Below are 56025 nucleotides of genomic sequence, written 5' to 3'. Positions count from 1 at the left end.
CGAGAAGCGGATTGACGGCTTCGGCGAACTGTTCCGCATGCTGTCGTATGCGGAGATCGGCAGCGCCGCGATGCTGACCCGCGCCTGCGCCGGCGTCGCGCGCGGCACCGCCATCTTCATCCTGCCCGGCTCGGAACACGCGGTCCGCCTGGCGATGACCAGGCTGATCCTGCCGGAGCTCGGCCACGTGGTGCGGGAGCTGCGCCGGTGACCGGACCCTCCACCTCCAGCATGCGCCCGATCCGCGAAACGATTCCGCTCGAAGACGCGCTCGCCGCGATCCTCGAGGCGGCCGCACCGATCGAGCGGACGGAACGCGCGGCGCTCGGCAGCGCGGACGGCCGGGTGCTCGCCGCGGCCCCGGACGCGACGATGGACGTGCCGCCATTCGATCGCGCCGCCATGGACGGCTACGCGGTCCGTGCGGAAGACACGTTCGGCGCCGGCCGCTACGACCCCAAGGTCCTGCGCGTCGTCGAGAAGGTCTATACCGGGCAGCTGCCGTCGAAGACCCTGTCCGCCGGCGAGTGCATCGAGATCGCGACCGGCGCGCCGATGCCGCAGGGTGCGGACGCGGTCGTCATGGTCGAGGAGACCGAGCGGGTCGCCGGATCGCCGGACGTGCGCGTGTTCACGCCGGTGTATCCGCGCCAGCACGTCGGCCGCCGCGGCGCCGACATCACCGCGGGGCAGGCGGTGCTCCGTCCCGGCGACGTGCTGAACCCGAGCCGGATCGGCGCGCTCGCCGCGGTGGGCGTGCTCGAGGTCGAGGTGTACGCCCGGCCGCGCATCGCCATCCTCTCGACCGGCAACGAGATCGTCGAGCCCGGACGGCCGCTCGGTCCCGGACAGATCTACGACATCAACCGCTTCACGCTGTCGGCGATCATCGAATCACACGGCGGAACGGCGGTGGCGCTGCCGACGGCGGCCGATACCGTGGAGGCGTTGTCGGCGGCGATCGACGCCGCGCTCCAGGAGGACGTGCTGGTGTTTTCCGGCGGCAGTTCCGTCGGCGAGCGCGATCTGATCCTCGACGTGCTGCTCCAGCGCGGCGACGTCCTGTTTCACGGCGTCGCGGTCAAGCCCGGGAAGCCGACGGTCTTCGGAAAGGTCGCCGGGAAGCCGGTCCTCGGGATGCCGGGATATCCGACGTCCTGTCTCTCGAACGGCTATATGCTGCTGCTGCCGATGCTGCGGCAGATGGCGCGCCTTCCACCGCATCGTGCACACACCACGCGCGTGCCGCTGGCGCGGCGGATCGTCTCGACGACGGGACGGCATCAGTTCTATACGGTGCGGATTGCGGACGGCACTGCCCTGCCTGCGTTCAAGGCGTCGGGGGACATCACCAGCATGGCGCACGCCGACGGTTACATCGAGATCCCCGCGCACGTCGACATCGTCGAAGCGGGCGAGATCGTTGACGTAAAGTTGTTCTGATGCACCGATCGACGCTGACCGTCGCGCCCGGATTCCTGGTACCCGATCAGAAGGGACGCGCGCGTTCGCTGCCCGGCTTCCTGGCGCGCGGACGGCTGCTGCTCACGTTCCATCGCGGCACCTGGTGACCGAACTGCCGCCACCGGTTCGGTGAGCTAGCCGACAACATCGCCGCCTACACCTCGCGCGGCGTCCAGGTCGCCGGCGTGCTGGCGCAGAACCGGGACGCCGTGCGGCGCTACATCGAAGAGACCGGCCTCCCGTTCGACATCCTGATCGACGAGCGCCGCGACATGGCGCGCGCCTATGGCGTCTACCATCGCATCGGTCTCACCGCCTGGAACATCGCCCGTCCGGCGGTCTTCCTCGTCGATCAGGATGCGCGGATCTCGTACTCGTTCATCGGCGACGACCAGCGTGAATACCCGTCGCAGCAGGAGATCGTCGCCGCGCTGTGAACGCCAGCTAGCCGCCAAAGGTGTCGCACGAGACGTTCTTGTGCCAGTTGACGAACGCGCCGGCCGGGTTGTCCTTCCACGCCCACACGTGGAGCGTGTAGAACGATGGGAGCCCGAACCGGTTCGGGGCGTCGAACAAGTGCAACAGCTGCCCCATCAGCTGCGGCGGCGCAGAATTCTTCGCGTGCCACGCGTCCGCGAAGACGAGGAAGTCGGCGCCAATCAGCTTGCGCTCGCCATTCGGCAGCGGTTCGTAGATGACGATCTCCGGCTTCGCCGGGTCGAGCTGTCCGTCGAGCACCAGCGGGAAATTGACGTAGTGGAGCCCCATTGCGCCCCAGTCCGGCCCGGTGACGCAGCCGAACTGCAGCGAGTAGCCCTCGGCTTCGGCGACCGCCACGTCCTTGAACCGCTCCGTGGCTTCCCGGACCGCCTTCAACAGCGTGTCGCCGCCCGCGGAATGAGAGTGTCCAACCTGAGCCGAGGACGGCGCCTGCCATCCAACCGCGACGGCGCCGCAGATCACGATCAATAAGCGTTTCATCATCGGACTCCTTCCTGCACCCGGAGAAGCCGGAACCGCCGGCAACCCGGCTCACCCGGCGGCGGTGAGCCGCTTTCCACGCGGATTCGGCTTTCAGTGGAGAGGGGTATCATTCCGGTCGCACGACGATGGACGACCTCCTTCCGCTCGTCTACGGAGAGCTCAAGCGGATCGCGGCGCGTCAGCTGCGGAACGAGCGCTCCGGCCACACCTTGTGCACGACGGCGCTCGTGCACGAGGCGTGGCTCGAGCTGTCGAATCTCGATCGGATCAAGTGGCAGAACCGCAATCATTACCTGGCGCTGGCGGCGCAGGCGATGCGGCGGGTCCTCATCGATCACGCCGTGGCGCGCAAGGCGCAGAAGCGAGGCGGCGGCGAGCGGATGGAAACGCTCTCCGAAGACCCCCTGCTGCTCGTGGACGGGCGGGGCGAAGAACTGCTGGATCTCGATCGCGCGCTCCAGCGGCTCGGGGCGCTCGACGCGCGCCAGGCCCGCATCGTGGAATGCCGGTTCTTCGGCGGCATGAGCATCGAGGAGACAGCTGAAGCGCTCGACCTGTCGCCCGCCACGGTGAAGCGCGAGTGGGCGCTCGCGCGCGCCTGGCTGAACCGGGAGCTGTCGGCGTGATGCCGGACGCGGCTCGCTGGGATCAGGTCCGGCGGCTCTTCGCCGCCGCGATGGACTTGTCCCTCCGCGAACGCGAGAGCTTCCTCGCCCGCGCGTGTGCCGGCGACGCGCCCCTTCGCTCCGAGGTCGCGGCCCTGCTCGCGTCGCACGACGCCAGCGGTCCGATCGATCGCCTGGCCGCCGAGCTGTCCGGCGCGATCGGCCAGGTCCAGACGCAGTCGGCGCCGCAGCCGGGCTCGGTCGTCGCGCACTACACGATTCTCGACGTGCTCGGCGCCGGCGGCATGGGCGTCGTCTACCGCGCGCGCGACGAGCAGCTCCAGCGGCTCACCGCGCTGAAGTTCCTGCCGCCGCACCGCGTCGCCGACGCCGCCCTGAAGCGGCGCTTCCTCACCGAGGCGCGGGCGATCGGCGCGCTCGATCATCCCAATGTCTGCACGATCTACGAGATCGGCGAAACCGCCGAGGGGCACCTGTACATCGCGATGCCGCTGTACGAGGGGGAGACGCTCCAGGCACTGCTGGCCAGGGGCACGCTCCCGGCAAGACGCGCGATCGGCATTGCCGTCGAAATCGCGCGCGGCCTCGAGGCGGCGCACAGCCGCGGCATCATCCACCGCGATGTCAAGCCGTCCAACGTCATGGTCCTGCCGGACGGGCACGTCAAGATGCTCGACTTCGGCGTCGCGAAGGTGAAGGGGCTCACCGGGACGGCGAGTGACGCCCGGATGGGCACGCTGTCGTACATGAGCCCCGAGCAGATCGCCGGCGAGGCGCTCGACCAGCGCAGCGACGTCTGGTCGCTGGGCGCGGTGCTCTACGAGATGCTGACCGGACGCGTGCCGGGCGCGCGCACCTACGTACCGCCGTCCGCGCTGCGCGACGACGTTCCCGAGGCGCTCGACGACGTGGTCGCCACCGCGCTGGCGACGCTGCCGGAGCGCCGGTTTCCGTCGATGGCGGGGCTTGGAGCGGCGCTCGGCGCCATAACGCTCGACGACCTGAAGGGTTCGACGCGGGCGGCGGCCGACAAGGCCACGGCCACCGCCGCGCCGATCAGGCCAGCCGCGGAACGGCGGCGCGCCGCGGTGCTGGTATCGCGCGTGTCGCACCACGATGCCCTGGTCGAGCGGCTGGATCCGGCGGCGCTCGACCGCGTGTCCGCCGCGGTGCGCGACGCCGCCCTCGACGCGGTCCGCCGCCACGGCGGGATCCTCAACCAGGCGGACGGCGATCAGATCGTGGCGTTGTTCGGCATCCCGGCCGGCCAGGAAGACGACGATCTGCGCGCAGTGAAAGCGGCCCTCACGCTGCACGCGAGCGTTCGCGCGATCCAGCCGGACAAGGCCGCGGGGGCGGCCTGCCGCATCGCGGTGCAGACCGGCATCGATTCGGGGTCGCTGGTGGCGCAGCGGCTTCGGGAGGAGAGCCGGCGCTACGGCGTGACCGGCGCCGCGGCGGACGCCGCCGCGCGTCTGGCTTCCGCAGCCGCGCCGGACACGATTCTCATCAGCCCCGGATGTCATCGGCTGGTCGAGCCATTCCTGCTCGTCGAGCCGGCGCCGCCGATCGCAGTGCAGCACCAGGCCGAACCGATCGTTCCGCTGCGCGTCCTCGGCGAATCCGGCATCCACACCCGGCTCGAAGCCGCGGACCGATCCGCGCTGACGCCGTTCACGGGCCGCGCGCCGCAGTTGTCACTGCTCGAGGGGCTGGTCGCTGAGTCGCACCACGGCCGCGGCCGAATCGCCGTCGTCGTGGGCGACGCCGGGATCGGCAAGAGCCGCATCATCCACGAGCTGCGCGAGCGCATGGCCGCGTCGTCCACCCTGGCGCTGACCGGCCGGTGCCGAGCCTACGGCGGGATTTCCGCCTATCTGCCGGTGGTCGACCTGCTGCGCGAGATCCTCGGCGTCAAACCGGATGACGACGCGGCGCGGGTGGTGCTGAAAGTGCGCGAGACGGACGAGTCGCTGGAGCCGTTCATCCCGTTCTATCTCCACCTCCTGTCGGTGCCGCCGGACGTGTTCGTCGTGCCGCAGCACCTCCGCGGAGAGCACTTCCATGCCGCGATGCTCGACGCGATCGCCGCGCTGCTGATGGCGGCGGCCGGCCGCTCTCCGCTCCTGCTGCTGCTCGAGGACTGGCATTGGGCGGACGATGCGTCGCGCGAGGTGCTGCAGCGCATCGCCGAGGTGGTCGAGTCTCATCGCATGACCGTGGTCGTGACCACGCGCCCGGAACCGGCCGCGCTGGCGGAGCTGGCGGCGATTGGCACGGTCGTGCACCTCGAGCCGCTCGAGACCCCCGCCTGTCTGGTGCTGCTGCGCTCGCTGCTCGGCGCCGAGCGGATCGGAGAGGATCTCGTCCGCCGTCTGCAAGAGCGCACCGGCGGCAACCCCTTCTTCCTCGAACAGGTCGCGCACAGCCTGCGCGAGGAAGGCGCGGTCGTCAGCGTCGGAGACGAGGCCGTGCTGGCCCGGGATCTCGACAGCCTGCAGCTGCCCGCGACGGTTCAGGCGGTGATCCGGGCGCGTCTGGATCGGCTCGACGGCGACGCGCGCGAGGTCCTGCGCATCGCCTCGGCGATCGGCCGGGAGTTCGGCGCGGAGCTGCTGAGCGCGGCAGTCCCCGGACACATCGACACGCCGCGCGCGCTCGAACGCCTGCGAAGCGCCTCGCTGATACAGCAGGTCCGCGTGCTGCCCGACCCGGCGTTCCGCTTCAAACACATCCTGACCCTGGAGGTCGCCTACGACAGCTTCCTGGAGCACCAGCGCAAGGCCGCGCACGGCGCCATCGGGCGCGCGCTCGAACGCCAGGGCGTCGGCCGCGACGACGAGCGCGCCGAGGCGCTGGCCCACCATTTCGGCAAGGCCGACCTCTGGCCCGAAGCGGTGCGCTACGGACGGCGGGCCGCTGCCCGGCTCCGCGCCGTCAGCCAGTTCGGCAACGCGCTCGCGCTGCTCGATCGGCTGCAGGCCTGGCTGGCGCATCTGCCGGCCGACGAGAGCGGCGAGCTGCTGCCGGACATCCTGCTGGAGCAGGAGCGGCTGTGTGAAACACTGGGCCAGCGACGGCGGCAGCAGGCGATCATCACCGAACTGATTTCGATCCTCGCCCCGCGCGGCGCGTCGTCGCGTCTCGCCGAAGCTTATCTGCGTCAGGGGGATCTGCTGACCCTGCTGAAACAGTTCGACGCCGCGGAGCGCGCGCTGAACACCGCGCTGCGGCTTGCCCGCGACCACGGCGACCGGCGGCTCGAGCGCAGCGGCCTGCGCAGCATCGGTCTGCTGCGCTGGCACCAGGATCGCCACCTCGATGCCCTGGCCATCGCCGAACAGGCGCTCGCCTTCGACCGCGACATCGGCGACGAGCGCAGCATCGTCGCCGATCTGGCGAACATCGGCAACATCCTGCGCGCCCTCGGCGAGCACGACCGGGCGCGCGCCGTGCTCGAAGAAGCGTTGACGATGCCGATCGTGGAGCGCGAGCCGGCCGGGATGTCGAGCGTCCTGCACAATCTCGCCAACGTGCACCGCGCCTCCGGCGACGCCGACACCGCGCTCGCCTGCCTGCTGCGCGCGGATGAAGCGATGCAGGCCAACATGCTGCCGGTACACCGCTCGTTCCACCTGACGACGATCGCGAACATCCGGCTGCAGCGCGGCGAGGTCGAGGAGGCCGTGCAGACCTACCAGCAGGCCGTCGATCTGTCGCGCCGCGCGCGGCACGCCGAGGGATTGGCGCAGGCGCTGCGGCTGCTCGGCGACGTGCAGTTCGGCCTCGGACGGGATGCCGAGGCCGCGGCGAACCTGTCCGAGGCTGCGGGACTGTTCGCGCAGCTCGAAGATCCGGCGTCGCAGGCGGAGGCGTGCGCGAGAGTGGGCATCGCGCAGGAACGCCTGGGGCAATGGCCGGCGGCACTCGAGGCTTGGACGGCGGTCCTGGAGCTGCGTCGATCGCTGTCCGACCCGGCGGGGGAGCTGGAGGCTCGCGAGGGTCTCGCGCGGGCGACACGCCGGGCGGATCCCTCACGGTGCATCGCCGCGTTCGAGCAGGCGCTGGCGCTCGCCACCGTGCTCGGCGCCGGCAGCCGTCAGGTGGCGCTGCACAATACGCTGGGCATCCTCCACTGGGAGCGCGGCGACTTCGCGGCCGCCTTCCGGCATTACGACGCGGCGCTGCGCCTCTGCCGTCTGACCGGCGACCGGGTCCACGAAGGGCTGATGTTGAATTGCGTGGGGCTGACGCTCACCCGCCTGCGGCGCGACGACGAAGCGCGAACGGTCCTCGAGGAGAGCGTCACGCTGAACCGGCACACGTCGGAGCGCCGCCTCGAAGCGCACGCGCTGGCCGCGCTCGCCGACATCTCGCAGCGCGAGGATGCCCGCGACCTGCTCGAACAGGCGCTCGCGATCCGCCGCGGTCTCGGCGACGAAGAGGTCGTCGCGGATCTCCGCCGCCGGCTGATCGAGCTGGAAAGCGCCACCCGCTGAACGAAGGAGCCCCGATGCCGCGATACATCATCGAACGGACGGTCGGAACGATCACCGCCGAACAGCTCGAGGCCGTCGGGCGCAAGTCGAACGCGGTCCTCGACGGGATGCCGGACGTGCGCTGGATCCGGAGTTACATCTCTCACGCCGCCGGCAAGATCTACTGCGAATACGACGCGCCCAGCGTCGAGGCGATCCTCGAGCACGCCCGGCGCACCGGCATCCCGGTCGACAAGGTGTCCGAGGTCAGCCTCGAGATCAGTCCCGCGATGTTCCGGTGACCGCTCGATGATCGATCAGCGAAAGCGCTGATTGACGGCGTCCCAGTTCACCACGTTCCACCACGCCGCGAGGTAATCGGGACGGCGGTTCTGGTACTTCAGGTAGTAGGCGTGCTCCCACACGTCCACGCCGAGGATCGGCTTCTTCCCTTCCATCATCGGGTTGTCCTGGTTGGCGGTGCTCTCGATCACCAGCTTGCCGCCGGCGTCGACCAGCCAGGCCCAGCCGCTGCCGAACCGCTTGACCCCGGCGTCGTTCAGCTGCGTCTTGAACGCGTCGAAGCTGCCGAAGGTGGACTTGATCGCCGCGGCAATCGCGCCGCTCGGCTCCCCGCCCTTGCCCGGCCCCATGATCTCCCAGAACATCGTGTGGTTCACGTGGCCGCCGCCGTTGTTGCGCACCGCGGTGCGGATCGCCTCCGGCACGGTGTTGATGGTCTTGATCAGATCGTCCGCGCTCTTGTTCTGCAGCTCGGGATGCTTCTCGAGCGCCGCGTTCAGGTTGTTCACGTACGCCGCATGGTGCTTGTCGTGGTGGATGCGCATCGTCTGTTCGTCGATGTGCGGCTCCAGCGCGTTGTAGTCGTACGGAAGCGGCGGAACTGAATGAGCCATCTGCTGTCTCCTCACTGAATCTCGAGCATGCGATCGAGGGCGAGCTTCGCCCATCGCCTGGTCTCGTCGGGCACGACGATCTGGTTGTGGATCTGTCCCTCGCGCAGGCCTTCGAGGACCCACAACAAGTGGTTCGGCGACACCCGGAACATCGTCGAGCACAGGCACCCGAAGGGATCGAGCGTGACGACCAGCCGATCCGGCGCGACCTGGTTCGCCAGCCGGTTCACGAGGTGAATCTCGGTGGCGACCGCCCAGATCGAGCCCTTCGGGCTCCCCTTCACCGTCTCGATGATGAACTCGGTCGATCCGCTCAGGTCCGCCGCCTGCACCACGTCGAACGTGCATTCCGGATGCGCGATCACCTTCCCGCCGGGATGCTTCTTCCGGAACGCCTCGATCTGCGCGACCGTGAACCGGGTGTGGACCGAGCAGTGCCCCTTCCACAGGAGGAGCTTCGCGCCGCGCGCCTCCTGCGGCGTCAGGCCGCCGCCCACTTCGTGCGGATCCCAGACCGCCATGCGGTCCAGCGGCACGCCGAGCTTGTAGGCGGTGTTGCGCCCGAGATGCTGGTCGGGGAGCATCATCAGCGTCTCGCCGCGCTGCCACGCCCACTTCATCACGTTCGCCGCGTTGGTCGACGTGCAGACGACGCCGCCGTGCTCGCCGACGAACGCTTTGATCGCCGCCGATGAATTGATGTAAGTGACCGGGACGATGGCGCCGACGTCGACGCCCATCTCCGCCAGCTCGCGCCAGGCGACGGCGAGTTGATCCTCTGCGGCCATGTCGGCCATCGAGCATCCGGCGGCGAGGTCCGGCAGCATGACCTTCTGATGCGGGCCGCGGAGGATGTCGGCGCTCTCCGCCATGAAGTGCACGCCGCAGAAGACCACGTACTCGGCCGTGTGCCGCGTCGCCGCGGCCCTGGCGAGCTTCAGCGAATCGCCGGTGTAATCGGCGAACTTGATCACCTCGTCGCGCTGGTAGTGGTGGCCGAGGATCACCAGCCTGTCGCCGAGCGCGCGCTTCGCCTCGATGATGCGCGCGTCCATCTCGTCGTCCGAGAGGCGCAGGTACGCCTCCGGCAACGGCTGCCGCTCGCCGATGCTCTCTTTCTCGACCTGGGTGAGGAGTCGAATGTCCATCTACGACGCCTGAACCTGCAATTCCGCGTCCGGCCCGGTTATCACGTTGTAAAGCGTGTCGCGCTCGTACGGATCGCGGCCGGCGTCACGGATGAGCCGGCGGATGGCCTTGGTCGTCATGCCTTCCGGCGTCGTGGAGCCCGCCATGTGGTAGATGTGCTCTTCCTGCACCGTGCCGTCGAGGTCGTCGGCGCCGAACCACAGCGCGAGCTGAGCCGTTTCCACTCCGGTCGCGATCCAGAACGCCTTGACGTGCGGGATGTTGTCCAGCATCAGCCGCGCCACCGCGTGGACGCGCAGCGTTTCCACCGCCCCCGGCGCGGGCAGCTTTCGCATCTGGTTGTTGTCGGGATGGAAGGCGAGCGGGATGAACGCCTGGATCCCGCCGGTGTCGTCCTGCAGCGCCCGCGTCCGCAGCATGTGATCGATGCGCTCTTCGGCGGTCTCGATATGGCCGTAAAGCATCGTGACGTTCGTGCGCATCCCGAGCCGGTGCGCCAGCCGGTGGATCGAGAGATAGCGATCGGCGTCCGCCTTGTCGGCGCAGATCTTCCGGCGCACGCGCTCGGCGAAGATCTCCGCGCCGCCGCCGGGCAGCGAATCGAGCCCCGCCTCCTGCAGCGCGCGCAGCACCTGCTCGTCCGTCATGCCGTAGAGGTCCGCGAAGAACGCGATCTCCACCGCGGTGAAGCACTTCAGGTGGATCTCGGGGCGGATCCGTTTGAAGCCGCGGAGCATGTCCGTGTAGTAGGAGAAGGGCAGATCCGGATGCAGCCCGTTGACGACATGGACCTCGGTGAGCGGCTGGCCGGCTCGCTGCCGCAGCTTGTCCCAGGCCTGCTCCAGGGACATCGTGTAGGAGCCCGGATCGCCGGGGCGCAGACGGGCAAAGGAGCAGAAGAGGCAGCTCGCGACGCAGACGTTGGTCGCTTCCAGGCGGATGTTGAAGTTGTAATAGGTGCGCGCGCCGTGCCGCTTCTCGCGCTCGCGATTGGCGAGCCAGCCGAGGGCGAGCGTGTCCGGACAGGCGAACAGGCGGACGCCGTCGTCGAACGTCAGCCGGACGCCAGCGTCGAGCTTGCCTGCGATGTCATCGAGCCCCAGAGCAGCCAGACGGGCACGCATACAGACTACATATGTTACTCCGCTGTCGGGCGCGCGCCAGCGCGCCTGCAGCCTGATATATAGTCAGAGACTCTCGGGCGGTCACGCGAAGTGGGTGCGAAGCCCACGCGGTGCCGCCACTGTAAGCGGGGAGCGGCATCCCCTCAGCCGGCTCGAGCCGGCCGCCACTGTCTCGCCCCAGCAGCGTGCTGCGAAGGCGGACGGGAAGGCGCGGGATGTCCGTGACGATCCGCGAGCCAGGATACCTGGCCGCCCGGGCCGATTCACCTGTCCAACGGCGCGAATGCACGCCGTAAGGAGGCCCGCAGTGTCCGCTCTATCCGCGCTCGTCGTCTCGCTTTCCGTCTCACTGTTCTTCCCCGCCGCCCAATCCCCGATCCCTAGTCCCCGATCCCCGATCCCTAGTCCCCAATCCCCGATCTCGGGCGTCGTCGTCGACGATGCGGGACGGCCGGTGCCTCGGGTGGCCGTCGACGTCATCGCCTCCAGCGGCACGGTGGCCGCAACGATCTTCACCGACGCCGAGGGCAGCTTCACCGCCCCATCCGCGCCCGACGGCTGCCGCCTGCGCGCGTCGCTGGCCGGATTCCGCCCGGCATCGATCGACTGCCGTGCCGATGCGCCGGTCACGCTGACGCTCGCGGTCGCGCCGATCGCGGAGCAGATCGTCGTCTCGGCGACGCGCACGGAAGCGCCATCCGGCCAGGTCGCGTCCGCCGTCACGGTGTTCGACGCGGAAGAGATCGAGCGGCGGCAGCAGCCGCCGTTGTCGGATCTTCTGCGCCAGGCGCCGGGAACGGCGGTCGTCCGCGTCGGCGCTCCCGGATCGGTGACGTCGCTGTTCGTCCGCGGCGGCGAGAGCAACTACACCAAGGTGCTGCTGGACGGCATTCCGCTGAACGAGCCGGGCGGGGCGTTCAACCTGAGCAACATCACCACCGGGAACCTGGAGCGCGTCGAATTCATCCGCGGCGCGAATTCCGCCATCTACGGGTCCGACGCCATGACCGGCGTGCTGCAACTGTTCACGCGGCGCGGCGAGTCGCGGCGTCCGGAGGCGCGTCTGAGCTTCGAGGGGGGCACTTTCTCTACTGCCCGCGGCGCGGCGGGCGTATCCGGCAGGACCGGCCGCCTCGATTACTCGGGCGAGATCGCAGCGCTGACGACGGACAACGAGGTTCCGAACAATCACTTCCGCAACACGACGTGGTCGGGATCGGCGGGTCTGCGGCTCGGCGCCGGCGCGACGCTTCGCGTCGTCGGCCGCGCGGAACGCGGCCGTACCGGCGTGCCCGGCGCGACGGCGTTCGGACGCGCCGACCTCGACGCGTTCTTCCGGCGCCGCGACACGACGACAGGGGTCGCGTTCGACCAGACCGCCGGCGCGCTCCATCATCGCGCGTCGTACGGGCTCGCGGTCTCGCATCAGGCATCGACCAACCTGCTCCTCGACCCGCCGTACGTGCCGTCGTTCGAGGGGCGGACGGCGCCATTTGCATTCGCGGATTTCTCCTACGACAGCCGAACCGACCTGAAACGGCATCATGCGAGCTATCAGGCCGACGCGACCACCTCGAGTGAACGCCGCGGCACCCACGTCGACACGGCGCTCATCGAGTGGGATGGGGAGCGCGCCGACCTGCGCGACGCGATGGCGGGGACGAACGTACCGGCGTCGCGCGACAACGTGGGGGTCACGCTGCAGCACCAGGCCCTATGGCCGCGGGTGTTCGTCACCGCCGGCGTGCGCTTCGAGCACAACGACAGCTTCGGCGGCGCGGCGGTGCCGCGCGTGTCGGCGGCGTGGTACGCGCGCCGCGGCGGACGGGCGTTCGGCGTCACGCGTCTGAGCGCGAGCGCCGGCAAGGGCATCAAGGAGCCCACGCTGCTGCAGTCGTTCAGCCCGTCCCCGTTCTTCGAAGGCAACCCTGACCTGCGGCCGGAGCGGACCCGGTCCTACGAGGCGGGCGTCGAGCAGCGGCTGGCCGCGGATCGCGTGCGCCTCACCGCCACGTGGTTCGACAACCGGTATCGCGACATCATCTCGCTCCTCACCGATACGGCGACCTTCCATGCCCGGTATTTCAACATCGGCCTGACGACCGCGCGCGGCGCGGAATTGAGCGGCGACGTCGTGCTCGCCCGCGGCCTGCGCGGCCACGCCGGGTATACGTTCACCGGCTCGGAGATCGTCGAGAGCACCTCGCCGAGTCCCGTGTTCAGGCAAGGCAGCCGCGCGTTCCGGCGGCCGCGGCACTCCGGCTTCGCGGGCGTCGCGTGGACCGGCGCGCGCGGGTCGATCGATCTCTCCGGGTCGTTTGCCGGCCGCCGCGTCGACAGCGATTTCGCCTCGCTGGTGCCGGCCCTGCTGGAGAACGGCGGCTATGCCGCGGTCGACGTGCGCGGCTCGCTGCGCGTCTCCCGCTCGCTGACGTTCACCGCGGCCATCGACAATCTCACCGGCAGCGATCGGATGGAGCCGCTCGGCTACCCGGTGCTCGGGCGCGCTGTCCGCGCCGGCATCCGCGCGCGGTTCTGATGCGCGACGCGGCGCCAAGGCCTCGGGCGGCGATCTCGTGGAGCGGCGGCAAGGACAGCCACGCCGCGCTCGCCGCCGTTCGCGATCGTCTCGACGTCGCCGCCGCCTTGACGATGTTCGACGAGGCAGGCGAACGCAGCCGCTCGCACGGACTCCGGCGCACGCTGGTCGAGGCGCAGGCGGCGCGCCTCGGCCTGCGCCCGGTGATCGCCCGGTGTGACTGGAGCACCTACGACGCCGCGTTCCGCGACGCGCTGATCGCGCTCGCCGCCGGCGGCATCACGCACGTCGTCTTCGGCGATCTGACGTATCCGGAACACCGGGAGTGGGCGGAAGCGCGCTGCGCCGAGGCTGGCGTCGAAGCGGTCGAGCCCTTGTTCGGCATACCGACGACCGACCTGTTCGACGCGTTCGCGGCCTCCGGGACGCGGGCGCTGCTCGTCACGATCCGCGAGCCGTGGCTCGACGAAACCTGGCTCGGGCGGCCGCTCGAGTTCGCCATGAAGCCGGTGTTCGCCAGGCGCGGCATCGATCCGTGCGGGGAGAACGGCGAGTATCACACCGCGGTCGTCGATTCGCCGCTGTTCTCGCATCCGATCCACGTGTCCCCCGGCGCGCGCGTGCGCCGGGGGGATTGCGTGGCGCTGGACCTGATCCCCGATGCTGCGGGCCTCTGACGTCTGGTTCGCGTACGACCGGACCCAGGTGCTCCGCGGCGTCGGCCTCGCCGTGCCGGCGGGGGCGATCGTCGGCATTCTCGGGCCGAACGGTTCCGGCAAGACGACGCTGCTGCGGGTGCTCGCCGGCACGCGGCGCCCGCAGCGCGGCAGCGTCACACTGGACGGGGCGCCGCTGACGTCGTTCTCGCGCGCGGGGCTGGCCCGCCGCATGGCCGCGGTGCCGCAGGAGACGCATCTCGCGTTCGATTACACGGTCGCCGAGGTGGCGATGATGGGGCGGTACCCGCACCTCGGCGCCTTCGAAATCGAGGGACCGTCGGACGTGGCGGTGACCGAGGAGATGCTGGCCGCCACGGGGACGCTGCACCTGAAGGAACGGCTGTTCGCGACGCTCAGCGGAGGCGAGAAGCAGCGCGTGGTCATTGCCGCGGCGCTCGCGCAGATCGAGACGCGTCGCGGGGCCGGGAAAGAGGCCGACGGCGGACTCCTCCTCCTCGACGAGCCCACGGCGTCGCTCGATCTGAAGTATCAGCTCGAGATTGCGGCGCTGCTGCGGCGGCTGCACGACGAGCGCGGCCTGACGATCCTGATCTCGACGCACGATCTCGGCCTGGCGGGCACGCTGTGCGAGGCGCTGCTGATGATTCGCGGCGGGGAGGTCGTCGCCGACGGCGACACCGATCGCGTGCTGAGCGCGCCGAACATCCGCGCCGTGTTCGACGTGGACGCCGAGGTCATCCAGCGATCCGGCAGGCGGATCGTGGTCCCGCTGCGATGACGCTCCGGGCACGCTTCGCGCGGACGGTGGCTGGATTCGGCGTCCTCGCGGCTGCCGCGGTGCTCACCGCGCCGCTCGTCGGCCCGACGGCGGTGGACTTCCGGCGCGTCTTCGACATGTCGATCCCTTTCGCCGACAATCCGGACGCGCAGATCTTCTTCATCGCCCGGCTGCCGCGAACCCTGGCCGGGGCGAGCGTGGGCGCGCTGTTCGCCGCCGCCGGCGTCGTCTTCCAGGGGCTGCTGCGGAATCCGCTGGCGACGCCGTTCACGCTGGGCGTCTCGACGGGGGCGGCCCTCGGCGCCATTCTCGCGATCACCTTCAACTGGTCGGCGGGAATCGCCGGCCTGTCCGCCGTGCCCGTCGCCGCCTTCGCCGGCTCGCTGATGGCGGTCGCCATCGTCTACGCCCTGGCGCAGGCGCGTCATCGCGGGCTGTCGACGACGGTGCTGCTGCTCGCCGGCGTGACGATGAATGCGTTCTTCTCGGCGATGATCCTCTTCGTGCAGTACTTCGCCAGCTTCGCCGATACCTACCGGACGCTGCGCTGGCTGATGGGGGACCTCGACGTGAGCAGCTATCAGCCGCTGATCGCCGCGGCGCCGACGGCGGCGCTCGCGCTGGGAGCGTTCGCCTGGCTGGCCCGGCCGCTGAATCTGCTGTCGCTCGGCCCGGACAGCGCGGAGTCGCGCGGCCTCGACGTGACGCGGGCGCAGCGGACGGCATTCTTCAGCGCCTCGCTGGCGACCGGCGCGGCGGTGTCGATCGGCGGGCCGATCGGATTCATCGGCATCATCGTTCCGCACCTGGTGCGCCTGCTCGTCGGGCCGGATCACCGGCTCGTGCTCCCCGCCTCCGCCCTCTTCGGAGCCGCCTTCCTCGTCGGCTGCGACGTCATCGCGCGCACGATCCTCGCGCCGGTGGAGCTGCCGGTCGGCATCATCACGGCGCTGATTGGAGGTCCCTTCTTCCTATGGCTGCTCATCTCGAAGCGCTGATTCCTGCCGTCCTCGCGGCGGCGTTCGTGCTGCTCTCGCCGGGGAGCGTCGGCCAGGCGGCCGGCGGCGGCCGTCCGCCCGCGGCGGCCACGCGCATCATCTCGCTGGTCCCCGCGGTGACGGAGATGCTCTACGCCATCGGTGCCGGCGGACGCGTGGTCGCGGTCAGCAGCTATGACACCTATCCGCCGGAGGTGAAGCCGCTCCCGCGCGTGGGCGCGCTGCTCGATCCGAACGTCGAGCGCATCCTGTCGCTCGAGCCCGATCTGGTCGTCGTCTACGGCAGCCAGGACGACCTCAAGACGCAGCTGGCCCGTGCCGGCATCGGTGTGTTCGATTACCGTCACGCCGGCCTGGCGGACGTCACGACGACGATCCGCGCCCTCGGGGCGCGCACCGGCGACGCCGCGGGCGCGCGGGCTCTCGCCGATCGGATCGAGCGCGGCCTGCGCGAGATCCGGGCGCGCGTGCAGGGGCGGCCGCGCCCGCGCACGCTGCTCGTATTCGGACGCGAGCGCCTGGCGCTGCGCGGGTTGTACGCGAGCGGCGCGATCGGCTTCCTCAACGACATGCTGGAAACCGCGGGCGGCGCGAACGTGTTCGCGGACGTGAGGCTGCAGGCGGTACAGGCGAGCACCGAGCAGATCATCGCAAGGCGTCCAGAGGTGATCCTGGAGATCCGAGCCGCGAACAGCGCGTTTCCGACCGGCGACCGCGACGCCGAGCTGAACGTCTGGACCGCCCTCGCCGCCGTTCCCGCCGTGCGCAATCGCCGCGTCCACTTCCTGTTCGACGATCGCATCGTCATTCCGGGCCCGCGGGTCGTCGAGGGCACCGAAGCGATCGCGCGGGTGCTGCACGCGCCCGTGTTCGCCGGGGCGGGCGCCGGGCGCGAGCGATGAAAGTCCTGTTGTCGTGGAGCAGCGGCAAGGACAGCGCATGGGCGCTGCACGTGCTCCGGCGCGACGGCGTCCGCGTGGCCGGACTGCTGACGTCGCTGAACGAAGCGGCGGGACGGGTGTCGATGCACGGCGTCCGTGAAGACGTGCTGCGGGCACAGGCGGCGTCCGCGGGCCTGCCGCTGCAGGTCGTCCGCCTGCCCTGGCCGTGCACGAACGACATCTACGAGGAGCGTTTCGCCGCCGCGGTCGCGCAGGCGGTCGGGGAAGGCTACACGCACGTCGCCTTCGGCGACCTGTTTCTCGAAGACGTTCGCGCGTACCGCGAAACGCGCCTCGCCGGGTCGGGCCTCGCACCTTTGTTTCCGCTCTGGGGCATGCCCACGCCGGCGCTGGCGCGGGCGATGATCGCCGGCGGACTGCGGGCGCGGATTGCGACGCTCGATCCGCGGGTGATGCCGCGCGGACTGGTCGGCGCCGGATTCGACGAGGCGCTGCTGGCGCAGCTTCCCGCCGCCGTCGACCCCTGCGGCGAGCGGGGCGAATTTCACACGTGCGTGACCGCGGGACCGATGTTTGCGGCGCCCGTAAGGGTTACGGGCGGCGAGGTGGTCGAGCGCGAGGGGTTCGTGTACGGGGACCTGATGCTTCAGGCGGCGGCAGCCGCGCCGGGACCCGCGGCGGGATCGTGAGACGGCTGCCGCACGCGTCGCACGCGTAGATCGTCGAGAACCGTCCGTCGTGAACCAGGGTCAGGGGGCTGTCGCACTCGGGACAGCGGCGTTGGTTGTCGCGAACACTCATCGCTGCGATCGAGACTCGCTACGGATGCCCCCGGCACGGCTAAAGGAGTCAACGCGGTTCGTCGGCGCGCGTTGCCGTGCCGGGGACAATCCGAAGCAGGGTAGTGCGGCTCCTCCCGCCGGCACCATCCTGTCGAGACAGTATTTTTCCGGCCGATCACACGATCGCGGCAACCGGGCCTTCCCCGGCCCGCAGCCCGCGGACGGAGGCGGCATCGAGCAGCAGCTCTCCCGCCCACCTGAATACATTTCTGTCAGCAACATGCCACCGCATGGCGCGCATCCGCCGGGACTGTTCGGCGTGAGGCAGTGTCAGGGCGTCGGCGATCGCGTCGGCGACGTTGTCGATGTCGCATGGATTGATCAGCAGCGCGTCCGGCAGGTCGCGCGCGGCGCCGGCGAACCTGCTGAGCAGCAGCACCCCTTGCTCGTCGTCGCGCGCCGCGACGAACTCCTTGGCCACCAGGTTCATCCCGTCGTCCAGGCTGTTGACGTGACAGGCGTCGGCGGCGCGATACAGACGGAACACGTCGCACGGCTCGAGGTGGCGCTCGATCAGGATCACCGGCTGGTAGGCGCCGTCGCCGAATCGCTCGTTGATCGCCGCAGCCTGCGCGCGGACGCGTTCGCCGAGCTGCTGGTAGCGTTCGAGGCGCGTGCGGCTCGGAGCCGCGACCTGCACGAACACGGGGCGCGCGACCGTCGCGTTGCCGCGCGCGAGCAGCCGGCGGATCGCCGCGAGGCGCTCCTCGATGCCCTTGGTGTAATCGAGCCGGTCGACGGCGAGCATCATCGGCGCGTCTTCGTCGATCCCGAGCTCCGTTCGCACGATCCGCCGGCACTGTTCGATCGACGGCGACACGGCCGCCCAGCGGCTGGGCCATTCGATCGAGATCGGATACGTCCGCACCGACGCCGCGCCGTGCGGGCGCTGCACCACGCCGCTCCGCCGATTCACCGGCGCGTCTGCGAGCGGTTCCACGCACTCCAGGAACGCGCGCGCGTGATCGGGGGTCTGGAAGCCGACGATGTCGCTGCCGAGGAGACCTTCGACGAGCGCCTCGCCCTGCGGCAGGCGGCTGAAGCGCGCCGCGTTGGGCCATGGAATGTGCCAGAACGCCACGATCGTCGCGTTCGGCAGCCGCTCGCGGACGAGCGCGGGCAGCAGCGCGAAGTGGTAGTCCTGGACGAGAACGATCGGCCGCGGCCCGTGGGCCTCCGCGACCACCGCGTCAGCGAAGCGCCGGTTGACCCCCTGATAATGGCGCCAGTCGGAGCGGGTGAACCGCGGGCTCTCGAAGGCCAGGTGGCAGAGCGGCCACAGCGCGCCGTTCGAGAAGCCGTGATAGTAGCCGCGCTCCTCGCCGCGGGTCAGCCAGACGCGGCGCAGCGTGTAGCTGGCGCCGGCGTCGCCGACGCGGAGCCGGTCGGATCGATCCACTGTCGCCCGATCGGCCGAACCGGAGCCGTGCGCGATCCACGTTCCGCCGGTGGCGCGCAGGACGGGATCCAGCGCCGTGACGAGACCGCTGATCGGATGCCGGACGGCGATCGACCCGTCCGGCTCGAGCTCGTGCACGCACGGCTCGCGGTTGGCCACGACGATCAATTGCTGTCCGTCGAAGTGTTTGCGCAGCGCGGTCTTGAGCCAGCGGGGATTCCAGACGGTCATCATGGGTCACCTCGCCATGCGTGCGGCGCGGGCGGCGTGGTGCGCCGTCCGGGCGTTGTCCGCTTCCTGCACCACGCGCTCGAGCCAGGCCAGCCCGGCGCGTGGATCGCCGGGTTCGAGCACGATCGGATCGAGCGGCACGTCGACGTGCGGCGCGATCTCGAGCGCGCCGGCCCCCTCGACCGCGGCGGCGGTCAGCGCCGCGCCGAACGCCGTGCGATAGAGCGTGGTCAGCAGCGCGATCGCGGCCTGCGGCCCCTGGACCGCCGTCGCGACGTGGAAGTCCGCGCTGCGCCGGCAGGTGATTCCAGCGGCGTCGAGGGCGCGGAACAGCCGGCGCTCGGCCAGCGGATTGCCGCCGAGCAGCCGGAACGGCTCGCCGTACTCGCGCAGCTTCGCCAGACGCGCCTCGAGCAGTGAGACGCCGGATTCGCGCGCCACCTGCTCGACCGACATCTCGCTGAAGCCGATGACGCCGAGACTCAACCGGTCGGCCGCGCGTCGAAGCGTGTCGACGACCGAGTCGTAGGGGGTCGCGAACTCGACCGCGAGATAGCCGCCTACTCTGCGAGTGTTGTGAAGGTCGACGCCGAAATACCGCTCGGGCAGGAACGCGGCGCCGCCGCTTTCGCTCACGAACGGGTGGAAGATGCCAAAGGCCTGGCGCGTGCTCTCGACCTGCGCCCGGGTCCGCTCCGAGCAGAACACGAGCACGACGCGCTCGTGCGCCAGCATCTCGAGCGCCCGCGCCAGCGGTCCGCGCGCGTCGGCGGCCGGCACCGGCACGGCGTCGACATCCGCAAAGACGATGACTGGTGTTTTCCTCATGGGACCTTCCGACGATAGCGTCGCCGGCCGATCCGTCCCATCCGGTCGCCACAGTATTTGCCGCGGCGATCCGCTGTAAAAGCGGCTACCCGAACAGCGATGCCGCAGTCGAGAGCGGCGTAAGATGAACCGGTGATCTCCACGATCCGTGCCGCCATGTTCGCGGGATTCGGCCTGGTCGCGGGAATCTGGCTGTTCGCCGGGTACTACTTCGCCACCCGCATGGCCGAGCTCGAGCGTCGCTCGGCGGACATCAGCGCCCGCTACACCCGCGCGCAGGACCTGCTGACCACCGTTCGCGGCCACGTGCTGATGGGCTCGGTCTACGTGCGCGACGCGCTGCTCGACCCCAATCCGGCAACCGCCGAGCAGTACCGCCACCAGCTCGAGGAGAGCTATCACACCGCCGCCGAGGCATTGAAGGGCTACGTGCCGGTCATCGACGAGCCGGGAGAGCAGATTCGCATCGAGCGCCTGCGCCGCGAGCTGAACGAGTTCCGCCGGACGCTGTTCGAAGTGCTGTCGACCGACAACCGCGAATGGCCGGCCGAGGCGCGCAACCTGCTGCGGCGGCGCATCATGCCGCGGCGCGAAGTCGTCATGCACATCTCGGAGGAGGTGCAGGCGCTCAACCGCAGCGCCTTCGTTCAGCAGCAGGAAGACATCGCCTCGCTGTACCGCGCGACGCAGCGCCGCGTCTGGGAGACGGTGGGGCTCGCGCTGGCGGCGAGCGTCGCCATCGCACTGGTCGCGACGCTCTACGCCGGCCGGCTCGAGGAGCGGCTCAAGCGGCAGCGCGAACGCGACGTCGAGACGGCGCGCGACCTGCAGCGGCTCTCGTCGCAGCTGCTGACCGCGCAGGAAGAAGAACGGCGCAGCATCGCCCGGGAGCTGCACGATGAGGTCGGGCAGGTGCTCACCGCGATCAAAGTGGAGCTCGCGCTGGCGCAGCGCTCGGCGGAGGCCGCCGGCGTCAACGTGGACGGGCTCAACGACGCGCGCAAGATCGCGGAAGGGGCGCTCCACACCGTGCGCGACCTGTCACGGCTCCTGCATCCCTCGATGCTCGACGATCTCGGCCTGCCGGCGACGATCGACTGGTACCTGAAGGGCTTCGGACGGCGGCACGGCGTGCGCATCGAGCTGCTCCAGGACGGCATGAGCGAGCGGCTCGCGCCGGAGACCGAAGCGGGGATCTACCGAATCGTCCAGGAAGCCTTGACCAACGTCGCCAAGCACGCGCAGGCCACCACCTGCCGCGTCTTCCTCCAGCGCCTGACCCATTCGGTGCTGGTGACGATCGAGGACGACGGGGTGGGTTTCAGGCCGGATCAAGTCGGCGCGCCCGGCGCCTCGCGGGGCATCGGCCTCGTCGGCATCCGCGAGCGCGTCGCTCAGCTGCGCGGCGACCTGCGGCTCGAGAGCGGTCCGGGGAAAGGCACCCGGCTCACCGTGGAAGTGCCCGTCGACACGGGCGCGATGGAGGCGCTCGCTGGCTAAGCTCCGCATCATCCTCGGCGACGATCACACGATCGTCCGTCACGGCCTGCGCAAGATCCTCGAGGAGCGGCGTGACTGGGAGGTCGTGGCCGAAGCCGGCAACGGCCGCGATGCGGTCAGGAAGGTGCTCGACCTGGTGCCCGACATCGCCGTGCTGGACATCGGCATGCCGCAGCTGAACGGCATCGAGGCGACCCGGCAGATCGTGCGGCGCGCGCCGGCGGTGCGCGTGCTGATTCTCAGCATGCACGCCGACGAGGCGTACATCACGCAGGCGCTGCAGGCGGGGGCGAAAGGCTACCTGCTCAAAGACTCCGCGGACACCGACCTGATCCGCGCCGTCACCGACGTGGCCGACGGCCGCTCGTTCTTCAGTCCGGCGGTTGCGAAAGTGATGCTGGACGACTACGTGCGGCATCTCGCCGACAAAGGCATCGCCGATCGCTACGAAGCGCTCTCCGAGCGGGAACGGGAGATCTTTCAGCTGATCGCCGAGGGGCACAGCAACAAGGGCATCGCCGATCTGCTGTCGATCAGCCCCACCACCGTCGAGACCCACCGCGCCCGCATCCTGCAGAAGCTCGATCTCCACAGCACGGCGGAGATCGTCCTGTACGCGGTGCGGCGCGGCGTCATCTCCTAGACGCTCACCTGATGATGCGCAGGTTGGTCGGGGCGGTGAGCTTGCCCTTCTGCGTCACCGTCACCGAACGTCCGGCGATCGTCACGGTCGCCGTGCGCGATGCCGTGGTGGTGTTCGCCGGGACGACGATCGTCGCCGTGCCGTTGCCCGAACCGCTGCCCGTCAGCGTCATCCACGTGGGGGCGCCCGACGACGACCAGGCACACCCCCCCTGCGTCGTCACCGTCAGCGTCGTGGTGCCGCCCGTCGACGCCACCGTGACGGTTTCGGATGAGACCGTATAGGTGCACGCGGCGGTCGCCGTCTGGGTGACGGTGAAGGTATTCCCCGCGATCGTGAGCGATCCGGTACGGCTGGCGCCGGACGTGTTCGTCGCGACGACGAACGTGACCGTGCCATTGCCCCGTCCGGGTCCGGCATTGAGCACCGCGATCCAGCTGGTGTTGCTCTCGGCGGTCCACGCGCAGGTCGCGTCGGCGGTGACGGCGCTGCTGCCGAACCCGCCGTCGGAGGTGAAGGATCGGCTGGTCGGCGTCATCGTGGCCGTGCAGAGGACCGGCGCCGCCTGCGTCACGGTGAAGCTCGTTCCGGCGATGAGCAGCCGCCCGGTACGGGACGTCGTCCCGGGGTTGGGCGCCACCGTGAAGGCGACGGTGCCCGATCCGGTGCCGTTGGCGCCGGCGGTGATGGTTATCCACGTGGCGTCGCTGGTCGCCGCCCACGGACAGGTCGAGGCCGTCGTGACGGCGCTGCTTCCCGTGCCGCCGGCGCCGCTGAATCCCTGGCTCGAGGGAGAAATGGTGAACGAGCAGCCCGCGCCGGACTGCGTGACCGTGTAGGTCTTCCCCGCGATCGTGAGCGTTCCGACTCTCGTCGCCGATCCGGTGTACGACGCCACGATGAAGCTGACGGTGCCGCTGCCCTTGCCCGGGCCCGGATTGATCACCGCCACCCAGGCGACGTTGCTGACCGCATCCCACTCGCACGCCGCTTCCGCGGTTACCGTCGACGTCCCGAAACCGCCGTCCGCCGTATGCCAGCTGCTGGTGGACGAGAGGGTCGGCGTGCAGACACTCGGCGACGTCTGCGTGATCGTCACGGTCGCATCCGCGATCGTCAGCGTGCCGGTGCGGACGGTGTCGCCGGTGTTCGGCTCGATGGTGAACGCCGTGCTGCCGGACCCGGTTCCCGAACTGCCCTCGATGACGGTGATCCAGGAGGCGTTGCTGGTCGCCCTCCAGGCGCAGCCCTGCCCGGTGGTGACCGTGCTCACGCCGGTGCCGCCGCCGCCGGCGAAGTTCTGGTTCTTGGGCGAGACGCTGTGCGAACAGGTCGCGCCCGCCTGGTCGATCGTGAACGTCGACCCGGCGATCGTGAGCGTTCCGGTTCGCGCCAGCGTCGAGGTGTTGGCGGCGACGCTGAAGCCGACGCCGCCGGATCCCGACCCGGTCCCGCCGTTGGTGACAGTCACCCACGCCGCGTTGCTCGTGGCGCTCCAGGCACAGCCGGACCCCGCGGTGACCGCGCTGCTGCCGGTTCCGCCCGCAGCGGCAAACGACTGGCTGGTCGGAGCGATGCTATAGGAGCACGCCGCGTTGGCCTGCGTCACCGTGAAGGTCTTGCCGGCGATCGTCAGCGTGGCCGAGCGCGCGGTCGTCGCCGTATTCGCGGCCACGCTGAAGCCCACGACGCCGCCACCGGATCCGGAGGCGCCGCCGGTCACGGTGACCCAGGAGGCATTGCTCGCCGCGGTCCAGGCGCAGCCCGATCCCGCTGCCACGGTGCTGGCGCCGCTGCCGCCGGCAGCGGTGAACGACTGGCTGGACGGTGAAATGCTGTAGGTGCAGACCACCCCCGCCTGCGTGACGGTGAACGTGGCGCCGGCGATGGTGAGCGTCCCGGTGCGTCCGCTCGTCGACGGATTCTCGGCGACGCTGAAGCTCACGTTGGCGGAACCCGAGCCCGAGGCGTTGGACGTGACGGTGATCCACGAGACGTTGCTGGTCGCGTTCCACACGCAGCCGGAGCCGGCGGTCACGGCGCTGCCGCCGCTTCCACCTGCGGCGGAAAACGACGCGGAGAGCGGCGAGACCGCAGGCGTGCAGGGAACGCCGCCGAACGAGAACGTGTTCGTGCGCGTGCCGCCGCTGCGGCCTCCGGGGCCGACGGCCTCGACGACCGCCTCGTAGGTGACGCCGGTGGCGAGCGGCGTCGTCAGCAGCGAGACGAAGTCGAGGCGGATCATGCCGTCCGTGCCGGGCGACGGCTTGCCGAGATCGGCGCCGGACACCGGCCAGACCCCGCCGGCGACGAAGACCTCGATCGTGTACCGCTCGACCACCGGGGCGCCCGTGGTGGTCAGGGCGTTGTGCTGCGGGGAGGGGGTGAATTCGACGCGCCGCGCATCGACGATGCTCTGTGCACGCACGTCCAGCGCCGTCAGCAGCAGCGCCGCAAGCACGCACAGAACAACTCGCCAACTCGGTCGCAGGAACATGACCCCCCTGTTCCGGTCACAGGACCGGCGGGAGGCTCAGTGCAGATCCGGGGCCGACCGGTTCAGATCGCGTAAGCGGTTGAAATTGCGGGAGAAAGGTGCCGGGTCAGCCGGCAAACTGCACGGGAACCGATTTCGGAATCAGTCCTCGCTCGTACGCTTCCGTCATCAGGCGCTCGACCGCCTTCCGCCCGCGCTCCCCGTAGCCGAGCGTCAGGTCGTTGACGTACATGCCGACGAAGCGGTCGGTCTTCTCCTTGTCGAGGCCGCGGCCGAACTGCTGGGCGTAGTCGACCGCCTCGGCGCGGTGCGCCAGGGCGTAGGCAATGCTGTCGTGCAGCAGCTTCGAGACCCTGCGGATCATCTCGGGGCCGAGATCGCGCCGGATGATATTGCCGCCGAGCGGCAGCGGCAGCCCGCCGGTCCGCTCCGCCCACCACTCGCCGAGATCGACGATCTTGCGCAGGCCGTTGTCGCCGTAGGTGAGCTGCCCCTCGTGGATCAACAGCCCCGCGTCGGCGTGGCCGTCCTTCACGAACTGCTCGATCTGATCGAACGGCACGACGACCGGCTCGAAGTCCGGCTCGTACAGTTGCAGCGCGAGATACGCGGTCGTCAACGTTCCGGGGATCGCAATCTTCCGCCCCTTGACGCCGCCTGCGCCGGCGCCGCTGCCGCCGGATGTGCCGGCGGCGGAGGCGGGGCGGGAAACGACGATCGGACCGTAGTTGTCCCCCATGCTCGCGCCGTGCGGCAGCAGCGCGTACTTGTCGAGCAGGTGCGCATAGGCGTGGAAGGAAACCGCGGTGACCTCGTACTTGCCCTCGAACGCGGCGCGATTCAGCGTCTCGATGTCCGAGAGGACCTGGTCCACTTCGATGCCGCCGGTGTCGACCGCGCCCGACGCCAGACCGAAGAACATGAACGCGTCGTCGGAGTCGGGACTATGCGCGACGGTTATCCTCTGGGCCATCCAACGAGTGTAGCAGACGCTTCACGCCCGCGGGCCCGTTGACGAAGAACTCCGCGCCGGACGCGCGGTCGCTCGCGGAGATCGTCATGCCCTCGGGACCGACGGCGCGGAACGCATCTTCGTCCGTCACGTCGTCCCCCACGTAGACGGTGAACGTCGGGCCGTGCACCCGCTCGATGCGCTCGCGGATCCACTGCAGCGCGCTGCCCTTGTGCCAGGAGATGCCGGGCAGCAGCTCGACGACGCAGGAGCCCGGCAGCACGCGCAGGCGTCCGGCATCGAGGTGCTCGCGCGCGGCGTCCATGAAGAGCGATTGCGAGACGATGCGCACCGCCGGCGCCGCTTCGCGAAAGTGCAGCGCGATGGAGAACACCTTGTCTTCGATGAAGACGCCGGGCAGCGCCGGGAGGTGCGGCCGCATGGCCCCGGCGATCGCCCGCATCGTCGCCGTCGCCGCGGCAGCCTCGGGATGCATGAAGGTCTCGCCCGGCGCGTGGATCTCGAGCCCGTGGAAGCCGGCGACGTAGACCTCGCCGGGAATCTTCAGCCGCTTCTCGAGATCGGGCAGCCGCCGGCCGCTGATGATGCCGACCGTCGACTTCGGCTTCAGCGCGAGCGACGCGAGCAGGGCGCGCACCTCGTCGTCCAGGCCGACCGCGCCGGGATCGGGCAGGAAGGGCGTGAGAGTGCCGTCGAAGTCGAACAGCAGCAGCAGGTGCCGGCCGCAGCGGCGGCGAACGAGCTCCGAGGCCGCGACCTGCGCGTTCATACTGCCATTGTCACGCCACCCGCCCGAACCACGACCGGCGCCCGCTCTGGATGCGCTGCAGGTTGTCGAGGATCTCGGAGGCCCACGCGAAGACACTGCGTCCGGCGACGGCGCGGCGCAGACGCCGCATCCGGCGCATGCGCTCCTCCGGCGGCATGCTGATCGCCCGGCGCAGCGCGTCGATGAAGCCGCGGCCGTCGTAGGGATTGATGATGATCGCCTCGCCGAGCTCCTGCGCCGCGCCGGTCAGCTCGCTGAGCACGAGGACGCCGTCTTCGTCGTTGCGCGCGGCGACGAACTCCTTCGCCACCAGGTTCATGCCGTCGTGCAGCGAGCTGACGATGCAGAAGTCGGCGAGCTGATAGAGGGCGACGAGGCGCCGCAGCTTCAGCGCCCCCTTGCGATAGCGGATCGGGCCGTCGGCCGGCCCGCGTCCGTAGCGGGCGTTGATGTCGGCGACGCGGGCGTCGATCTCTTTTTCCAGCGACGCGTAGCTTTCGAGCCGGGAACGCGACGGCACGCCGATCTGGACGAAGAGCAGCTGTGCCGCGAGCTCGGGAGATTCGGCGAGCAGGCGATCGATCGCGTCGAGCCGCTCCGGGATCCCCTTCGTGTAGTCGAGCCGGTCGACCCCGATGCCGACGATCGGCGCGGCGATGCGCAGCTCGCGGCGCAGCCGATCCTTCTCGACCAGCAGCCGGGGATCGCGCGCGGTGGCGTTGATGCGATCGAAGTCCACGCCGATCGGGACGGCGACGACGTGCACGTCGCGTCCGGCGAGGCGTACGCCGCCGGTGGTCGTCTCGAGGCGCAGCTCCTCGCGCACGGCGGCGAGAAAGTTGCGGCGATCGCGTTCGAGCTGAAAGGCGATGAGATTGTTCGCGAGCAGCCCTTCGAGGATCTCGCGCCGCCACGGGCACATGCGCAGCCGATCGGCGCTGGGCCACGGGATGTGCCAGAAGATCGCGGTCCGCGCGTTCGGCTTGAGACGGCGCAGCTCGCCGGCGACGAGCGCGAGGTGGTAATCCTGGATGAACACGGGCGTGCCGTCGGCCAAATCCTCCGCGACCGCTTCGGCGAAGCGCTGGTTCACCGACTGATACGCCGCCCAATCCTCCGCGCGGAACACCGGCTTCACGTGCACGGTGTGGCACAGCGGCCAGAGGCCCTCGTTCGAGAAGCCGCCGTAGTAGCGCTGCTCTTCCTCGTCGGTGAGCCAGATGCGATGGAGATCGTAGGCGGGGGCGTCGGGCGGCACGCGCACGCGGTCGCGCGGATCGCAGACCTGACGATCGGCCTCGCCGGCGCCGTGCGCGATCCAGGTGCCGCCGCGTTCGCGCATCAGCGCGTCGAGCGCGACGGCGACGCCGCCGGTGGTCGGCACGGCGGCCACCGATCCGTCCTCGGCCGTTTGATGAAGATAGGGCTCCCTGTTGGAAACGACTATGAGCACTCTCAGTGCGAGAGCAAGGTCGTTGCCAGCAGGGCCGTGACCACGGCTGAGACGCGTTCGATCGCGTAATCGACGTCGGCCTCGGTCGTCGAACGGCCGAGTCCGAAACGGATGGAGGCGGCCGCCATGTCGGAGGTCGCGCCGATCGCCTGCAGGACGTGCGAGGGCGCCTGGCTGCCCGAGGCGCAGGCGGATCCGGTGGATACGGCCAGATCGCCGAGCGCCATCAGCAGGCGCTCTCCTTCGATGCCGTCGAAGCTGATGTGCAGGTTGTGCGGCAGCCGCTGCTCGAGCGTGCCATTGACGCGCAGGCCGGGCACGCGGGCGCGGAGTCCGTGGAGCAGCCGGTCGCGCAGCGTGCTCAGGCGCGCCGCTTCCCCGGCCATCTCGACGCGGCAGATCTCCGCCGCACGGCCGAGACCGACGATCCCCGGCACGTTCAGGGTGCCCGAACGCACGCCGTTCTCCTGCCCGCCGCCGACCGCCTGCGGCGCGATCGCGATCCGCGGCCGCGCCTTGCGGATGAACAGCGCGCCGCAGCCCTTGGGACCGTAGAACTTGTGCGCGGTGAGCGACAGCAGATCGACGTTCATCGCCCGCACGTCGATCGGCACCTTGCCGGCCGCCTGCGCGGCGTCGGTGTGAAACAGCGCGCCGTGCTCGCGCACGATCGCGCCGAGCGCCGCCATCGGCTGCACCGTGCCGATCTCGTTGTTCGCCGCCATCACGCTGACGAGCACCGTCTCGGGGCGCAGCGCGCGCTTCAGCGCCGCCGGATCGACCAGCCCGCCGCTGTTCACGCCGAGGATCGTGACCGCGCATCCGGCGGTCTCGAGGCCGCGGCACACGTCGAGCACCGACTTGTGCTCGATCGCGGTCGTGATCACGTGGCGCGGCCCGTCGCCGCGCGCCGCCGCCACGCCGCGGAGCGCGAGGTTGCTCGACTCGGTCGCGCCGCTGGTGAACACGATTTCGCCGGCAGAGGCGTTGATCAGCGCCGCCACCTGGGCCCGCGCCGCTTCGACCGCGTCGCGCGCGTCCCAGCCCCAGGCGTGCTGCTTGCTGTTCGGATTGCCGAACCGCTCGGTGAAGAACGGCAGCATCGCCTCGAGGACGCGCGGATCCACCGGCGTGGTGGCGTGGTAATCGAGGTAGAGGGGCTTCACGTGGTCACCGCGTGCCGCGCGACAGGGTCATCGGCATGACCTCGGGCGGCGGCGGCGGGATGTCGCTGGAGATCTCGGCCAGCGAGCACTCGGCGAGCGCGGACAGAATCCGATCCTTGATCCGCCAGAGCGGATCGCGGACGTTGCACTTGACGAACTGCTCGCACTGCTCGTCCTCCGTGGAGCAGGCGGTGACCGTCAGCGGACCGTCGATCGCCTGGATGATGTCGGCGACGGAGATCGAGGTCGTGGCGCGCGACAGCGTGTAGCCGCCGCGCGTGCCCTGGTGCGAGGTGAGCAGCCCGTGGCGCGCGAGGCGCTGCAGCACCTTGGCCATCAGCTCGATGGGAATGTCGTACTGTTCGGCGATCTCACGGGCACTCGTCGAGGCCGACGCGGAGTCGGTCTTCCGGGCGAGGTGCTTCATCGCCATCAGCGCGTAATCCGCCTTCTTAGAGAGTCGCAGCATCGTTAACGCCTCTCCGTCACCACATCCCCAGCTGCAGTTTCGCCGCGTCCGACATCCGATCCCTGGTCCAGGCAGGCTCCCACACGACCTCGACGGCCGCGTCCGTGACGCCGGCGACGCTCTTCGCCGCGTCGGCGACCTGCCCCGGCAGCACCTGCGCCGCCGGGCACGCCGGCGCGGTCAGCGTCATCTTGATCGCCGCCACTCCGTCGGCGGTGACGAACACGTCGTAGATGAGCCCCAGCTCGAGGATGTCGACCGGGATCTCCGGATCGTAAACCCTCTTGAGCGCCGCGTGAATGGCGGGGCGCAAGGCCTCCGTTCTCGCCGGATCGGCCGCGAGACCCTCCAGCTGGCTGCCACCGTCAGGCGGAAGATCCGCAGGCTGCTCGGGGATCATGGGAAGGTTCTTCATGCTTGAGCGCCCGACCAGCAGGCCGGGCTGTCTGGTTCATTCCGTGGACGTACGGCGTTCGTCATTGAACGCCGCTTTCAGCGTGTGCCAGGCGAGACTCGCGCACTTCACCCGCACGGGGAACTCGCGAACGCCGGCCAGCGACGACAGCTTCCCCATCTCTTCGATCGGCTGGTCGGGCGGGGTCGTGACCATCCGGTGGAAGCGCGCGAACAGCGCCTCCGCCTCCGCCTTCGTCCGCCCCTTGACCGCATCGGTCATCAGCGACGCGGAGGCTTTGGAAATCGCACACCCCGCCCCCTCGAACGACACGTCCTCGATCGTCTCGCCGTTCAGCTTCAGATACAAGGTCAGGCGGTCGCCGCACAACGGGTTGTAGCCTTCGGCCGTGTGGCTGGCGCCGGCGAGCGCGTGGAAGTTCCTCGGCCGCCGATTGTGATCGAGGATGACCTCCTGGTAGAGGTCCGCGAGGTCGGACATCAGGCGAAGACCTCCCGGACCCGGCGCAGCGCCCGCGCCAGCGCCTCGACCTCCGCCACCGTGTTGTACATCGCCAGCGACGCGCGCGCGGTCGCCGGCACGCCGAAGCGTTCCATCACCGGCTGCGCGCAGTGATGCCCGGTGCGGATGGCGATCCCTTCGCGGTCGACGATGGTGCCGATGTCGTGAGGATGCACGCCGTCCATGACGAACGAGACGATGCTGCCCTTCTGCCGCGCGGTGCCAATCAGCCGCACGCCGGGAATGTCCGCCAGCGCGGCGGTGGCGGCGGCGAGCAGCTCCGCTTCGTGCGCCGCGATCCGATCGAAGCCGATGGCGTCGATGTAATCGAGGGCGGCGTGCAGACCGATCGCGCCGGCCATGTGCGGCGTTCCGGCCTCGAACTTGTAGGGCAGCGTGTTCCAGGTGCTGCCCTCGAAGCTCACCGAGGCGATCATGTCGCCGCCGCCGAGAAACGGCGGCATCGCCTCGAGCCGCGCTTCGCGGCCGTAGAGGACGCCGATGCCGGTCGGCCCGTACAGCTTGTGGCCGGTGGCCACCAGGAAATCGCAGCCGAGATCGCGGACGTCCACGCGCATGTGGTACGCCGCCTGGGACGCGTCGACCAGCACCGGCACGCCGCCGGCGTGCGCCAGCCGCACGATGTCGCGCACCGGCGTGACGGTGCCGAGCGCGTTCGACATGTGCGTGATCGCCAGGAGCCGCGTCCGCGGCGTCAGCCTGCGCTCGAGCTCGTCGAGCATCAGCTCGCCGCGGTCGTCGATCGGCGCCACCGCCAGCCTCGCCCCGGCAGCGGCACACGCCATCTGCCAGGGGACGATGTTGGAGTGATGCTCCATCGCCGAGACCAGAATCTCGTCTCCGGGCGCGAGCAGCGGCCGCGCGAACGACTGCGCGACCAGGTTGATCCCCTCGGTGGCATTCCGGGTGAAGACGATCTCGTGCGTCGAGGCGGCGTTGAAGAATGCCCGCACGCGCTCGCGCGCCCCCTCGTACGCGGCTGTGGCCCGCTCGCTCAACTCGTGCACGCCGCGGTGCACGTTGGCGTTGATCCCGGTGTAGTACGACAGGATCGCGTCGAGCACCACCTGCGGCTTCTGCGTGGTGGCGGCGTTGTCGAGATAGACCAGCGGCCGGCCGTGCACGGTGCGGGACAGGATCGGAAAGTCCGCCCGCACGCGGTCGACGTCGAAGCGGGCGCCGGGCTGCGCGCCGGCGCGAACGTCACTGCGAGCCGCGACGGTGTCGGGGGTCATGGCTTCTTCGAATCGACTTCCGCCAGGTCCCGGGCGAGCTGTTCGAACAGCTCCGCCTCGAGCGCGGCGCGAAGCGGCTCCACCTGCACGCCGTCGAGCACCTGCCCGGCGAACGCGTGGATCAGCATGTCGCGCGCCTCGGCATAGGTGAGGCCGCGCGCCCGCAGGTAGAAGATGGCGTCGTCGTCGAGCTGCCCGATCGCGGCGCCGTGCGTGCACTTCACGTCGTCGGCGAAGATCTCGAGCTGCGGCTTGGTGTTGATCGTCGCGCCGTCGCTGAGGAGCAGCGCGCGGTTGGTCTGCTTGGCGTCGGTCTTCTGCGCATCCTGGCGGACGATGATCTTGCCGTTGAAGACGGCGCGCGCCGAGCCGCCGAGGATGCCCTTGTAGATCTCGTGGCTGCCGCAGTGCGGCTTGGCGTGGTCGATCGTGGTGTGATTGTCGATCAGCCGCTCGCGGTCGGCGAGGTACAACCCGTTCAGGGTGCAGTCCCCTCCCTCGCCGTCGAGAATCGCGAACGCGTCGTTGCGCACGAGCCGCCCGCCCAGCGCGAAGGAGTGCGACGAGAAGCGCGCGCTGCGCGAGGTATGGGCGTAGAGGCTGGCGATGTGGAACGCGTCGAGCGATTCCTGCTGCACCTTGTAGTGATCGACGCCGGCGTTCTCGCCGACGAACACTTCCGAGACCGCGTTGTTGAAGTAGGTCTCTCCCGAGACGCCGATGTAGCTCTCGACGATCCGCGCCTGCGCGTTCGCGCCGGCCACCACCAGGGTCCGCGGATGCGCCACGACCGTCGCGGCGTCCGCCCCGGTCACGAAGACGATGTGGATCGGCGCGTCGACGACCACGCCGTCGGGCAGATAGACGAACGCGCCGTCCTGGACGAACGCGGTGTTGAGCGCGGTGAAGCTGCGGCTGGTGAAATCCGCGATCTGGCCGAAGTAGCGCTGCACCACGTCGGCATGGTCCTTCAGCGCCACCGCCAGCGATCCGGCCTGAACGCCCGGGGGCAGCCCCTTGACCCGCGACAGCGTCGTGTCGAACCGGCCGTTGACCACGACCAGCCGCGCCGGCGCATCGATGCAGGCGAACCCGGTCAGCCGATCGGCGGCGCCGGAGATCGGCCCCGCCGGCGCGAAGTCGAACGAGTTGAGCGCCGACACGTTGGTGAAGCGCCACTCCTCGTCCCGCACCGTGGGGATGCCGAGCGCGGTGAACCGCGCCGCCCCGCGCGACCGGAGATCGTCCAGCCATCGCGGACCGCCGTGAGGACGTTTTTCCATCGCTTGTGCAAATGCGGTCGGCTTTTCGGCTACTTGCGTCATGTTGTCCAGATCTCAGCTCTCGGCTGTCTACGCCGCGTCAATCCACCCATACCCCTTGGCTTCCAGCTCCAGCGCCAGCTCCTTGCCGCCGGACTTCACGATCCGGCCGCCGCTCAGCACGTGAACGAAGTCCGGCACGATGTAGGTGAGCAGCCGCTGGTAGTGGGTGACGACGATGAAGGCGCGGTCCGGGGAGCGCATCGCATTCACGCCGGCGGCGACGAGCTTCAGCGCGTCGATGTCGAGGCCGGAGTCGGTCTCGTCGAGAATCGCGAGCCTCGGCTCGAGCAGCGCCAGCTGGAAGATCTCGTTGCGCTTCTTCTCGCCGCCCGAGAACCCTTCGTTCACCGCGCGCTTGAGCATCGAGTCGTCGATCTCGAGCAGCTTCGCCTTCTCGCGGACCAGCGCGATGAACTCCATGGCGTCGAGCTCCGGCTGGCCGAAGTGCTTGCGCCTGGCGTTGAGCGCCGCCTTGAGGAAGTTGGCGTTGTTGACGCCGGCGATCTCCACCGGGTACTGGAACGCCATGAACACTCCCTCGCGGGCGCGTTCGTCCGGATCCATCGCCAGCAGATCCCTGCCTTCGAACCGCACCTCGCCGCCCGTCACCTCGTACTGAGGATGGCCGGACAGCGCCCGGGCGAGCGTGCTCTTCCCCGAGCCGTTGGGGCCCATGATGGCGTGGACCTCGCCCGCGTTCACGTGGAGATCGAGCCCTCTCAGGATCTCCTTGCCTTCGGCGCTCACCTGCAGATTCTTGACGTCGAGCATACTCATTCGTTCATCTCCGAGGGGCGTCGCCCCTCGGACTCCCCTGCACGTTCTCTCGTGGCTCGCTGGCGGCGCACGCTCGCGCCGCTAGCCGACCGATCCTTCCAGACTGACGCTGAGAAGCTTCTGGGCTTCCACCGCGAACTCCATCGGCAGCTCGCGGAACACTTCCTTGCAGAACCCGCTGACGATCATGTTGATCGAGTCTTCGAGGGTCAGACCCCGCTGGCGGCAGTAGAAGATCTGGTCCTCGCCGATCTTCGACGTCGACGCCTCGTGCTCCACCTTCGCCGAGGTGTTGCGGATCTCGAGGTAGGGGAAGGTGTGGGCGCCGCACTTGTCGCCGATCAGCAGCGAGTCGCACTGCGAGTAGTTGCGCGCGTTCTGCGCGTTCTTGCCGATCCGCACCAGGCCGCGGTAGGTGTTCTGGCCGTGGCCGGCGGAGATGCCCTTCGACACGATCGTCGAACGGGTGTTCTTCCCGAGGTGCACCATCTTGGTGCCGGTGTCCGCCTGCTGCCAGTTGTTGGTGGTCGCGACCGAGTAGAACTCGCCGATCGACCCGTCACCCTGCAGGATGCAGCCCGGGTACTTCCAGGTGATCGCCGAGCCGGTCTCGACCTGGGTCCAGGTGATCTTCGAACCGCGCCCCTGGCACAGACCGCGCTTGGTCACGAAGTTGTAGATCCCGCCCTTGCCTTCCTTGTCGCCCGGGTACCAGTTCTGGATCGTCGAGTACTTGATCGTCGCGTCGTCGTGGGCGACGAGTTCGACCACCGCCGCATGGAGCTGGTTCTCGTCGCGCATCGGCGCGGTGCAGCCTTCGAGATAGCTCACGTACGATCCTTCGTCGGCGATGATCAGCGTCCGCTCGAACTGGCCCGTGTCCTTCGCATTGATGCGGAAATAGGTCGACAGCTCCATCGGGCAGCGCACGCCCTTCGGCACGTAGACGAACGAGCCGTCGCTGAACACCGCGGAGTTCAGCGCGGCGAAGAAGTTGTCGGTGTGCGGCACGACCGAGCCGAGATACTTCTTCACCAGCTCCGGGTGATGCTGCACCGCCTCGGAGAACGACATGAAGATGATCCCCATGCTCCCGAGCTTCTCGCGGAAGGTCGTCGCCACCGAGACGCTGTCGAACACGGCGTCGACCGCCACCCCGGCGAGCAGCTTCTGCTCCTCGAGCGGGATGCCCAGCTTGTCGAAGGTGCGCTTCACCTCGGGATCGACTTCATCGAGGCTGTTCAGCGCCTTCTTCTTCTTCGGCGCGGCGTAATAGCTGATGTCCTGGTAGTTGATCGGGTCGTACTTGACGTTCTGCCAGGTCGGCTCCTTCATGGTCAGCCACAGGCGATACGCCTTCAGCCGCCACTCGAGCAGCCATTCGGGCTCGTTCTTCTTCTGCGAGATGAGCCGGACGACGTCCTCGTTGAGGCCCTTGGGGATCGACTCGGTCTCGACCTCGGTGACGAAGCCGTACTTGTACTCGCGGTTGGCGAGTTGTTCGATGGTTTCAGTGGCTGTGGACATGGTTGGCTCTGTGACCCCGCCGCAAGTGACCGACCAGCGCTGCGGTCGCAGCGGGCCGCGAAGCAGCGCGCGTCATACGCTGAAAGAGGTCCCGCACCCGCACGAGGATTTCGCGTTCGGGTTGTTGAAGATGAAGCCCTTGCTCACCAGGCTGGTGTCGTAGTCGAGCGTGGTGCCGTCGAGGAAACGGAAGCTGCGGGGGTCGACGAAGACCTTCGAACCGTCCGAACCCTCGAACACGTGATCCCCTTCCCTCGGCGCGGCCTCCCAGGCGAACGTATAGCTGAGGCCGGAGCATCCACCCGCCTTGATGCCGATACGCAGGCCGCCGTCCGGGATCCCGTTTTTCGCGGTCATTTTCCGGATGAGCTTTGCGGCGTTGTCGCTGATCTGAAGCATGACTCCCAGCGGGCCGGCGAAACACCGACCAGAAGAGTCCTATATTAACATCTTCAGACCCGATTTGTAACCAGTTAGTAACGGCTGAGGGAAGGGTCTATCTCGTTGATCCAGTTGAGGATGCCGCCGGACAGATTCACCGCGCCGGTAAATCCCTCCGCCCGGAGCAACCCCACCGCGCGGGCGCTGCGCGCGCCGGATTTACAGTGCACGACGATCTCCTGGCCGCGCCGCAGCTCGCCCAGGCGGCGCGGCAGCTCGCCGAGCGGAATCAGCACGGCTCCGGGCAGACTGCAGATCGCCGCCTCGAACGGCTCGCGCACGTCGAGAATCATCGGCGCCGTGCCCGCGTCCATCCTCGCCTTCAGTTCGCGCGCAGTCATCGCCGGACCCGATCCGGATCTGTTGCCTGCTCCCGTTTCACAGAACGCGCCGGTCTCGCGAAGCTCCGTGATCGTCGGACGCGAACCGCAGATCGGGCAGTCGGGATCCCTGCGGAGCTTCAGTTCCCGGAACCGCATCTTCAACGCGTCGTAAACCAGAAACCGGCCGACCAGCGGTTCGCCGATCCCGAGGATCAACTTCAGCGCCTCGGTCGCCTGAATCGTGCCGATGACGCCTGGCAGGACGCCGAGCACGCCTGCTTCGGCGCAACTGGGGACCAGGCCTTGCGGCGGCGGTTCGGGATGCAGACACCGGTAGCAGGGACCGCCGGGCGCCGCGAAGACGGCGGCCTGCCCCTCGAACCGGAAGATGCTGCCCCAGGCGTTCGGCCGCCGGAACAGGACGCACGCGTCGTTGACGAGATACCGCGCGGGAAAATTGTCGGTGCCGTCGACGACGACGTCGAACGCCTCCACCAGCGTTCGCGCGTTCGCCACCGAAAAGCGCGCCTCGAACGTCTCGACGCGGACCTCCGGATTGAGCGCTTCGATCCGCGCCTTCGCCGACGCGAGCTTCGAACGCCCGACGTCCGCGGTGCCGTGAATGATCTGCCGCTGGAGGTTGCTGAAATCGACGACGTCGAAGTCGACCAGGCCGAGGGTGCCGATGCCGGCCGCGGCCAGGTACAGCGCCGCGGGGGATCCCAGTCCGCCGGCGCCGACGCAGAGCACACGGGCCCGCTTGAGCAGGCGCTGTCCTTCGGCGCCCAACTCGGGCAACAGCAGGTGGCGGCTGTAGCGCTGCAGCTCGCCCGGGGTCAGCTCCGGAAGGGTCATCGACGAAATGATCATATCCCTCTTGAGGTTACGGATCCTTTCGCCTAAACTTCGTGCATCGTGATCATTGCCGTCCTGGTGCTCGCCGCGCTCTGCTGCGCCGCCGCGGTCTGGGCACTGCGCGCCGAGCGCCGCGCCGCCACGCTCGCGGCCGAGCTGACCGCCGAACGCCGGGCCACCACCGAGAAGCTGGCGCTGCTCGACACCGCGCGCGAGTCGCTGAAAGACACGTTCACGGCGCTGTCCGCGGACGCGCTCCGGCAGAACAACCTGTCGTTCCTGCAGCTCGCCGGAACGTCGTTCGAGCCGGTGAAGACCTCGCTCGACAAGCTGGGCGCGCACCTGCGTGAGACCGAACGCGAGCAGTCGGCGCTCAAGGGCCATCTGCAGTCGGTCAGCGAGACGCAGGAGCTGCTGCGGATGCAGACGCAGCAGCTCGTGAACGCGCTCAAGTCGCCGAACCAGCGCGGCCGATGGGGGGAAATCCAGCTCCGCAACATCGTCGAACGCGCCGGCATGGCGCAGTACTGCGGCGACTTCAGCGAGAAGAATTTCTTCGAGGACGCCGCCGGGCGCCGCTCGATCCCCGACATGACGGTGCAGCTGCCGAACGGCGCCTGCATCGTGATCGATTCGAAGGTGCCGATCGACGCCTATCTCAACGCGGTGGATGCGCCTGACGCGACGCGGCGCGACGCGCTGCTGCGCGATCATGCGCGTCAGGTCCGCGAGCACATCAAGGGGCTGTCGGCCAAGAGCTACTGGGCGAAGTTCACGCCGACGCCCGAGCTGGTGGTGATGTTCCTTCCCGGAGAACCGCTGTTCAGCGCCGCGCTGCAGCACGACTCCACGCTGTTCGACTTCGCCGCGGACCAGCGCGTCATCCCCGCGTCGCCGCTCACGCTGCTGGCGCTGCTGCGCACCGTCGCGTCCGCCTGGCAGCAGCAGCGCCTCACGCAGAGCGCCGAGGAGGTGCGGGCGCTCGGCGCCGAGCTGTACGATCGGCTGGCGGTGATGGCCGACAACCTGCAGTCCGTCGGCTCGAATCTGAAACAGGCGGGTGCGGCCTACGACCGCTTCATCGGCTCGCTGGAGTCGCGCGTGCTCGTCACCGCCCGCAGGTTCAAGGAGATGGGCGTCACCGCCGCGAAGGAGATGCCGGAGCTCGATCCGGCCCGCGTGGAGCTGCGCGAAATCCGCGCCCCGGAGCTGCGGGCGCCGGTTCAGGAATCGCTGATAGAGGACGCCAGCACTTCGCCGGTCACGGTAAGCCGATAGCCGCGGGGGATCGCGGCTAGCGGATGCCCGCGGTGAGCAGCACGCGGGCGCGGACTTCGATCTCTCCCGCCTCCACCGGCACCGCCTGCGCCGCGCGCGACTCCATCATCGCCATGTTCACCGGCATCGGACGCGGGATGTCGACCATGTCGCGCTGCTCTTCGATGCGGATCACGCGATCGATGGCGAGCCCGGCTCCCGAGGCGGCCGCGCTGGCGCGGTTGCGCGCGTCCTGCACCGCGAGGCGCAGCGCCTCGCGCTCGACCGCGTCGCGGTTCTGGAGATCGAAGCGCACGCCGCTCACGTTCGTCGCCCCGGTCCCGACCGCGGCGGCGATCACGTCGCCGGTCTTCGCCAGCGTGTCGATCCGCACCTGCACCTGGTTGCGCGCGACGTAGCCGCGGAGCGTCTGCCTGCCGTTGGCGTAGTCGAACTCCGGCTGCAGGTGGTAGCCGGTCGTCTGCACCGCGTCAGCGGGAATGCCGGACGACTTGATGCGATCGATCACGGCCGTCATCGCCTCGGTGTTGAGCCGCTGGGCCTCCGCGGCGGTGCGGGCGCGGCTCTCCGCGCCGATCGTGACCCACGCCCGATCCGGCGCGCGCTTCACGACCGCCTCGCCGGTGGTGACGATCACCGGCGGGCCCGCAGGCGGCGGGGCCTGTTGGGCGAGCGCCGGGGCGCTGAGCAGAACGAGTGCAACGGCGAGCGACTTCATGGCTGCTACCTTTCTGGATCACGCCGAACACGCCACGCGAAACCCGATCGCGTACGAGTAGGTGTCCGGCGGCACCTTGTGCCGGTGACTGCACGACAGCATCCGCACGTCGGCGACGAGCCAGCTGCCGCCCCGCAGCACGCGCAGCTGCCCGGACGCGGCGCCGGTGGGATTCCGCTGCGGCTCGGTCCGGTAGTATCGCGCATCGTACCAGTCGTGCACCCATTCCCAGACGTTCCCCGCCATGTCGAACAGCCCGAACGCATTCGGCGGATAGGTCCGGCATGGCGTCGTGCCTTGAGCGGATCGCGCCGCCGGATCGGCGAGGAAGTTCGCCATGTTCCGGTCGAGCCGATCGCCCCACGGATATCTTTTTGACTCCGTGCCGCCTCGAGCGGCCTTTTCCCACTCCGCCTCCGTCGGCAGGCGGAACGGCCGGCCGGTGATCGCCGACAGCCACGCGCAATACGCGGCCGCATCGTCGTGCCGCACGAGCGTGACCGGGTGATCGCCGCGGTCGGGAGGGTAATGCCCCTGATCCCAGACGTAGGGCTTGCCGGCCTGCCGGAAGGCGCGCTCGCGTTCGGCACCGCCGGCCTTCACCACCAGCGGCAGCTCGTAGATCGCCGGCGCGCGATGCCCGGTGTCGCGAACGAAGCGCGCGTACTCGGCATTGGTGACCGGCTGCACGCCGAGCAGGAAGTCGTCGACGTGGACGCGATGGACGGGACGTTCGTCCTCCTCCGCGTCCTCTGAGCCCATGAGGAATTCGCCGGCCGGAATCAGCGCGAGTTCGGGCGCCAGGTCACTCGTCATGCAGCGCGACAAGAGGATACACTGGCGGCGTGAAGCTCGAAACTTTCGCGCTCGAGCGCGTGCAGTCGATCTGGGAGAACCGCGTCGCCTGGAATCTGTCGGAGAGCGGCGTGCACCCGCTGCGCGTGTCGGAATTGCTGCGCACGCCCGAGAACCAGGCCGCCGTGCTCGCGCTCGAGCTCGGCTATCCCCAGACCAACGGCACCATCGAGCTGCGCGAGCTGATCGCCGCGATGTATCCGGGCGCCACGCACGATCACGTCGAGGTGACCAACGGCGGATCGGAAGCGAACTGCATCGTGCTGATGCGGCTCGTGTCCCCCGGCGACGAGATCGTCTTTCTCTCGCCCAATTACCTGCAGGCCCGCGGTCTCGCGCAGGCGCTCGGCGCCACGGTACGGTCGTGGCGGCTCCGCGAGACGGGCAGCGGTGAGGCGGCGCGCTGGGCTCCCGACCTCGACGAGCTGCGCGCGCTGGTCTCGCCGAAGACCCGCGCGATCCTCATCTGTAATCCGAACAATCCCACCGGCGCGCGGCTCACGGCGGCGGAGCTCGAGGAGATCGGGCGCCTCGCCGCCGGCGTCGGCGCCTGGGTCGTCTCGGACGAGATCTACCGCGGCGCGGAGCGCATCGCCGACGACACGCCGACGATGTGGGGCCGTTACGAGCGCGTGGTCGTCACCAGCGGACTGTCGAAGGCCTACGGACTTCCCGGGCTGCGCATCGGATGGGCCGTCGCGCCGCCGGCGCTGATTGACGAACTGTGGGCGGTGCACGACTACACCACCATCGCGCCCGGCGGGATCAACGACCGCCTGGCGCGCATCGCGCTCGAGCCCGAGCGCCGCGCGGCGCTGCTGGCGCGGACGCGGGGCATCATCCGGACCAACTACCCGCTCGTACGACGCTGGCTCGAGCGCCAGGACGGGCTGACGCACCTCGCGCCCGAAGCCGGCGCCATCGTGTTCGTCCGCCACGACTCGCCCCGGCCCTCGTCGCAGCTCACCGAGCGTCTGCGCGAGGAGCGCAGCGTCCTGATCGTTCCAGGGGACTACTTCGGCATGGACGGCTACCTGCGCATCGGTTTCGGCGCCGATCCGGCCTACCTCGAGTCGGCGCTGACGCTGGTGGGCGAGTTCCTGCGATCCGCCGGCGTGCATGCGCGCTGATCTGGCGCTGGTCGGCTTCGGCCACGTCGGCCGGCGGTTCGCCCGCCTGCTCGAGGAACGCCGCGACTGGCTCTCGCTCGATTACGACCTCGACTGCCGGATCGTCGGCATCGCCACGCGCTCCCACGGCGCGTTGGTTCGCGAAACCGGGCTCGACGCGCTGGCGCTCGCGGCCTCGATGGAAAGCGGGAATCCGCTCGCCGCGCCGGGCGAGGATGCGGGCGACAGCTTCGACGTGATCCGCAGGCTTGCCGCGAGCGACGCGCCGCTGAAAGTGATGATCGAGACGACGACGCTCGACATCGCCGCCGGACAGCCGGCGATCGATCACGTCCGCGCCGCGCTGCAGGCCGGCTGCCACGTCGCCACCGCGAACAAGGGTCCGGCGGCGTTCGCCTACGAGGAGCTGATCGTCCTCGCCGAGGATCGCGGCCGATCGTTTCTGTTCGAGGGCGCGGTGATGGACGGCGTGCCGATCTTCAACCTGGTGCGGGAGACGCTGCCCGCGGTTCGGATCACCGGGTTTCGCGGCGTCATCAACAGCACGACGAACCACATCCTGACGGCGCTGGAGGAAGGGGAAGGCTTCGACGCGGCGCTCCAGCGCATGCAGGCGCTGGGCATCGCGGAAGCGGATCCGTCGCTCGACGTGGACGGCTGGGACGCCGCGGCGAAGACCGCGGCGCTCGCCAACGTGCTGATGCGCGCGCAAACCACGCCGCGCGCGGTGGATCGGGAGGGCATCGGCCCGGCGACGGCGCGGATCGCGATGGCGGCGAAAGCCCGCGGGGCGCGGGTGCGGCTGGTGTCGTCGGCGCAGGCGGCCGGCGGTCGCGTGACGATGTCGGTGCGGCCGGTCGAACTGCCGGAAACCGACCTGCTGGCCGGGCTGCGCGGCATGGCCAACGCGCTCGTGCTGCAGACGGATCTGCTCGGCGAGATTGCGATCTGCCAGCTGAGCGGCAGCCTGACGCAGACCGCCTACGCGCTGCTCAGCGACCTGATTACGATCCGCCGGCGGCAGCCGCCAGCGCCGCCCGCAGCCGCGTCTGGTCGAAACCCGTGACGACCTGGCTGCCGATCACGATCGTCGGCACCGCGCGGGCGCCGAGCGCCATCAGCTCGTCGTAGGCGCTGTCGTCGTCCTCGATGTTCTTCGCGTCGAACGCGTATCCTTCGCGTGAAAGAAACTCTTTCACCATGTCGCAGGCGCGTCAATGCGAGCCGGAGTAGACCGTGATCTTCATGGCCATTCATTAGTATGACGCCCCTCGACGGCCTGACGGTGCTGGATTTCAGCCGGGTGCTCGCCGGCCCCTACTGCACGATGCAGCTGGCGGATCTGGGCGCGCGCGTCGTCAAGATCGAGCAGCCGGGCCGCGGCGACGATACCCGCGCCTGGGGCCCGCCGTTCGTCGGCGGGGAGAGTGCGTATTTTCTCAGCGTCAACCGGAACAAGGAGAGCCTGGCGCTCGATCTGAAGCACGCCGGCGCGCGGCGGGTCGTCGATGCGCTGCTCGGCCGGACGGACGTGGTCGTGGAGAACTTCCGCCCCGGAACCATGGAGCGCCTCGAGCTCGACTACGCCACGGTGGCGTCGCGATATCCGCGAATCGTCTACTGCTCGATTTCCGGGTTTGGTCAATCGGGGCCGCGCAGCGCCGAGCCGGGATACGACGCGATGATGCAGGCGGAAGCCGGCCTCATGAGCATCACCGGCGCCGCGGACGGTCCGCCGTACCGCGTCGGGGTCGCCGTCGGAGACATCGCCACCGGCATGTTCGCCGTCCAGGGCATACTCGCGGCGCTCGTCGCCCGCGGGCGCACGGGACGCGGGCAACGCGTCGACGTGGCGATGCTGGACGCGATTACGGCGTTGCTCAGCTATCAGGCGTCGAGCGCGTTCGCGACCGGCGACACCCCGGTGCGGATGGGCAATCGCCATCCGTCGATCGCGCCATACGACACCTTCGCCGCCGCCGACGGCGAGTTCGTCCTGTCCGTCGGCAACGACGATCAGTTCCGCCGGCTCGCCGCCGCGCTGGGACGCCCGGCGCTGGCGTCCGATCCGCGCTTCCGCACGAACGCGGACCGCGTGACGAACTGCGACGTCCTGCGCGCGGAGCTGTCGGCGGTGCTGGCGGCCTGGCGACGCGACGATCTCCTCGCCGCCCTGAAAGCGGCCGGCGTGCCCGCCGCGGCGGTGCGGACGATCACGGAAGCGCTGCGCGATCCGCAGCTCGCGGCGCGCGAGATGATCGTGCCGCTGGAGCATGTCTCCGCCGGGACGATTCGCGTGCTGGGCACGCCGCTGAAATTGTCCGCGACGCCGGCGTCCGTTCGCACTGCGCCGCCGGCGTTGGGGCAACACACGGACGCAATCCTGAAAGAGCTCGGATTGACTGAGGAGGAGATCGCCGGGCTGCGGAAGACCCGGACCGTCGGATGACCGATCATCGCTCGATGAACGGTATTACCTCGTCGATCACCGCGGCAATCACGTCTTCTTCGGCAAGCTCCTCGATCGGAAGGTCTTCACGCAGCGTGCGCTCCGACGACACCATCCGCCGCCCGCGGCCGCGCGCGGAGCGGACGACGACAGAAGGCCGCTCGCGATCGGTGTCGAGCGACAGCTCGATGAAATCCTCGGCGCTCCGTTCGGGAGACAAGCGCACGGTGCCGGCGGGGGTGATCACGTTGAAGCGATGCCCTTCGCCGGTGAGCGCATTGGCGACGCTGTGGAACGCGGGAACGGCAATCGCCGGCAGAAACGCCTCGTAGGCACGGACGGCGTCGTCGGTACGGGTGCGGCGCTCCGCGCGCCGCGCCCGCGCCGTCTCGATCGCCATCCTGATCCGCCGGCGGACGTCGGAAATCTCCATCGTGTGATGTTACCTGCGTTCGGAGGCGCGGCGCGCCACATTGATCGCCATCAGGCCGCCGAGCAGCGGAACCACGCGCGCGTCGCTGAAGCCGCCGCGGGCGAGCATGGCCGACACACCGGCGGAGCCGGGATATCTCCTGATCGATTCCGGTATGTAGCGGTAGGTGTCCGGATCGCGATGCAGCACCCACCCCAGCGCTGAGCCGACGATCGTCAGGTAGCCGAGGTACACGGCGCGCACCAGCCGGTTGGCGGGCCGGTCGAAGTCCAGCGACAGCAGCAGCCCGCCGGGACGCAGCACGCGGCGGATCTCCGCCAGCGCGGGCTCGATCAGCGGGACGTTGCGGATCCCGTAGCCGGTGGTGACGAGATCGAAGCTCGCATCGGCAAACGGCAGCGCCATCATGTCTCCGGTCACGAAGCGAACGGGTCGCGGACCTTCGTTCTTCTGCTGCGCGAGCTGCAGCATGCGATGGGTGAGATCGAGACCGAACACGCGCGCGCCGCGGCGCGCCAGCTCGCAGGCGATGTCGCCCGTGCCGCACGCGAGATCCAGCGCGGTGGTGCCGCTTCGCAGGTCGGCGAGCGCCGCGAGCCGCAGCTTCCAGCGGCGATCCGCGCCGAACGACAGCAGCCGGGTAATCAGATCGTAGCGGTCGGCGATCGTGTGAAACAGCCGCCGGACGTAGGGGGCCTTGGTGTGGGGCTCGGCCAGCGCGGCTCGAAGACCGGACATCGCCTGAATGGTACTCTGGATATATTTCCATCCATGACGCTGCCCTCGTCGACGGTCGAGAACTACCTGAAGGCGATCTTTCAGGCGCAGCTTCAACTGCCCCGGAAGTCCGACCTGGTCCCGATGGGCCAGGTGGCCGCGGCACTGCGCGTGGTGCCCGGCACCGCCACGACGATGGTGAAGACGCTGTCGGACTCGGGCCTCGTCAAGTACGAGCCCTACGCCGGCGTGCGGCTGACGGCGTCAGGCGACAAGCTCGCCGCCATGGTGGTGCGGCGCCACCGGCTGATCGAGCTGTTCCTGGTGAAGGTGATGGGAATGAACTGGAACGAGGTCCACGCCGAGGCCGAGCATCTGGAGCACGCGATATCCGAGCGGGTGATCGCGCGGATCGACGAGATGCTGGGTCATCCGGCCGTGGATCCGCACGCGGACCCGATCCCCGACGCCTGCACGGGCAGCGGTCAGGCCGGGGCCGAGTAGGTGGCGACCGACGTCGGCGTCTCCCAGACCCGCACCGCCACGATCGGCACGCCGAGCCCGCGTCCCTGCTCGAAGATGAGCCGGGCGATCCGCTCGACCGTCGGATTGCTCTCGAGCAGATACATCGGCTCGCCGAGCGCGCGCAGCGGCTCGACCAGCGGATCGTCATGGCGCAGGATCATCTTGTGATCGAGCTCGCGATCGATCCAGCCCTTCACGATCCGCTTGATGTCGCTGAAATCGACCACCATGTTGCGGTTGTCGAGGCTGTCGGTGCGGACGTCGATCTCCACCGACGCGTTGTGTCCGTGCGGATGCTTGCAGACGCCGTCATAGTCGAGCAGCCGGTGCCCGTAACAGAACTCGATCCGCTTGGTGACCAGGTACATGTCCGAAAATTATAGCGCCGTGCTGTTCTCGAGCGGACTCGACAGCGCCGTACTGCTCGCGGACGTCATCGCGGCGGCGCGCGAGCGAGGGGGGGGGCCGGTCGTCGCGATCTACGTGAGCGTCGGCTTCGCCTGGGAGCAGGAAGAACGGCGGGCCGCCGCCGCGCTGCTGGCGGCCGCGCCGTTCGCCGGCATGCGCGGCCTCGCCGAGCTGTCGTTCGACATGCGCGACGTGTTCCCGCCGTCGCACTGGGCGGTGCGCGGCACGCCCCCCGCGTACGACACACCGGACGAAGACGTCTTCATCGACGGACGCAACCTGATTCTGCTCGCCAAGGCGGCGGTCTATATGGGCACCGCGATCCGGCCGCGCCCGTCCGGCGTCGCGCTCTTCATCGGACCGCTCGCGGGCAATCCGTTTCCCGACGCCACGCCCGAGTTCTTCGCCTCCGCCGCCCGGTCGTTGTCGCTCGGTCTCGCGCTGCCGATCGCGGTGGAAGCGCCGTTCGCGGCGCTGCACAAGGCGGAGGTGATTCGCCGGGGAATTCAGCTGGGAGTGCCGCTGGAACTGTCGATGTCCTGCATGAATCCGCAGGGGGGCACGCACTGCGGCGCGTGCAGCAAGTGCCGCGAGCGCCGCGACGCGTTCAGGGAAGCGGGCGTTCCCGATCGCACGGCTTACCGCGCCTAGCTGGTGCTATGAAGACTTCAGCCGGACGCTGCCGTCGCCGGTGCGGATCCGCAGCGTGCGCCCGCCCGCGCCGAGCCGCCCCTTGAGCGTCCGGCGCACGCGCTCGCTGCCACCGCCGCCGGTCTCGATCTGCAGCTCGTTGCGGATCGCGCCGTCGCCGGTGTGCGCGTCGAGCTCCGCGGCGAAGTCGGACGGCAGGTAAAGCGCGACGCCGCCGTCCCCGGTCGTCATCGACCAGTCCGCCTTCATCGCGGTGCCCGGTTCGGCGCGGAACGTGATCGAGCCGTCGCCGGTGTGCACCTTCACGACGTCGAGCTTGCCCGCGACGCTCACGCTGCCGTCTCCGGTGTCGACGTCGAGATCCCCCTCGGCGTTGTCGATCGTGACCGAGCCGTCCCCCGTGGCGAGCACGATCTGGCCGCCGATGTCGCTGGCGCGGATGCTGCCGTCGCCCGTGCGCAGCTCGAGCCGCCCGCGCACCCGATCGACGCGAATCGATCCGTCGCCGCTGCGCGCGTACACGTTGGCGTCGCGCGGCATGGTCACGATGAGCTTCGCCGTCGGCGACATCCGGCCGATGCCGAACACGACGATCTCGCCGGCCGGACGCTTCACCGACACTTCGATGCGGTTGCCGTCCTGCTTGGTGTCGACCGTGAGCTGCTCCAGCGCCTCCTTGGTCGGCCCGCGCTTCTCGATCTCCACCAGCACGGCCGTGGTGTCGCCCGAGCGAATCTCGATCGCGCCGTCGAAGGTCGTCAGGCGCACCTCCGGCGTGCCCGAGACGCGGAACCGCTTCTCCTCCCGCTCGATGTGGCCCTGGGAGTCCACGACGACGCAGCCGGCCGCGAAGGGCAGGATCGCGGCCAGCGCGGCGGCGGGAAGTACCGATTTCATACAGCCGCTTGGACGAGGATCAGGGTTGCCGAAGTTCCCGCTGCCAGGCCAGAACGCCGCCGATCCACGTCTGGACGACGCGAAGGTCGCGGTCGAGGACGACCAGATCGGCGATCGCCCCTGGGGCGATCAGGCCGAATCCCTGCAGCCCCAGGGCGCGCGCGGGGGTCGTCGCGCAGACGGTCGCCGCATCCGAGAGGCTCAGCCCGATCTCGGAGGTCAGCTTGGCAAACGCGCGATCCATCGTCAGCGAGCTGCCGGCGATGGTGCCGTCGGCCAGGTAGGCGGCGTCGCGGATGCTGATGGCATAGCCGCCGATCGCCGCGGTCGAGCCGGCGGGCAGTCCGGAACCCGCGGTGCCGTCCGTGATCGCCATCACGCGCTCGGGACGCTTGGCCGCGAGCGCCATGCGCATCATCGCCGGATGCACGTGGACGCCGTCACAAATCAGCTCCACGACCACGTCGTCCGACTCGAGCACGGCGCCGGTGAGACCGGGCGCGCGGTGGCCGAGCGGCGGCATGCGATTGAAGAGGTGGGTCGCCTGGCGCGCGCCGGCGCGGATGCCTTCCATCGCCTGGTCGTAGGTCGCGGCCGAATGGCCGAGCGAGACGTGATGCCCGTGCGACACGAGATCGCGAATCAGATCCAGCGCGCCGTCCAGTTCCGGCGCGAGCGTGACGATCCCGACGTCGGGGCGCGCCGCGGCGATCTCGGCGAGGATGTCGGCGCCGGTCCACTCCCCGGCGCTCCCCTTCGCCGCGGCGACGCTTCGGCGCGGGGAATCCGGCCGCGGCAGGCGAAGGCAGGATTCCGGCTGTGCGCCCTTGTATTCGGGGTTGATGAAATTGCTCTCGAGATGCGCCGGCAGCACGCGGGCGCCGCCCGGCGGACGCGTCGTGCGGGCGACGCGAACGCCGGCGAGCATGCGGCGCAGGGTGGGCGGATCGCAGGCGAGCGACGTCGGGCAGAAGGCGGTGACGCCGAAGCGCGGCATCCGCTCCGCGATCGCCGCGATCGCCTGTTCGCCGTCCAGCGTATCGATCCCCTCGACGCCGTGCACGTGCACGTCGATGAACCCTGGCACCAGGTAGTGATCGTCGAAGGTGAACGTCAGGTCGCTTCCGCCGGCAGGCGGGCGGTCCTCCGAGGCGACCTCCGCGATCCGGTCGCCGTCGATGGTGAGGCTTGCGCCGGCGGCGACGCGGTCGGGCAGGACGAGATCGGCGCCGGTGATGCGAATCATGCCGTCATCGCCGCCCGCGCCGCGCCGATCAACTCCGGGGCTGCGCGTCGATGTGCCATTCCACTTTGCGCCGCTCGAGCGGGAGCGGCCGCGCGTCCGACGAGCGGAACAGATCGCGATCCATCCGGGTGAGCAGCTTGCGCAGCCAGCGCTCGTCGGGGACGCAGAACACGATCACCCCGGCCCCTTCCTCGGCGGGAAAGACCCGATCGTCGAGATAGTCGCGATCGAGCGTCACGAGCGTGCGCCCGAGCTGCCGCGCCAGGCGGAAGTGCTCGATGTCGCGGGCGCGCCGCAGATCGTCGTGCTCCATGACGAAGAACACGTCCCATCCGAGCTTCTCGCGCATGAAGGCGACGACGCCGATGGGAAGATTGGCGTCGGCGTACACGCGAGGCTGATCGGCGACGTGTTCGACGAACGGGCCGAGCTCGGACGCGAGGGTACCCATGATCAGGACGGAAGACGGAAGATCGAGGACGGACAGTACGGCGTCATCGGTGACGATCGATCTCCGCAGGCTCGTGGGTCGCGCCGGCCTTCGAGGTCTTCGCGGCGCGCGCCTGTTTCAGGAGATCCGCCACCAGCTCGTCGCGCTTGTGCACCAGCTCGCGGCGCGCGCGCCGGTTGTGTTCGGCGCCGACCGCGTACTCGCAGAACAGCGGAAACGCGATGGTCGAATCGCAGTAGGCGACGACGGTATCGGGGAGCACGCCGGGATTCACCTTGCCCCAGCTCACCGCTTCGGCCGGCGTGGCGCCGGAGAGGCCGCCCCACACGACCTGATCGGTGGTGAACTGAATGAAGTAGTCGTTCCCCCCCTTGGGGATGCCGTAGACCTCCCAGAGCGTGGGCTGCCCCTGCAGGTAGAAGTTCTTCGGCGATCCGCCGCCGAGGATCACGCAGCCGTTCTGGTGACCGGCCAGGATGATCGCGCAGACCTCGTTGACGTCGCGGTTCGGGTCGATCATCAGGGTGCCGCCGTTCATCAGTTCGTGGTAGGCGATGTTCATGCCGATGGAGCTGTCGCCGGGAGACGAGGTGTAGACCGGCACGCCGCACTGCGCGGCCTTGGCGACCACCGAGTACTCGGCGCATTCCGGGTTGCGCGCCAGGAGGTCCTGACCGAGCGCGTAGTGGAATGCCGACGTGGACATCGGCCCGGCGAGCCGGGAGCGGACCAGGAAGTCGCGGATGTAGGCGTCGGTCTCGAGCAGCACCGTCGCGGGAAAGAGGACGTCGTAGATGCGGATGATTCCCTGCTCGTACAGCTCGACGTCGTCCAGGAAGGGGGACCCGCGGTGGAGCGAGAAGTTCAGCGCGTAATGCAGATCGTGGTACAGGTTGGCGCCGGTGCTGATCATGAAGTCGATCAGGCCGCGCTCCATCAGCTCGATCACGCAGCCGCCGAGACCGGCGGGGGTGAGCGCGCCGGCGACGGTGAGGCCGATCGTCGTGTCGCTGGCCGGCGCCAGCATCTTGTCGGCGAAAATGTGGCAGGCTTCGGACAGCCGCCCGGCGTTGAACGCCTGGAAGCCGCCGTCGATCAGCTGCCGGATGTCGGCGCTGCCGCGGGGACGGTAGTAGCGGATTTGCCTGCCCTGGAGGTACTGACCAGGTCCGCGTCCCGGCGAACCGGGCGCCCGCCCCTCGGCGTTGCTCGGGGCGCCCTGAGCATTTGTCGAAGGGCGGTGCGGCATTCTGGAAGAATAGCATCAACGAACCGATAAGACGCTTGACACCGGCCGGGCGGCGGAGCGACTGTTAGGCCTCTCCGACCGGTCTGCGAGCGCCAATGAATGACACGAATGCTCTGTGGGTCTGGGTTGTCGTCGCCGCGGTCGCGCTCGCGGCAGGGTTGGCGGTGGCGATCGTGATGCGAGGACGGCGGATGCCGGGGGCGCACGTGTTCCGCGCCAGCCGGTGGAGCCGCGGCAATCACCTGTTCCCGACGCAGGTGGCGATCCTGCCCGACAGCGTCGTGCACTACACGCCGCAGTGGGTGGGGCGGCGCGAACAATCGATCCACATGGCGCACGTCGCGTCGGTGGAAGTGGACACCAACCTGTTCTTCGCGAACGTGGTGATCGAGACCAGCGGCGGATCGGAGCCGGTCCGCTGCTACGGGCACCGGAAGCGCGACGCGGTGGAAATGAAGCGGTTGATCAACAGGTACCAGAGCGAGTACTACGGCCCGAACCGCCAGGCGAAGCATGTCTAATCCGGACAACCTGCTGACGCGGCGGGCCGACGCCGCCGACGTCACCGCGAAGTTCCAGTCGCTGGTGCAGTCGCCGCTGCGGGCCGCGATCCTGCGCTTCATGTGCGCGCGGCCGGAGGAGACCTTCGACGTCGAAGCGCTGATGCAGACGTTCGGCCGGATGCGGCTCGACGTCGAGAACTGCGTCCGCGAGCTGGTCGCGTTCGGCATCACCAAGAAGATCCCGGGACCGGGCGCGCCGAAGTACGGGGTGGTCGAGCCCGAGCACGGCGTGCTGCGCGATCTGCTCGACCAGTTCCTCGAGCGCCGCGCCACGGTGAGCACCGAAGACCGATCGCCGGCGGTGCAGCGCTTCCGCGAGATGATCGGCCGCGACGAGAAGATGCTGGTCATCTTCGAGTGGATCCGCACCGCCGCGAAGTCCGACATCTCGGTGCTGATCCTCGGGCCGACGGGATCCGGCAAGGAGCTCGTGGCGCGCATGATCCACGAGCTGAGCCGCCGCGGCACGCACCGCTTCCAGGCGGTGAACTGCGCCGCGCTGCCCGACACGCTGTTCGAGTCGGAGATCTTCGGCTACGAGAAGGGCGCGTTCACCGGGGCGCACGATCGCAAGCCGGGGCGGCTCGAACTCGCCAACAACGGCACGCTGTTCCTCGACGAGATCGGCGACATGTCGCTGATGGCGCAGGCCAAGCTGCTGCGCGTGCTCGAGGAGCGGCGCTTCGAGCGGCTCGGCGGCAACACCTCGATCGAGGTGAACTTCCGGCTGATCTCCGCGACCAACCGGCCGCTCGAACAGTTCGTCCGCGACACGCGCTTCCGCGAGGATCTCTACTACCGCGTCAACGCGTTCTCGATCCGCCTGCCCTCGCTGCGCGAGCGCACCTCGGACATCCCGGTCCTGGCGCAGCGCTTCCTGGCGCGCTACTGCGCCGCCAACGGCCTGCCGCTCGACGGCAAGTCGTTCTCCAAGGAAGCCGCCGAGATGATGATGAACTATCACTGGCCCGGGAACATCCGCGAGCTGGAGAGCACGGTCTCCCGGGCCGCGTTGTCCTCCCCCGGCCGCGTGATCCGCGGAACCGACATCGAGTTCCTGCACGCCACCGAGGCGCCGGCGGAGTCCTCGCGCGAGCGCCTGCCCTCGCTGGCCGACGCGGAGCGGGCGCACATCTCCCGCGTGCTCGAGAGCGTCAACTGGAACAAGAAACAGGCCGCCGCGGTTCTGGAGATCAGCCGCGGCACGCTGTACCGGAAAATCGTCGAATACGGCCTCGAAGAGGCGCCGCCGCCGTCCCGAAACAGAACAAACCGAAGCGACGGGTAGTCCAGAACGGCACACGGGATACGTGCCTGAATTGAAAGGACTTAGCCACAGGTTTGGGACGCCGTGTCTCAGAAAGGCACATGGGGTGTGCGCCCTCGCCGCCGCATCTTTAATGCAGCGGTGTGAAGAGCCGTGTAAGTCGTTGGGACAATGGGCTTTGTAAAACAGTCCCAAAGCTGGACAATCGGCAGCCGCCTTGCAGTCCGGCTCAGCGCCTTTCCCTGTGGCGAGGCAAGCCGGTTTCGAAACCAACCCTGCGAATGCTCCGACAGCTCGCCGTTCTCAGCGCCCTGTTAGCCGCGCTCGTGCAGGCGCCGGCCGTGTCGGCCTCTGCGCCCGCCGACGTCGCGCCGCGCCTCGATCGCGAGCTGCGCGACCGCGCCCGCGCCGCCGGCAGCTCGCGCGTCATCCTCCGCCTCGATCCGCGCGTCTCCCCCGCCGCCACCGACCTCGCGATTCGCCGGCTTCGCGGGCTGTCGGGACGCCGCCTGCTCTCTGTCGGCGGCCAGGTGGCGTACGTCCCCAACGCCGCGCTGCCGGCCCTGGCACGCCTCCCCGGTGTGCAGAGCGTCAGCCTCGATCGCCGCATCTACGGCACGCTCGAGCGCACCGGCGCGGCCGTCGGCGCCACGTGGGTACGCGAGCAGCTCGGTGTCGACGGCACCGGGATCGGCATCGCCATCATCGACTCCGGCGTCGCCAACTGGCACGACGATCTCGGCAGCCGCCGGGTCGCGCGCTTCGCCGATTTCGTGAATTTCCAGCCCGCCGCCTACGACGACTACGGCCACGGCACCCACGTCGCCGGGATCATCGCCGGCGACGGCCACGACTCCGAAGGGCGGCGCCGCGGCGTCGCCCCCGGCGCGACGCTGCTGGTCGAGAAAGTGCTCGACGCCAACGGCCAGGGCTACATCAGCAACGTCATCGCCGCCATCGATTACGCCATCGCGAACCGGGACACGCTCGGCATCCGCGTCATCAACCTCTCGGTCGCGGCCGGCGTGTACGAGTCATACGCCACCGACCCGCTCACCCTCGCGGCGAAACGCGCCGTCGACGCCGGGATCGTCGTCGTCTCGGCGGCGGGAAATCTCGGCCGCTCCGCCGAGGGCAGCGCGCAGCCCGGCGGCGTCGGCGCGCCGGCGAACGCGCCGTGGGTGATCGCCGTCGGGGCCTCGAGCCACAACGGCACCATCGGCCGGTCGGACGACATGGTCGCGGCGTTCAGCTCGCGCGGCCCGACGGCGATCGACCTGCAGGCGAAGCCGGACCTGGTCGCCCCTGGCGTCGGCATCGAATCGATCGCGGAGCCGGGCAGCACGCTGTGGAACACGAAGCCGGCGATGCGGCTCTGGGGGACGGTGCCCACGGCGGCGCAGCCCTACCTGTCGCTGAGCGGCACCAGCATGGCGGCGCCGGTGGTCAGCGCGACGATCGCGCTGATGCTGCAGGCCAATCCGGCGCTGACGCCGGAGCACGTCAAGGCGATCCTGCAGGTCACCGCCGAACCGCACGCCGAGTACGACGCGATGACGCAGGGGGCGGGATTCCTCGACGCGCGCGCCGCCGTCGAGATGGCGCAGGCGGTTGCGAGCGGCGCGGCGGTTCCGCGATACGCCGCGCCTGCCGTTCCGGCCGAGGCAGTCGACCGCGTTGCCGCCGACCGGATGGTCTGGAGCGCCGCCGAGGCGCCCGCAGACGTGCTCTGGCGCGCCCCGGCGGGCCGCCGTCCCCGCGTGCTGCCGGAGGAGGAGCCGCGATGAAGGCCCTCCCGCTCGCCGCGCGGATCTACGTCTGCTCGATCATCGGGCTCGGCGCCGGACTGCTCGCGGCGTTCTTCCCGAAGGAATTCCACCACAGCGCGTGGCTGTTCCTGGCGCTGCTGCTGTTGTCGTCGGTCACCTCGGTGTTCAAGGTGAACCTGCCGCTGGCGCGGCGGTCGTCGACGATGTCCGTGTCGTACGCGGTCGACTTCGCGGCGCTGCTGCTGCTTGGCCCGAACGAGACGATGCTGGTGGCGGCGGCGAGCGCCTTCAGCCAGTGCACGTTCCGCATCAAGGAGCGCAACCCGATCCACCGCACGCTCTTCAGCATGGCGTGCCTGATCGTCACGGTGCAGGCGGCGGGCGTGGCGTACAAGTGGCTCGGCGGATCGCCCGGGAACGTTTCGACGATCGACATCGCCAAGCCGCTGGTCGGCGCCGCGACGGTGTACTTCCTGTTCAACACCCTGACGGTCGCGACCGCCATCGCCTTGTCGGTGAAGCAGCCGCTGATGAAGGTGTGGAACGAGAATTTCCTGTGGAGCGCGCCGAGCTATTTCGTCGGCGCCGGCGCGGCCGCAGGCGTGTCGTACATCATGAGCCTGCAGCAGCAGCTGGTCACGCTGCTGCCGCTGCTCGCCGCGCCGCTCTATCTGACGTATCACACCTACAAGGTCTATCTCGGCCGCGTCGAGGACGAGCGCCGCCACACGCAGGAGATGGCGGACCTGCACCTGGCGACCATCGAGGCGCTGGCGCTCGCGATCGACGCGAAAGACCAGACCTCGCAGCTCCACATCCGCCGCGTGCAGCTCTATGCCGCCGCGCTGGCGCGCGGGCTCGGCATGAGCGAGAACGAGATTCAGGGCGTGAAGACCGCGGCGCTGCTGCACGACATCGGCAAGCTGGCGGTGCCCGAGCACATTCTCTCGAAGCCGGGGCCGCTCACGCCCGAGGAATTCCAGAAGATCCGCGCCCATCCGAAAGTCGGCGCCGACATCGTCAGCTCCGTCCCGTTCCCGTATCCGGTGGCGCCGCTGATCCTGAGCCACCACGAGCGCTGGGACGGCAAGGGATACCCGGCCGGGCTGAAGGGTGAAGAGATTCCGCTCGGCGCGCGCATCCTGTCGGTCGTCGACTACTTCGACGCGCTGATGGCGGAGCGTCCCTACCACAAGGCGATGACCTCGGAAGCGGCGCTGGCGCTGCTGCAGCAGGAGGCGGGCAAGGGGCTCGACCCGCAGGTCGTCGCGATGTTCACCGATCTGCTGCCGGCGCTGCAGCAGGAGGCGCGCACGCTCGACCAGAGCGTGCGGCGGGAGGAGCAGGAAGACGGCACGCCGGAAGCGCAGCCGGCGACCGGCCTGGCTCCCGAGGTGTCGAAGAAGAACGTCTTCGAGGACATCGCGCTGGCGCACCGCGAGATTTACGCGCTCTACGAGATCGCCCAGGCGATGGGCACCAGCCTGGGCGTCTCCGACACGATGGCGCTCATCTCGGCGAAGCTCACCAACCTGGTGCCGTTCGCGTGCGTCGCGCTGTTCCTCTACGACGAGGAAACGGAAACGCTGCGCTGCCGGTTTGCGACCGGCACCGACGCCGACGTCATTCAGCAGATCACCGTGCACAGCGGCGAAGGGCTCACCGGCTGGGTGGCGCGCAACCGCCGTCCGCTGGTCAACGCCCGGCCGAGCGCCGATCTCGACGCCGCGGGGCTGACCCAGCTGTCCACCAGCCTGCAATCGGCGCTGGTCTGCCCGCTGATGTTCAGCGAGCGCTTCATCGGTACTCTGTCCGTCTATCACACGGAGGCGGCGTTCTACCGGGACGATCACCGCCGGCTGCTCGACCGCGTGTCCGAACAGGCCGCCGCCGTCATCAACAACTCGATGCTGTTCGAGCAGACGCAGGAAGACTCGCTGACCGACCCGCTCACCGGGCTGCCCAACACGCGCTTCCTGTTCATGCACCTCACGCGCGAGCTGGCGCGCGCCGAGCGCTTGAAGGCCGAGGTCTCGCTGATGGTCATGGACCTCGACCACTTCAAGGAGATCAACGACAACCACGGCCACCACGTCGGCGACCGGGCGTTGTGCGAGGTGGCGCGCGTGCTGCGCGCCGCGATCCGCCCCTACGACATCTGCGTCCGCTACGCCGGCGACGAATTCATCGTCGTGCTGTCGGGCTGCAGCGCCGACGAGGCGGAGCACAAGCGCCAGGAGCTGCAGACGGCGATCGACGAGGTCTACTTCGAGGCGCGGCCGGGCAAGCGCCTGCAGCTCGGCATCTCGATCGGATCGGCGGTGTTTCCGCAGGACGGCGAATCGTACGAGGCGCTGCTCGCGACGGCAGACAGCCGCATGTATCAGGACAAGTCGGGGCGCAAGCGGCGCCCGCACCGGGATCATCCGGGCGGCCCGGCGGCCCCGGGCGGCGGCTATTCCGAGCTGACCGATCTGGACATCCAGCGCGCGGTCGCCGGGATTATCTAGCTACCGGCCACCGGCTACCAGCTACCAGTCTTCGGTCTTGATCTGCTCCCGCGGGACGCCGAGGCGCATCAACGCCTGCG

Annotated in this window: 55 protein-coding genes, 1 pseudogene and 1 riboswitch (2 of these 57 running past the window's edge); of the genes and pseudogenes, 25 read left to right on the top strand and 31 right to left on the bottom strand. The window is 69.4% G+C overall.

Annotated elements, in window-relative coordinates:
- From VFK57_15100 to VFK57_15085, 4 genes and pseudogenes are all read left to right on the top strand, one after another.
- A protein-coding gene (locus VFK57_15100) for a MogA/MoaB family molybdenum cofactor biosynthesis protein (GenBank protein HET7697039.1) crosses the window boundary here: on the top strand, positions 1-211 show its final stretch. The gene continues 287 nt to the left of window position 1, outside the view; 211 of the gene's 498 nt are visible here — the last part of the coding sequence; the start codon falls outside the window, past its left edge; its stop codon occupies positions 209-211.
- On the top strand, positions 208-1443 hold the full coding sequence (glp, locus tag VFK57_15095) for a gephyrin-like molybdotransferase Glp (GenBank protein ID HET7697038.1): 1236 nt from the start codon (positions 208-210) through the stop codon (positions 1441-1443). Before VFK57_15100 ends, glp begins: the two co-directional genes overlap by 4 nt.
- Positions 1443-1571 (top strand): hypothetical protein, encoded by a 129-nt coding sequence (locus VFK57_15090; protein HET7697037.1) that lies wholly within the window; start codon positions 1443-1445, stop codon positions 1569-1571. The genes glp and VFK57_15090 overlap by 1 nt, the downstream gene beginning before the upstream one ends.
- Positions 1572-1583: 12 nt before the next feature.
- A pseudogene (locus VFK57_15085) lies at positions 1584-1901 on the top strand (redoxin domain-containing protein).
- A 7-nt stretch (positions 1902-1908) separates the two neighbouring features.
- On the opposite strand, the gene VFK57_15080 reads toward VFK57_15085, so the two are convergent.
- Complete coding sequence (locus tag VFK57_15080; GenBank protein ID HET7697036.1) at positions 1909-2445, bottom strand: hypothetical protein; 537 nt, start codon at positions 2443-2445, stop codon at positions 1909-1911.
- A 128-nt stretch (positions 2446-2573) separates the two neighbouring features.
- On the opposite strand from VFK57_15080, the gene VFK57_15075 reads away from it, so the two are divergent.
- Genes VFK57_15075 through VFK57_15065 form a run of 3 tightly spaced genes read left to right on the top strand, consistent with a single transcriptional unit; the run spans position 2574 to position 7854 of the window.
- Positions 2574-3074 (top strand): sigma-70 family RNA polymerase sigma factor, encoded by a 501-nt coding sequence (locus tag VFK57_15075; protein ID HET7697035.1) that lies wholly within the window; start codon positions 2574-2576, stop codon positions 3072-3074.
- The gene (locus VFK57_15070; protein HET7697034.1) at positions 3074-7573 is read left to right on the top strand and encodes a tetratricopeptide repeat protein; all 4500 of its coding nucleotides are present in this window, start codon (positions 3074-3076) and stop codon (positions 7571-7573) included. The genes VFK57_15075 and VFK57_15070 overlap by 1 nt, the downstream gene beginning before the upstream one ends.
- A 14-nt stretch (positions 7574-7587) precedes the next feature.
- A complete protein-coding gene (locus tag VFK57_15065) occupies positions 7588-7854 on the top strand; it encodes a DUF4242 domain-containing protein (protein HET7697033.1) in 267 nt (88 codons plus the stop codon).
- 15 nt (positions 7855-7869) lie between these two features.
- Here the strand turns inward: VFK57_15065 and VFK57_15060 are convergent, their stop codons facing one another.
- The 3 genes from VFK57_15060 to mqnE are packed head-to-tail and all read right to left on the bottom strand — an operon-like array spanning position 7870 to position 10742.
- Complete coding sequence (locus VFK57_15060) at positions 7870-8469, bottom strand: superoxide dismutase (GenBank protein HET7697032.1); 600 nt, start codon at positions 8467-8469, stop codon at positions 7870-7872.
- An 11-nt stretch (positions 8470-8480) separates the two neighbouring features.
- Entirely contained in the window at positions 8481-9617 is a 1137-nt protein-coding gene (gene nadA, locus VFK57_15055; GenBank protein HET7697031.1) for a quinolinate synthase NadA, read from the bottom strand.
- On the bottom strand, positions 9618-10742 hold the full coding sequence (gene mqnE, locus VFK57_15050; protein HET7697030.1) for an aminofutalosine synthase MqnE: 1125 nt from the start codon (positions 10740-10742) through the stop codon (positions 9618-9620).
- 87 nt (positions 10743-10829) lie between these two features.
- Positions 10830-10986, top strand: a riboswitch (cobalamin riboswitch).
- 39 nt (positions 10987-11025) lie between these two features.
- Between mqnE and VFK57_15045 the strand changes: the two genes are divergently transcribed.
- From VFK57_15045 to VFK57_15020, 6 genes are read left to right on the top strand one after another with little or no spacing between them, the layout of a single operon-like run.
- Positions 11026-13281: a TonB-dependent receptor gene (locus VFK57_15045; GenBank protein HET7697029.1), complete on the top strand. Its 2256-nt coding sequence runs from the start codon at positions 11026-11028 to the stop codon at positions 13279-13281.
- The gene (locus VFK57_15040) at positions 13281-13958 is read left to right on the top strand and encodes a hypothetical protein (GenBank protein HET7697028.1); all 678 of its coding nucleotides are present in this window, start codon (positions 13281-13283) and stop codon (positions 13956-13958) included. The genes VFK57_15045 and VFK57_15040 overlap by 1 nt, the downstream gene beginning before the upstream one ends.
- Complete coding sequence (locus tag VFK57_15035; protein HET7697027.1) at positions 13942-14739, top strand: ABC transporter ATP-binding protein; 798 nt, start codon at positions 13942-13944, stop codon at positions 14737-14739. Before VFK57_15040 ends, VFK57_15035 begins: the two co-directional genes overlap by 17 nt.
- Positions 14736-15737, top strand: coding sequence for an iron ABC transporter permease (locus VFK57_15030; GenBank protein HET7697026.1), 1002 nt, complete (start codon positions 14736-14738; stop codon positions 15735-15737). The genes VFK57_15035 and VFK57_15030 overlap by 4 nt, the downstream gene beginning before the upstream one ends.
- A complete protein-coding gene (locus VFK57_15025; protein HET7697025.1) occupies positions 15713-16639 on the top strand; it encodes a helical backbone metal receptor in 927 nt (308 codons plus the stop codon). The genes VFK57_15030 and VFK57_15025 overlap by 25 nt, the downstream gene beginning before the upstream one ends.
- Positions 16636-17328, top strand: a complete 693-nt coding sequence (locus tag VFK57_15020; GenBank protein HET7697024.1) for a hypothetical protein — start codon at positions 16636-16638, stop codon at positions 17326-17328. The genes VFK57_15025 and VFK57_15020 overlap by 4 nt, the downstream gene beginning before the upstream one ends.
- A gap of 268 nt (positions 17329-17596) precedes the next feature.
- Here the strand turns inward: VFK57_15020 and VFK57_15015 are convergent, their stop codons facing one another.
- The gene (locus VFK57_15015; protein HET7697023.1) at positions 17597-19111 is read right to left on the bottom strand and encodes a trehalose-6-phosphate synthase; all 1515 of its coding nucleotides are present in this window, start codon (positions 19109-19111) and stop codon (positions 17597-17599) included.
- Between the two features lie 6 nt (positions 19112-19117).
- Positions 19118-19939, bottom strand: coding sequence for a hypothetical protein (locus VFK57_15010; GenBank protein HET7697022.1), 822 nt, complete (start codon positions 19937-19939; stop codon positions 19118-19120).
- Positions 19940-20071: 132 nt separating this feature from the next.
- Here VFK57_15010 and VFK57_15005 point away from each other — a divergent pair, with 132 nt between their 5' ends.
- Together VFK57_15005 and VFK57_15000 are read left to right on the top strand one after the other, a co-directional pair.
- Entirely contained in the window at positions 20072-21439 is a 1368-nt protein-coding gene (locus VFK57_15005; protein HET7697021.1) for a sensor histidine kinase, read from the top strand.
- On the top strand, positions 21432-22082 hold the full coding sequence (locus VFK57_15000) for a response regulator transcription factor (GenBank protein ID HET7697020.1): 651 nt from the start codon (positions 21432-21434) through the stop codon (positions 22080-22082). The genes VFK57_15005 and VFK57_15000 overlap by 8 nt, the downstream gene beginning before the upstream one ends.
- Positions 22083-22086: 4 nt before the next feature.
- Here the strand turns inward: VFK57_15000 and VFK57_14995 are convergent, their stop codons facing one another.
- From VFK57_14995 to moeB, 14 genes are all read right to left on the bottom strand, one after another.
- The gene (locus VFK57_14995; protein ID HET7697019.1) at positions 22087-24543 is read right to left on the bottom strand and encodes a BACON domain-containing carbohydrate-binding protein; all 2457 of its coding nucleotides are present in this window, start codon (positions 24541-24543) and stop codon (positions 22087-22089) included.
- 142 nt (positions 24544-24685) lie between these two features.
- Entirely contained in the window at positions 24686-25552 is an 867-nt protein-coding gene (locus VFK57_14990) for an MqnA/MqnD/SBP family protein (GenBank protein HET7697018.1), read from the bottom strand.
- Positions 25524-26321 (bottom strand): trehalose-phosphatase, encoded by a 798-nt coding sequence (otsB, locus tag VFK57_14985; protein ID HET7697017.1) that lies wholly within the window; start codon positions 26319-26321, stop codon positions 25524-25526. The genes VFK57_14990 and otsB overlap by 29 nt, the downstream gene beginning before the upstream one ends.
- Positions 26322-26331: 10 nt before the next feature.
- The gene (locus tag VFK57_14980) at positions 26332-27774 is read right to left on the bottom strand and encodes a trehalose-6-phosphate synthase (GenBank protein HET7697016.1); all 1443 of its coding nucleotides are present in this window, start codon (positions 27772-27774) and stop codon (positions 26332-26334) included.
- Between the two features lie 2 nt (positions 27775-27776).
- Positions 27777-28940 (bottom strand): IscS subfamily cysteine desulfurase, encoded by a 1164-nt coding sequence (locus VFK57_14975; protein HET7697015.1) that lies wholly within the window; start codon positions 28938-28940, stop codon positions 27777-27779.
- Between the two features lie 4 nt (positions 28941-28944).
- Positions 28945-29409, bottom strand: coding sequence for an SUF system Fe-S cluster assembly regulator (locus VFK57_14970; protein HET7697014.1), 465 nt, complete (start codon positions 29407-29409; stop codon positions 28945-28947).
- A 16-nt stretch (positions 29410-29425) separates the two neighbouring features.
- The gene (locus VFK57_14965) at positions 29426-29824 is read right to left on the bottom strand and encodes an iron-sulfur cluster assembly protein (GenBank protein HET7697013.1); all 399 of its coding nucleotides are present in this window, start codon (positions 29822-29824) and stop codon (positions 29426-29428) included.
- A 36-nt stretch (positions 29825-29860) separates the two neighbouring features.
- On the bottom strand, positions 29861-30304 hold the full coding sequence (locus VFK57_14960; protein HET7697012.1) for an SUF system NifU family Fe-S cluster assembly protein: 444 nt from the start codon (positions 30302-30304) through the stop codon (positions 29861-29863).
- The gene (locus VFK57_14955; protein HET7697011.1) at positions 30304-31581 is read right to left on the bottom strand and encodes a cysteine desulfurase; all 1278 of its coding nucleotides are present in this window, start codon (positions 31579-31581) and stop codon (positions 30304-30306) included. The genes VFK57_14960 and VFK57_14955 overlap by 1 nt, the downstream gene beginning before the upstream one ends.
- Positions 31578-32864 (bottom strand): Fe-S cluster assembly protein SufD, encoded by a 1287-nt coding sequence (gene sufD, locus VFK57_14950; protein HET7697010.1) that lies wholly within the window; start codon positions 32862-32864, stop codon positions 31578-31580. Before sufD ends, VFK57_14955 begins: the two co-directional genes overlap by 4 nt.
- 69 nt (positions 32865-32933) lie before the next feature.
- On the bottom strand, positions 32934-33683 hold the full coding sequence (gene sufC, locus VFK57_14945) for a Fe-S cluster assembly ATPase SufC (GenBank protein HET7697009.1): 750 nt from the start codon (positions 33681-33683) through the stop codon (positions 32934-32936).
- Positions 33684-33764: 81 nt separating this feature from the next.
- Positions 33765-35210, bottom strand: a complete 1446-nt coding sequence (gene sufB / locus VFK57_14940; GenBank protein HET7697008.1) for a Fe-S cluster assembly protein SufB — start codon at positions 35208-35210, stop codon at positions 33765-33767.
- A 72-nt stretch (positions 35211-35282) separates the two neighbouring features.
- Positions 35283-35609 (bottom strand): iron-sulfur cluster assembly accessory protein, encoded by a 327-nt coding sequence (locus VFK57_14935; GenBank protein HET7697007.1) that lies wholly within the window; start codon positions 35607-35609, stop codon positions 35283-35285.
- Positions 35610-35683: 74 nt separating this feature from the next.
- Positions 35684-36829 (bottom strand): molybdopterin-synthase adenylyltransferase MoeB, encoded by a 1146-nt coding sequence (gene moeB / locus VFK57_14930; protein HET7697006.1) that lies wholly within the window; start codon positions 36827-36829, stop codon positions 35684-35686.
- 60 nt (positions 36830-36889) lie between these two features.
- On the opposite strand from moeB, the gene VFK57_14925 reads away from it, so the two are divergent.
- On the top strand, positions 36890-38107 hold the full coding sequence (locus tag VFK57_14925; GenBank protein HET7697005.1) for a DNA recombination protein RmuC: 1218 nt from the start codon (positions 36890-36892) through the stop codon (positions 38105-38107).
- A 16-nt stretch (positions 38108-38123) separates the two neighbouring features.
- Here the strand turns inward: VFK57_14925 and VFK57_14920 are convergent, their stop codons facing one another.
- Positions 38124-38825, bottom strand: a complete 702-nt coding sequence (locus tag VFK57_14920; protein ID HET7697004.1) for an SIMPL domain-containing protein — start codon at positions 38823-38825, stop codon at positions 38124-38126.
- 18 nt (positions 38826-38843) lie between these two features.
- Positions 38844-39641 carry a formylglycine-generating enzyme family protein gene (locus VFK57_14915; GenBank protein HET7697003.1) on the bottom strand — a complete coding sequence of 266 codons (798 nt, stop codon included), beginning with the start codon at positions 39639-39641 and terminating at the stop codon, positions 38844-38846.
- A 29-nt stretch (positions 39642-39670) separates the two neighbouring features.
- Here VFK57_14915 and VFK57_14910 point away from each other — a divergent pair, with 29 nt between their 5' ends.
- Entirely contained in the window at positions 39671-40810 is a 1140-nt protein-coding gene (locus VFK57_14910; protein HET7697002.1) for an aminotransferase class I/II-fold pyridoxal phosphate-dependent enzyme, read from the top strand.
- Positions 40800-41876 carry a hypothetical protein gene (locus VFK57_14905; protein HET7697001.1) on the top strand — a complete coding sequence of 359 codons (1077 nt, stop codon included), beginning with the start codon at positions 40800-40802 and terminating at the stop codon, positions 41874-41876. The genes VFK57_14910 and VFK57_14905 overlap by 11 nt, the downstream gene beginning before the upstream one ends.
- Here the strand turns inward: VFK57_14905 and VFK57_14900 are convergent.
- Positions 41815-42012: a glutaredoxin family protein gene (locus VFK57_14900; GenBank protein ID HET7697000.1), complete on the bottom strand. Its 198-nt coding sequence runs from the start codon at positions 42010-42012 to the stop codon at positions 41815-41817. The genes VFK57_14905 and VFK57_14900 overlap by 62 nt on opposite strands.
- Before the next feature lie 59 nt (positions 42013-42071).
- Here VFK57_14900 and VFK57_14895 point away from each other — a divergent pair, with 59 nt between their 5' ends.
- Positions 42072-43259: a CoA transferase gene (locus VFK57_14895; GenBank protein ID HET7696999.1), complete on the top strand. Its 1188-nt coding sequence runs from the start codon at positions 42072-42074 to the stop codon at positions 43257-43259.
- A gap of 4 nt (positions 43260-43263) precedes the next feature.
- Here the strand turns inward: VFK57_14895 and VFK57_14890 are convergent, their stop codons facing one another.
- Positions 43264-43692: a hypothetical protein gene (locus tag VFK57_14890; GenBank protein ID HET7696998.1), complete on the bottom strand. Its 429-nt coding sequence runs from the start codon at positions 43690-43692 to the stop codon at positions 43264-43266.
- 9 nt (positions 43693-43701) lie between these two features.
- On the bottom strand, positions 43702-44430 hold the full coding sequence (locus VFK57_14885; GenBank protein HET7696997.1) for a ubiquinone/menaquinone biosynthesis methyltransferase: 729 nt from the start codon (positions 44428-44430) through the stop codon (positions 43702-43704).
- Positions 44431-44463: 33 nt separating this feature from the next.
- Here VFK57_14885 and VFK57_14880 point away from each other — a divergent pair, with 33 nt between their 5' ends.
- The gene (locus VFK57_14880) at positions 44464-44913 is read left to right on the top strand and encodes a metal-dependent transcriptional regulator (GenBank protein HET7696996.1); all 450 of its coding nucleotides are present in this window, start codon (positions 44464-44466) and stop codon (positions 44911-44913) included.
- On the opposite strand, the gene VFK57_14875 is transcribed toward VFK57_14880, so the two are convergent.
- A complete protein-coding gene (locus VFK57_14875; protein ID HET7696995.1) occupies positions 44895-45302 on the bottom strand; it encodes a 6-carboxytetrahydropterin synthase in 408 nt (135 codons plus the stop codon). The genes VFK57_14880 and VFK57_14875 overlap by 19 nt on opposite strands.
- On the opposite strand from VFK57_14875, the gene VFK57_14870 reads away from it, so the two are divergent.
- Positions 45301-45993 (top strand): 7-cyano-7-deazaguanine synthase, encoded by a 693-nt coding sequence (locus VFK57_14870; protein ID HET7696994.1) that lies wholly within the window; start codon positions 45301-45303, stop codon positions 45991-45993. The two genes, VFK57_14875 and VFK57_14870, sit on opposite strands and share 2 nt — an antisense overlap.
- A 6-nt stretch (positions 45994-45999) precedes the next feature.
- On the opposite strand, the gene VFK57_14865 is transcribed toward VFK57_14870, so the two are convergent.
- The 4 genes from VFK57_14865 to speY are packed head-to-tail and all read right to left on the bottom strand — an operon-like array spanning position 46000 to position 49836.
- Positions 46000-46890: a DUF4097 family beta strand repeat-containing protein gene (locus tag VFK57_14865; protein ID HET7696993.1), complete on the bottom strand. Its 891-nt coding sequence runs from the start codon at positions 46888-46890 to the stop codon at positions 46000-46002.
- A gap of 19 nt (positions 46891-46909) precedes the next feature.
- Complete coding sequence (nagA, locus tag VFK57_14860) at positions 46910-48136, bottom strand: N-acetylglucosamine-6-phosphate deacetylase (GenBank protein ID HET7696992.1); 1227 nt, start codon at positions 48134-48136, stop codon at positions 46910-46912.
- A 28-nt stretch (positions 48137-48164) separates the two neighbouring features.
- The gene (locus VFK57_14855) at positions 48165-48587 is read right to left on the bottom strand and encodes a DUF5615 family PIN-like protein (GenBank protein ID HET7696991.1); all 423 of its coding nucleotides are present in this window, start codon (positions 48585-48587) and stop codon (positions 48165-48167) included.
- A gap of 43 nt (positions 48588-48630) precedes the next feature.
- Complete coding sequence (speY, locus tag VFK57_14850) at positions 48631-49836, bottom strand: deoxyhypusine synthase (GenBank protein ID HET7696990.1); 1206 nt, start codon at positions 49834-49836, stop codon at positions 48631-48633.
- A 95-nt stretch (positions 49837-49931) separates the two neighbouring features.
- On the opposite strand from speY, the gene VFK57_14845 reads away from it, so the two are divergent.
- The 4 genes from VFK57_14845 to VFK57_14830 all read left to right on the top strand — a co-directional run bounded on the left by VFK57_14845 (position 49932) and on the right by VFK57_14830 (position 55945).
- Complete coding sequence (locus tag VFK57_14845) at positions 49932-50357, top strand: hypothetical protein (GenBank protein HET7696989.1); 426 nt, start codon at positions 49932-49934, stop codon at positions 50355-50357.
- Positions 50350-51687 (top strand): sigma-54 dependent transcriptional regulator, encoded by a 1338-nt coding sequence (locus tag VFK57_14840; GenBank protein ID HET7696988.1) that lies wholly within the window; start codon positions 50350-50352, stop codon positions 51685-51687. Before VFK57_14845 ends, VFK57_14840 begins: the two co-directional genes overlap by 8 nt.
- A 260-nt stretch (positions 51688-51947) precedes the next feature.
- On the top strand, positions 51948-53453 hold the full coding sequence (locus VFK57_14835; GenBank protein HET7696987.1) for a S8 family peptidase: 1506 nt from the start codon (positions 51948-51950) through the stop codon (positions 53451-53453).
- Positions 53450-55945 carry an HD domain-containing phosphohydrolase gene (locus VFK57_14830; GenBank protein HET7696986.1) on the top strand — a complete coding sequence of 832 codons (2496 nt, stop codon included), beginning with the start codon at positions 53450-53452 and terminating at the stop codon, positions 55943-55945. The genes VFK57_14835 and VFK57_14830 overlap by 4 nt, the downstream gene beginning before the upstream one ends.
- Before the next feature lie 21 nt (positions 55946-55966).
- Here the strand turns inward: VFK57_14830 and VFK57_14825 are convergent, their stop codons facing one another.
- On the bottom strand, positions 55967-56025 hold the final stretch of the coding sequence (locus VFK57_14825; GenBank protein ID HET7696985.1) for an FAD-dependent oxidoreductase. The gene runs 625 nt beyond the window's last position; the window shows 59 of its 684 coding nt (coding positions 626-684); the start codon falls outside the window, past its right edge — the gene reads right to left on this strand; the stop codon is at positions 55967-55969.

The sequence above is a fragment of the Vicinamibacterales bacterium genome (genome assembly GCA_035699745.1).
Lineage (GTDB): Bacteria > Acidobacteriota > Vicinamibacteria > Vicinamibacterales > 2-12-FULL-66-21 > JAICSD01.
This window is presented reverse-complemented; position numbering and strand designations above follow the sequence as displayed.

Bases quoted from the DNA above. Each gene is read 5' to 3' on its own strand.
- speY (HET7696990.1), bottom strand. From the start codon at position 49,836: ATGCCGCACCGCCCTTCGACAAATGCTCAGGGCGCCCCGAGCAACGCC.
- VFK57_15035 (HET7697027.1), top strand. From the start codon at position 13,942: ATGCTGCGGGCCTCTGACGTCTGGTTCGCGTACGACCGGACCCAGGTG.
- VFK57_15025 (HET7697025.1), top strand. From the start codon at position 15,713: ATGGCTGCTCATCTCGAAGCGCTGATTCCTGCCGTCCTCGCGGCGGCG.
- VFK57_14895 (HET7696999.1), top strand. From the start codon at position 42,072: ATGACGCCCCTCGACGGCCTGACGGTGCTGGATTTCAGCCGGGTGCTC.
- sufB (HET7697008.1), bottom strand. From the start codon at position 35,210: ATGTCCACAGCCACTGAAACCATCGAACAACTCGCCAACCGCGAGTAC.
- VFK57_15080 (HET7697036.1), bottom strand. From the start codon at position 2,445: ATGAAACGCTTATTGATCGTGATCTGCGGCGCCGTCGCGGTTGGATGG.
- VFK57_14865 (HET7696993.1), bottom strand. From the start codon at position 46,890: ATGAAATCGGTACTTCCCGCCGCCGCGCTGGCCGCGATCCTGCCCTTC.
- VFK57_14840 (HET7696988.1), top strand. From the start codon at position 50,350: ATGTCTAATCCGGACAACCTGCTGACGCGGCGGGCCGACGCCGCCGAC.
- nadA (HET7697031.1), bottom strand. From the start codon at position 9,617: ATGGACATTCGACTCCTCACCCAGGTCGAGAAAGAGAGCATCGGCGAG.
- VFK57_15020 (HET7697024.1), top strand. From the start codon at position 16,636: ATGAAAGTCCTGTTGTCGTGGAGCAGCGGCAAGGACAGCGCATGGGCG.
- VFK57_14955 (HET7697011.1), bottom strand. From the start codon at position 31,581: ATGACCCCCGACACCGTCGCGGCTCGCAGTGACGTTCGCGCCGGCGCG.
- sufD (HET7697010.1), bottom strand. From the start codon at position 32,864: ATGGAAAAACGTCCTCACGGCGGTCCGCGATGGCTGGACGATCTCCGG.
- VFK57_15070 (HET7697034.1), top strand. From the start codon at position 3,074: ATGCCGGACGCGGCTCGCTGGGATCAGGTCCGGCGGCTCTTCGCCGCC.
- VFK57_14875 (HET7696995.1), bottom strand. From the start codon at position 45,302: ATGTACCTGGTCACCAAGCGGATCGAGTTCTGTTACGGGCACCGGCTG.
- VFK57_15010 (HET7697022.1), bottom strand. From the start codon at position 19,939: ATGAGGAAAACACCAGTCATCGTCTTTGCGGATGTCGACGCCGTGCCG.
- VFK57_14880 (HET7696996.1), top strand. From the start codon at position 44,464: ATGACGCTGCCCTCGTCGACGGTCGAGAACTACCTGAAGGCGATCTTT.
- VFK57_14960 (HET7697012.1), bottom strand. From the start codon at position 30,304: ATGTCCGACCTCGCGGACCTCTACCAGGAGGTCATCCTCGATCACAAT.
- VFK57_15045 (HET7697029.1), top strand. From the start codon at position 11,026: ATGCACGCCGTAAGGAGGCCCGCAGTGTCCGCTCTATCCGCGCTCGTC.
- sufC (HET7697009.1), bottom strand. From the start codon at position 33,683: ATGAGTATGCTCGACGTCAAGAATCTGCAGGTGAGCGCCGAAGGCAAG.
- VFK57_14915 (HET7697003.1), bottom strand. From the start codon at position 39,641: ATGACGAGTGACCTGGCGCCCGAACTCGCGCTGATTCCGGCCGGCGAA.
- VFK57_15060 (HET7697032.1), bottom strand. From the start codon at position 8,469: ATGGCTCATTCAGTTCCGCCGCTTCCGTACGACTACAACGCGCTGGAG.
- otsB (HET7697017.1), bottom strand. From the start codon at position 26,321: ATGAACGCGCAGGTCGCGGCCTCGGAGCTCGTTCGCCGCCGCTGCGGC.
- VFK57_14855 (HET7696991.1), bottom strand. From the start codon at position 48,587: ATGGGTACCCTCGCGTCCGAGCTCGGCCCGTTCGTCGAACACGTCGCC.
- moeB (HET7697006.1), bottom strand. From the start codon at position 36,829: ATGACCCTTCCGGAGCTGACCCCGGGCGAGCTGCAGCGCTACAGCCGC.
- mqnE (HET7697030.1), bottom strand. From the start codon at position 10,742: ATGCGTGCCCGTCTGGCTGCTCTGGGGCTCGATGACATCGCAGGCAAG.
- VFK57_14905 (HET7697001.1), top strand. From the start codon at position 40,800: ATGCGCGCTGATCTGGCGCTGGTCGGCTTCGGCCACGTCGGCCGGCGG.
- VFK57_14900 (HET7697000.1), bottom strand. From the start codon at position 42,012: ATGGTGAAAGAGTTTCTTTCACGCGAAGGATACGCGTTCGACGCGAAG.
- VFK57_14835 (HET7696987.1), top strand. From the start codon at position 51,948: ATGCTCCGACAGCTCGCCGTTCTCAGCGCCCTGTTAGCCGCGCTCGTG.
- VFK57_14890 (HET7696998.1), bottom strand. From the start codon at position 43,692: ATGGAGATTTCCGACGTCCGCCGGCGGATCAGGATGGCGATCGAGACG.
- VFK57_14935 (HET7697007.1), bottom strand. From the start codon at position 35,609: ATGCTTCAGATCAGCGACAACGCCGCAAAGCTCATCCGGAAAATGACC.
- VFK57_15030 (HET7697026.1), top strand. From the start codon at position 14,736: ATGACGCTCCGGGCACGCTTCGCGCGGACGGTGGCTGGATTCGGCGTC.
- VFK57_15040 (HET7697028.1), top strand. From the start codon at position 13,281: ATGCGCGACGCGGCGCCAAGGCCTCGGGCGGCGATCTCGTGGAGCGGC.
- VFK57_15065 (HET7697033.1), top strand. From the start codon at position 7,588: ATGCCGCGATACATCATCGAACGGACGGTCGGAACGATCACCGCCGAA.
- VFK57_14845 (HET7696989.1), top strand. From the start codon at position 49,932: ATGAATGACACGAATGCTCTGTGGGTCTGGGTTGTCGTCGCCGCGGTC.
- VFK57_15015 (HET7697023.1), bottom strand. From the start codon at position 19,111: ATGACCGTCTGGAATCCCCGCTGGCTCAAGACCGCGCTGCGCAAACAC.
- VFK57_14965 (HET7697013.1), bottom strand. From the start codon at position 29,824: ATGAAGAACCTTCCCATGATCCCCGAGCAGCCTGCGGATCTTCCGCCT.
- VFK57_14970 (HET7697014.1), bottom strand. From the start codon at position 29,409: ATGCTGCGACTCTCTAAGAAGGCGGATTACGCGCTGATGGCGATGAAG.
- VFK57_14885 (HET7696997.1), bottom strand. From the start codon at position 44,430: ATGTCCGGTCTTCGAGCCGCGCTGGCCGAGCCCCACACCAAGGCCCCC.
- VFK57_14920 (HET7697004.1), bottom strand. From the start codon at position 38,825: ATGAAGTCGCTCGCCGTTGCACTCGTTCTGCTCAGCGCCCCGGCGCTC.
- VFK57_15090 (HET7697037.1), top strand. From the start codon at position 1,443: ATGCACCGATCGACGCTGACCGTCGCGCCCGGATTCCTGGTACCCGAT.
- VFK57_15075 (HET7697035.1), top strand. From the start codon at position 2,574: ATGGACGACCTCCTTCCGCTCGTCTACGGAGAGCTCAAGCGGATCGCG.
- VFK57_14830 (HET7696986.1), top strand. From the start codon at position 53,450: ATGAAGGCCCTCCCGCTCGCCGCGCGGATCTACGTCTGCTCGATCATC.
- VFK57_14870 (HET7696994.1), top strand. From the start codon at position 45,301: ATGTCCGAAAATTATAGCGCCGTGCTGTTCTCGAGCGGACTCGACAGC.
- VFK57_14990 (HET7697018.1), bottom strand. From the start codon at position 25,552: ATGGCCCAGAGGATAACCGTCGCGCATAGTCCCGACTCCGACGACGCG.
- nagA (HET7696992.1), bottom strand. From the start codon at position 48,136: ATGATTCGCATCACCGGCGCCGATCTCGTCCTGCCCGACCGCGTCGCC.